Source organism: Halomonas sp. DP8Y7-1 (genome assembly GCF_019801685.1).
Lineage (GTDB): Bacteria > Pseudomonadota > Gammaproteobacteria > Pseudomonadales > Halomonadaceae > Halomonas > Halomonas litopenaei_A.
Genome location: NZ_JAHVIN010000012.1, coordinates 341,916 through 384,369 on the forward strand (window position 1 = coordinate 341,916; position 42,454 = coordinate 384,369).

A 42,454-nucleotide genomic window follows, 5' to 3' on the forward strand; every position below is an offset into this window, starting at 1 on the left:
AGCGTCATCGAGGCTGGCGTCAGGTTCATCCAGCACGACCAGGCAGGGATGGCCGTAGAGCGCCCGCGCCAGTCCGATACGCTGACGCTGACCGGCAGAAAGGCCTAGGCCCTGTGGGCCGATGACGGTGTCGTAGCCGTCAGCAAGGGACAGAATGAGCTCGTGCACGCCGGCCAGGATCGCGGCCTTGACCACGGCCTCGGCGTCGACGGCGGCAAAGCGCGCGATGTTATCGGCAATGGTCCCCGCCAGCAGCTCGACGTCCTGGGGCAGATAGCCCAGGTGAGGCCCCAGGGCGTGACGCTGCCAGCCGAGAATGTCGGCGCCGTCGAGGCGCACGCAGCCATCCAGGCTGGGCCAGATGCCCAGCACGACCCGCGCCAGGGTCGATTTGCCTGAACCGCTGGGACCCACCACGGCCAGTTGCTCCCCGGGCGAGAGCGTGAGGCTGATGGCCTTCAAGGTGATGTTCTGGGATCCCGGTGGACCGGCGCTGACGTTCTCCAGGGCCAGCGAGCCCCGGGGACAGGGCAACGCCATGGGCTCACCTGCCGTTGCCGCGCCAAGCAACAGATTCAGGCGCTCTGATGCATTGCGCGCGGCGATGAAGGACTTCCAGCAGTTGATCAGCTGATCCAGTGGCGCCAGCGCGCGGCCGAGCAGAATCGAGCCGGCGATCATCGTCCCTGGGGTCAACTCTGCGATCAGGACCAGCCAGGCGCCGAGCCCCAGGATCAAGGACTGGGACAGCAGCCTCAGCGCTTTCGACAGATGGGTCAGGGTGCCTGCGCGGTCGCTGGCCAGGGACTGCAGGGTGAGGCCTTCCCGATGTATCGCCTGCCAGCGATGCTGAACGCTCTCGACCATGCCAAGGGCATGCAGCACCTCGCTATTACGTAGGTTGGCCGCGGTGGTATCTCGATTGGACACCTGCCTGGCTCCGGCCTGCTTGAGCAATTCCCGGGTCCTGGACTCGTTCAGCACCGCCAGGGCCAGTAGCAACGCTCCGGCACACAGGGCGAAGAGCCCGTAGTACGGATGAAACAGCGTCAGGATACCCAGATAGACGGGTATCCAGGGGGTGTCGAGGAACGCCGGGACGGCTGGGCTCGAAAAGAACTGACGTAGCGTGGCAAGGTCATCCAGCCCCTGGATGGAGGCAGCGCTGGGATTGCTGAGTGCCTGCCGATAAAGCGATTGATGTAGACGCTGCTGAAGCTGTTCGTCGAAACGATTGCCCAGCCTCACCAGCAGGCGCGAGCGCACCCAGTCCAGGCCGGCCATGATCCCGAACAGAAAGATCACGACAAGCGTCAGCATGATCAAGGTAGCGACGCTGCGACTGGCGAGCACCCGGTCATAGACCTGCATCATGTAAAAAGAGGGGACCAGCATCAGCAGATTGATGGCGATGCTGAAGATGGCCACATCCACGAGCCCCCTGCGACAGCCGCGCAGCGCTGCGGCAACGGCAGACGCCTCGCGGGATAGAGCATTGTCCTTAGACGGGGATAAGCGCATGGCGATGAGCTCTTGGCAGCGTGAATGGGGCACCCGCGAGAAGCCTGGTGGCTCTCGATGGTAGGGCCTGGTTCGTCGGTCCGGTTCGTAGGTCTGACTCGTCGTTCTGGTTCGTACTGGTTCGGCAGGTTGATTCAGTCCGTTCGCTCGGCAGAGCTTTAGTCGAACGACAACGGAGCTCTGGCAGAGCGACAGTAGAGCCCCTGCAGCATGACAACAGAGCTTTCCCACAATGACGCTCACAGCAATGTACTGTGTTCCAGAAAAGGCATTTCTGACGTCGTTGTCTACCCGCCAGTATTATGTAGACATATTTGAGTAAGAATCTAGCGATTATTTGTCGTAAGCCTGGTTCAAGTTTTCTTTCATATATGACTTTTTAAGCACATACATTTCGATCAAAGGTGATAAATTATTCTGTTTTCTATCTTCGATTTTTCTCATTTCTGGAAATTAGAAAGTATCAATCGCACGAACCATTTTTCTCATCTCATTGTTTTTTAATAATAAAATTTTCTGTGGTGTAAGTGTTTCTCGACATGTATTTATGCCTTTAGGTGCATTGTTTTTTTAATTGCCTGTTGGTGTAAAAAAGTAGTTTCCAAATGGTATTTGTCTCAATCAATGTAAGAATATTGCTATTTATTTTTCTGTAAAAATTGCGCTCTATTGTGCCCATTGCGAAATTTATTGATGGGGAGGGCGGGGTGTGAGCGATGAAATCCGTACAAACGATGTAAGCGGCAGGAATGATGTCGACGGTGTCAGCGATGTAAAGGATGTCAACGAGGTAAGTCGCGAAAACGCGGTTAACGATGTCGATCACCTGGGGCAGGCCTTGCCGCCGTCCTCGGCGGTGGCGACCCCAACGGTGATCAGCGAGCGGAGCGTATGGCGCATCAACTTTCAGCCTGAAGCCTCTGCGGCAGTGGATGGTTATGCCGTAGACAGCGGCAAGGCGTTTGGCGAACAGGCGATCGAGGTTGGGGGCGTGTCCCACCAGTATGGCTGGGTCAGCGGCGCCAGCATCGCCGACGGCGTCGACAACGGCACCACTCCCATGTCGCTGGTCGATGTGGATGCGTCCTTGCTGGTTGACCGCTCGGGGGACTTTGACGGGTTGGACCCTCGCCAGGCCAGCTACGCCCAGATGACGCGTGATGGTGGTGTCGCCGTCAATGCGGGATGGGAGATCGAGCTGGCGCCGGGCTTCTATGAGGTTACCCTGGCGGTGGGGGATGTCTCCGGCCGTTTTGATGCCTTCTATCAGGTCAACGCAGAGGGCGCTTCGCTCATCGATGGGTTTGTGCCCGCGCGGCCCGGCGACTTCCCGTTGGATGCCAACGTTACCGACGACACCGATGGCTTTCGCACGACGCTGGTGACCAGGGTGGTCGAGGTCACCGACGGACGCTTGACCCTGGACGCACTGGGCGCGGATGCCCGCAACGTCAAGCTGCAATATGTCGAGATTCAGTCGTTGCCGGACCCCACCCCAAGTGATGATCGCGATGCCGTCGATGACTATGCCCGGTTTGTCGGGGCTAGAGCCGTGGCGGGCGTCGGCAGCCAGGCGGTGGAGGTGGCGCTGGATCGGGACGATGGCGGTTTGCCTATCGGGGTGGATCCGGCCTCGGACATCTTCGTGGGCGTTCAGGTGGTGGAAGGCAGGGGCGGTGTGCTGCTGGAAAGCCTGGCGGATGGATCTGTGCGCCTGTTTGAGACGGTCACCGGCGTCGAGGTGAACTTCGATATCAACACCACCGGTGGTTTCGATTCCCTGACCCTGTCCCCGGTTGACCCGCTCAAGCCCTATACCAGCTATACCCTGGTCATCGATGGTTTCCAGGATCGCGGTGACAACAGCGATATCGATGCGCCAACCCGTGACTTCCTCAAATACACCAACACCTTTGTCACTGGACCGGTGACCGAGAGAGACGCGGACGTCGACGTTGCCTTCGAGGGCACCGTCGAGCTCGATGGTGCTGCAGATGATGCTGTTGCCTTTACCTCACTGACGCTCAACGGGGCAGGCGACACCCTGTATATGGTCAGCATGGGCGGTCAGATCCGACGCTACGGATTAGACCCGGAAGATGGCTCGCTGGGACTAGGTGAAGTGCTGGACCTGGGATGGGATCCATTCGCGCAGCCTGATTCGGTGACCGACAATGTGCGCCGGGCCATTATCGGTGTGGCAGAAGACCCCTCCGATCCCCAGGTGCTGTGGGGCACCGACAACTATCCGGTGCCGCTGCTGGGACAGGTGCGCAGGGTGCCAGACTTCAGTGGTCGGCTGTTGAAGATCACCCTGGACGAGGATGGCAGCTTCAGCGGGCAGGTCGAGGTGTATCTCACCGGCCTGCCACGCTCTGCGGCGGATCATGTCACCAATAGCATCGAGTTTCGCAAGAACCCTGAGTATGACCCGGACTTCCCCGACGCCGGCCCCGAGTATCTGCTGTACCTGACCCAAGGTTCCAACACGGGTGTAGGGGGCGTTGACAGCGCCTGGGCCAACCGGCCCGAGCGCCTGCTATCTGCCACGGTGTTGGAAATCGACCCGAGCAGAACGCCTCCCGAGGGCGGATTTGACCTCACGACCGAGCCCCTGCCCGAGGATCAGACCCGCTTTCGCGACGACGATAACAACCTGAAGGATGATCCTATTTCCATGGGAGACGGGCGGTATCTGGTCTTCGACGAGCACGGCGTCGCCAGCGTCCAGGACGTCGATGGTAACGTCCTGTCGACGTTCTACGATCCTTTCGCAGAGGACGCGGTGGCCAAGATCTTTGCCACCGGTATCCGTAACGCCTATGACCTGGTGTGGCACTCGGATGGCCGGCTGTACGTGCCTACCAACGGGGGCGCCGCAGGAGGCGTGGTACCGGACGACCCGGCGACGCCAGAGGATGAATCGCTGATCAGCGTGGGGCTCCAGGACGATTTTCTGTTTACTGTCGATCAGGGGGGCTATTACGGCCACGGCAATCCGTTGCGGGATGAGTACATACTGGATGGTGGCAACCCGACCCGCTTTGAAGACGCCAACGAGGTGTCGACCTACGCGCCCGGCACCCAGCCGGATCCCAACTATCGGGTGGAAGATACCTACGCGTTGGGACCCAACCGCTCACCCAATGGGGCCACCGAGTTCACCAGCGACATCTTTGGCGATGCCCTGAAAGGCAGCCTGCTGTTCACCGAGTTTTCCGGCGGCAATGATATCCGCTGGATACGCCTGGACGATAACGGCAAGGTCATCAGCGACGATGTGCTGCGTGACAGTGACGGCGGCGTCATCCGTTACAACAGCCCCCTGGATATCATCGAAAACCCGGCCACCGGGCAGCTGTATCTATTGACCTTGAATCGGCGTACCGGCGAAAGCCAGCTGGTCCGTCTGGATCCGGTCCTGCCAGAACCGCCTGAGCCGCCGGAGCACCCTGTGAAGCTGGCTACCATCCAGGCCGAGGACGATACCCCGAACGACGGTACCAGCGCCACGCTGTCAATGACCGGCGATGTGGCGATCTTTCAGGGCATAGCGGAAGACACGCCAGGCCTGCGACCGGGCAGCTACGGCAACGATGGCAATCTCGATGATCGCGACGGTGTCGGTGGCGGCTATGCCGACTTTGGCGTCAGCGCCCAGGATTGGATCACCTTTGGCTTTACCCTGGCGCCGGAGGAAGCAGGCTACAACGTGCTGCGCATCCGCTATGCCAACGGCGGCGGCAAGGAACGTCCCCTGGAGATATTCATCAACGGCGAAAGCCATGGGCTGGTGAGCTTTCCGGCTGCCCCGAGCCTTCCCAGCCTGGATGAAAGGTGGAACCTGTGGATGACCCAGGATGTACAGATCGACCTGCCGGCGGGGGAGGTCGAGGTTCGCCTGCAATCCCTGGGCAGGGCGGGCCCGAACATTGACCAGCTCGAGGTGTGGCAGGGCGATGCCTTTGGTCATATGGGCTATGAGGCAGAAGAAGCGATGCTTCAGGGTGTGGTGCCAACGTCCGATGACAGTGGTCGTGATGCTTCTGGCGAAGCCTATGTCGCGCTGTCCGACGCCCAGGAACAACGTATCACCTGGGCGATTCGGGTCGAGCAGGACGGACACTACGAGCTGGGGTTTCGCTACTACCTTCCCGCGGATGGCGAGCCGCGTCAGCTGCCGTTCTCGCTCGATGGCGTCGAGCTGGCGCCGCTGCAGCTTGCGGCGGACAGCGAGACAGCCAATGACTGGGTGTACGTGAACGTGGAGGTATTCCTGGAGGCGGGAAGCCATGCGCTGGCGTTGGCCTCAGTGGGGGGGAGTGCGGTCGACGTCGACCTGCTATGGGTGCCGGACCTGTCACGGGAAGCCATCCGTGAGGCTATCAACCACCCAGCAGACGCCACCGATGGCATACGTATCGCGCTGGATGACGGCGTGTCTGGCCTGGTCTCCAGTCCGCGCACCGCCGATGCGTTTGTCACGGTCAGCGAGTCAGGCCTATACCGACTGGACCTGACGGTGGGTGAACCGGGGGATGAGCTTGACGTCACCCTCAATGGGGAGCCATTGCCGCCCCCGTTGCAGGCCGACGATGGCGCTGGCGGGGTGTTCTGGTACGTCGAGCTTGAGGCCGGCACCGAGTATCGCTGGCACCTGATATCGGATGATGACAGCAGCTCCCGGGTCGAGGCGGTGGAGGTGGCGCCGGTCGCTGTGGCAGAGGGGGCCGACGTGAGCCTGGTGAACGCCGAGAGCCAGTTCTTCCACGACCGTCTGTTGTTCAACTATTTAGATATCAATGACTTTGCGGCCCCTGATCGGGATTTCAGGGAAACCGGCCTGGCGCGCATTACCAATGAAGGCAGCGAACCCCTGCAGATTCTGAATGCGATGCTCGATGGACCCTTTAGGCTGGCCGATGCCGACGCGCTGCAAGGGCGCGTGCTGGCAGCAGGCGAGTCCATCGACATCACGGTCATGTTCGATCGTGACAGTTACCAGGCGCCCGAGCGCAATGACGATGATGGACGTTTCTTTGGCCGGCTGACGCTGTTGACCAACGACGCCGACTCGCCGGTGACGTCCCTTGAGCTGGCGGGCTTCTGGCAGGCTCAGGACGAGGGCGGTTGGGAACCCACCGTGGATGAGATCTGGAGCGTTGCCGGGCTTGGCAACCGCATCGGCGGGCTGCCCCTCGCCGGTGGCGGCGGTGGGCCTGGCTCCCCCCTGTACGACTTTGGCTACTATCGTCCCGTCACTGACGAGGAGGTGCTGTCGCGTTACTGGACCTTTGCCGACGGCGTCGACAGCGTGCGCATCACCCAGCTCGCGTCCATGCAGAATCCCGGTGGGGCAGCATTAGGGGTACATGCCTTCCAGGATACCTCCCAGGATCTCAGCCTGCTGCCCCACGGCCCGGATCAGAATCAGTCGCTGCTGCCACGCACCTTTGGGCGTGGTGAGTTTCCGGAGGTCACCTTGCAGCGCTCCGACATACCGGAAGACTGGACCGGGGACGCGCTGTTTGGCTTCGAGATCGCGAGGCTGTCGTCAGATCCGTCCCTCAATCCCACTGGCCAGGGCACGCCCCCAGCCAATGGCCCTGATCTGGAGCGAGGCTACTTCATTCGTCTGTTCCAGGCCCTGGACGAGGAGGGCAACGACATCCCGGATACCTACCTGGTCATCCAGGATTTCAATGGCGGTAATTTCGATTACAACGACAACATGTACGTGATCGAAGGCATCAAGCCGATGTACGACGGCGATGGCGTGGTCCCGACGGCCTTAATGACTGGACAAAGGCCCGACCAGCAACTCGACCAGCAGCCCGTTGCGGACGTCACCTTGTGGTCAGAGGAGTCGCTGCAGCCAGACGTGTCGCCACAGCAGGAACTTCAACAGAGGCTTCTGAGGCAGGAACCGGAGCAGCAGCAATCCGAGCAGCAACGCCAGGCACCACCGCCCTCTGACGATATCGTGGAGGTGCAGGGCCTGCCCGATTCCGGGAGCGATATCTGGTGAAGGCGGGAGTGATCGAAGTTATAGCGTCTCCATCTGCCGACATATGGTGTGCTTGCCCGGCGACAGAGGTGGTTGTACGAATTTTGCGATACCCTACGACGATATCGCCTCTATGGGTTGTCACAGTGAATCGATAACCAGAGGCAAGAGTATCAGGGTCAATAGGGGATCAAGAGTATGCCGATGGTAACTTCTGCTGCGAAATGGCTGATGCCGCTTCTGCTGATCATGACCGTTGCGGGCTGTAGCTACGAACCGGCGCGCATCTCGTCTGAGCCGTTGATCATCCTTGACGATGATCATCGTGACCACGGCGGCCATCACGGCGGCGACTTCTGTCCGCCGGGGCAAGCTAAGAAAGGCCGTTGCTAGGCTCTGCTGCGAGCAAGGCGCCGTGGCTAGCCGTCGCACCGACGGCTGGCAAGCGCCTTGGAATGGGTGTCAAAGGTTGACCGACGTCAATCAAACGGGTGGCCTGCTGGCGGTGGCTAAACGCCAGGTCAGGCCACGCCGAGCTGGTCTGCTGCGGGCAGCTTGGCGGTGATGATGGTCCCGGGAGTGGTATCAAGGTCGGGTTTTCCGGCACTATCATGGGGTAGACTCGCCCAGGAGCAGGCTTGGCTTGCTGTGGCCTGAACTGCTGTGGCCCGAGCTGCTGTGGCCCGAGCTGCTGTGGCCAGGGATAGACTCGCTCAGGTACCGTTTCGTGGAGACGGTACTGAAGTGGTGCCCCAGGGTACGCAAGACACGGGGAGCGAGGTCGCGTCATCACCGGAGACCGATGTAGATGAAACTGTTTTACCATCCTGACCAGGAACGTCACGCACCCCCTCAGTTCTTGAAGCGAGGCGTGTTGAGCGATTCGCCCGAAGGGCCGCGTCGGTCAGAGTTGCTGAGCGAAGGTCTCGCCGAGGTCGGCCTGGCGCTGACCGCACCCGCCGAAGTCGACAGTCCCAAGTTGAGGGAGCGGCTCAAGGAGATCCATACCGAGCGTTACCTGGATTTTCTCGAGACGATTCATTCCCGTTGGCAAACGCTGCCTGAGGCCACTGACTTCGTGGCGCCCAACGTGCATCCCTGCGGTGGCGGCAAGCATTATCCGCGGCACCCGGTGGGTCAGGCAGGCTGGCATCTACACGACATGGCCTGCCCGCTGACCGCCACAAGCTTTCAGGGCATTCTGGCCAGCGCCGCGACGGCTCAGGCCGCCGCTGAAAGCATCGTGTCGGGCGCAGGCACGGCGTATGCACTGTGTCGTCCGCCGGGGCATCACGCGGGGCCAGATCGCGCCGGGGGCTTCTGTTATCTCAACAATGCCGCTCTCGCGGCCACCGTACTGCGCGAGCATGTGTCCCAGGTGGCCATTCTGGATATCGATCTTCATCACGGTAACGGCACCCAGGACATCTTCTACGACCGCGGCGACGTCTGGACCGGTTCGCTGCACGCTGACCCTGCGGACTTCTATCCCTACTACTGGGGTAGCGCAGAAGAGACAGGTATCGGCCCTGGGCTAGGGGCCAATCTGAATGTCCCGCTGCCGGTGGGCAGTGGCATCGATGCCTTCCAGGCCGCCCTGGACGAACTGCTCGATGCCATGGCGAGCTTTAGCCCGGATGCACTGGTGCTGGCGCTGGGGCTGGATGCCCACAAGGATGATCCTCTGGCGGGGCTGAGCCTCGATACTCAGGACTTTGTGACGATTGGCCGCCAGGTGGGCGAGCTGGGCCTGCCCACGGTGCTGGTGCAGGAGGGTGGTTATCCGACCCCTGCGCTGAGCCGTAACCTCGCTGCCTTTCTGCGCGGGTTCACCGATACCTGAAGGTGTTGAACGTGAGTTTGCTGTGGCGACGTTGCTGCGGCGACTTTACTGCGGCGATATGGTTGCGGCCACCTAGCACGGTCGCCTTAGCCGCTGACGTCCTCTGGGAAAGAAAGGCGTCGCAAAAAAGAAAAGCGCCACGACCGATGGACGTGGCGCAGCAATCTTTTCGCTTTCTTTCCTCCCTGAGGCACTATCCCGGTGCCTGAACTCCCTCGATGCGTCCTGCATCGTCGCATCCGTGACGCTCATGGGGCAGTATCCGTTGCCCGATGTTGCCTGAACACGAGTGTAGTATGTCCTGCCAATATGACAAATCCGTAAACGCCGCGTGATGCTTTGGTGACATCCCGCAGCCAGCGCTTTTCTGGTATCCTTCGCGCCGACTTTTGCGGGAAATCTGCGCTATTCCTGGCTTTGCGCCCAGGTTTTCCCCTCCCTCAACCCTCGTAACCCCAACTCGGATGTTCCTATGAACGCAGTAATTATTGCCGTTCTGGTGATGGTGGGCCTGTCGCTGGCGCGGGTCTCGGTGGTGCTGGCGCTGGTGGTCGGCGCCCTGGTGGGTGGCCTGGTCGGTGGTCTGTCCATCGAGGATACCCTGGCGGCTTTCAATGACGGCGTAGGGGGAGGTGCCAAGGTGGCGCTGGCCTATGCCACGCTGGGGGCCTTCGCGGTAGCGATTTCTCGCTCAGGCCTGCCTGACCTGCTGGCCCGTCGCCTGATCACCTTGCTGGGGCAGGAATCCAGCGCATCTCGCCAGGCCACGGTCAAGTATCTGTTGCTGGGCAGCGTCCTGTTGGTCGCGGTATCGTCCCAGAACCTGATTCCCGTGCACATCGCCTTCATCCCGATCCTGATTCCGCCGCTGCTCAAGGTCATGAACCAGCTGCGTATGGACCGTCGCGCCGTGGCCTGTGCCCTGACCTTTGGTCTGACGGCGCCCTATATGCTGCTGCCGGTGGGATTTGGCGCGATCTTCCTCAACGATATTCTGCTGGCCAATATCAATCAGGCCGGGGAGAGCCTTGGGCTCGAGATCGGCCGTGGCATGGTGCCCATGGCGATGGGCGTGCCCGTGGCCGGCATGTTCCTGGGATTGCTGGTGGCGGTATTTCTGTCCTATCGCAAGCCTCGTGACTACTCTGAGGCCGAGCTAACCCACCATGCCCACGGCCATGAAGCGGGCGACACCGAGGAGCCCCGCGCGCTGGGGCTGATCATGTCGGTGGTGGCCATCGTCGCGGCGCTGGGTATCCAGCTTTACACCGGTTCCATGATTCTGGGCGGGCTGGTCGGTTTCTCGCTGCTGTCCATGGGCGGCATCTTCCGCTGGCGCGAGGCGGACGACCTGTTCACCAGCGGCATGCGCATGATGGCGCTGATTGGCTTCATCATGATCTCCGCCTCGGGTTTTGCGGCGGTGATGACGGCCACCGGCGATATCGAGAGCCTGGTCAGTGCCAGTGTCGAGGTCATCGGTGACAACCGCGGCCTGGCGGCGCTGCTGATGTTGCTGGTCGGCCTGTTCATTACCCTGGGCATCGGCTCCTCGTTTTCTACCATCCCCATCATTGCTGCCATCTTTGTTCCGCTGGCGGTGCAGTTCGGTTTCTCCGATCTGGCGACGGTGGCCCTGGTGGGTACCGCGGCGGCGTTGGGTGATGCGGGTTCACCTGCCTCGGATTCCACCTTGGGTCCGACCTCGGGGCTCAATGTGGACCGCCAGCACGACCACATCTGGGATAGCGTCGTGCCGACCTTCGTGCACTACAACATTCCGCTGGTGGCCTTTGGCTGGCTCGCGGCGATGACGCTGTAATCTCAGGAGCACATTGAGGCCCTATAGAGACGTCCTAGCCAGCGTAAGCGGCCTAAGCTGAGGGGCTAACGTAAGGGCTAAGCTAAGCGGCTAACGTAAGGGCTAACCTAAGCGGCTCACGTAGGGCAATGACAGCGCACACGCGATAGATCAAAACAGTGCCCGTGCTCCCGCAGCACGGGCATTGTCGTTTCAAGGGGGGAAAGGTGGGCTGTAAAGGGTGTCCGACGATATCGCTTACGGGTTGTGCTGATCCGTCACTTTGGTCCAGGCTAAGGGGCAGGGAGTCGCGAGATCGAGTCGTTGAACACAGCCAACTGTCGGCAAGACTCGGCGCTGAACTCTCTACAGGGAGAGAAAGACGTTCCTGACGGCAGGTGTTCCAGAAGGAACGTCGTACCCGATGGAAAGACACTTCACATGGAAAGGAGCCTCTAGATGATCAAGGCAACATGGTGGTTAGGTGCTAGCCTGCTGGTGGCGGGTGCAGCACATGCCGCGACCGAGGTGGAGATGCACCGTGTCAGTACTGACGGCGTGGGTGATAGCGTCGGTACCATCACCTTCGAGGATAGCGATCATGGCCTGCTGATTACGCCTGCCCTGGAAGGGCTGGACACCGGAATCCACGGCCTGCACGTACACGTCAACCCGGATTGCTCCCCGGCAGAGAAGGACGGGGAAGTGGTGGCTGCTGCCGCTGCTGGTGGTCACTATGACCCCGAGGAAACCGGCACCCATCAGGGCCCCTATGGCGATGGACACCTGGGGGATCTGCCCGCACTGTCCGTAGGACAGCAGGGCGAAGCCACACTGACGACCCTCGCCCCAAGGGTGAAGGAGTCAGACCTGAGCGGCCGCGCGATTATGATTCATGCCGGTGGCGACAACTACAGCGACGAACCCCACCTTGGTGGTGGCGGAGCCCGCGTCGCCTGCGGGGTCATTGACGGCTAAGCGTCAGCCCGAGCGGGTCGCGATAATGTAGCGATAGTGTCGCGACAGTGTCGCGACCCGCGTTTAGGTGAACGATGCGCTGTCGTTCTAGTCAATCAAAGGCCGCTCTACCCAGGTAAGAGCCGCTCTAGCCAACCAAGGGCCGCTCTAGTTGGCCAAATGCCGCTAGCGGTTGTCGTCGGAAGGAAGGTGGCTCTCCAGCGAGGACAGCCAGCCTCGCAGTAGCGATAGCTCCTTGCGCGAGGGGGTAGCACGGGCGAACAGGGCCTGCAGCTGCTCTTCGGTTTTCGCGTGGGGCTGGGTGATAAAGCCACTGCGTTGCATGACGCGGCTCAAGTGGCTCTGAAAGTGCCCCACCTGCTCACGCGTCGGCGGTGTGGCTATAGACCCGGCACCGGCCGTAGACTCACCCGCGTGCTTGCGCCATGCCCGCCTGACCTCGTAGGACAGCACCTGTACCGCCTGGGACAGGTTCAAGATGCCGTAGTCAGGATTGGCAGGAATGCTGACCTGATGCGAGCACAAGCGAATCTCATCGTTGGTCAGGCCGTAGCGCTCGCGGCCGAACACCATCGCCACGGGACTGTTGCAAGCATCTTCCACCAGGTCCTTGGCCAGTTCATCCGGCTCGTCGTAGTGGGGCAGTGGCAGGCTACGCAGTCGCGCGCTGGCGCCGACCACCCGCACGCAGTCGCCAATGGCATCTTCCAGCCGCTCGACCACTCTTGCTCCCTCGATCACATCCAGCGCGCCCGCCGCCAAGCGGCTGGCTTCCTCGTCCGGAAAGGCACGGGGATTGACCAGCACCAGGTCCGTCAGGCCCATGGTCTTCATGGCGCGGGCGGCGGAGCCGATGTTGCCGGGATGATAGGTCTGGACGAGAACGATGCGGATATTGGAGAGCATTCGACAGCAAATCGCAGTAGAGACAGGGAGCGTCATTGTAGCCGCCAGCGGCCTGGCGGGGAATGAGCGGGCTTTCACGGTCTAGAGCGCTAGTGCGTTGGATGCGTGATGGCGGGCGTATCTGGGCTGCAATGCGGGCAAGACGACTATAGTGCCTCCGACGTGGGATGCACAGGCAGGTAGCCGTACTGAGTGTGTCGTGAAAAAGAGGCCGCATGTGCGGCCTCTTCTGGCGAACGTCAAGCGTATTGGGCGCGGTAGCTTTTGACGCTCCGAGAGAAAGTGACGAGCATGACCAGCATTAGACCCATCATTCCACCCAGGATCAGAGCCAGCGCTAGCACAAGCGATTTACCCGGACCATCGCTTGCCTTAGGACGGTAGGCAACATCGACGATCTCTGTGACAGTGATGTCGTCAGGCGTGACATTCTTTGCACGGAGCAAGGTGTTTTCTTGCTGAAGTTGATTGTAGGTGTCGATGAAAGGAGAGTCAGACTCCCGTGCTTCAAATGCCTCTATGCGGCGCTGATGCTGAAGTTGTTCCAGCTGCTTTTCAATCTGCCTAATGGCCGGGGAAGTCATAGGCTCATCTAGTCCCTGCGTGAGAACCTCTCGCTCAGCAGACAGGGCTTCTGTTCCTAGAAAGTAAAGTGGAAGATCGCTGCCGATACTCACATTGTCGTAGACGACTCGGTCTGGCGTATTGCCTCCTGCCATGGATAAAGGAGTGGTCGGTTGGTGGATGGAGAGGCGAGCAGCAATATCTTCAGCTTGTTCGAGAGTACGAATACGCTCCATGCGTGAAGAACGCTCAGCCGCTTGCTCCGCAGCAAGTTGATCCTGTAACTCTAGGTGCCGGATGTAGTGTTCTTCATTCATCCGTGTGACCGTGGCATCTAGCTCATCCTGGTAGGCCGCTAGATGCGCATTCATGGACACTTCATTAATGGCAATAGTGTTTTGAATGCTGCGCTCGACACGTTCAATAAGTACTCGCGTGTATTGATCTTGAGACCAAAGATAGTAATCGTTGAGTAGGGAGGCTCCGTCTACATCTTCGGGGTAGCTATAGCGAATTTCGCCTTGATCAGACGATGTGCTGTCCGCTGATGTGACTGATAACTGCCTAAAGCTTTCGCGCAGCTCGCTGGTGTCTTCTTCGGGAGCATTTTCGTTGCTCAGCATCCTTGCGTAGTCAGGATGCTGTGCGAGGAATGCACGAAAACGCTCAAAGCTACCTAGACGCACTTCAAGCTCTGTTTTTGCTTGAAGCGGAGTAATAGCAAAACCAGGAACATGGTTAATGACGTTGAGGCCATCGCTCGTCTGTGTATAACGCAATGTCGAGGTATACGTAGAAGTAGAGAACCACAGATAGATGCAGGCCAAGAGCATGCAAGTGACAACGCTGGCGGCTATCCAGCGCCATCCATTAAGAGTGATGATCGCAATATCACGTAGATCGATCTCATCGTTCTCAGCATGTCTTTGGTACTGATGAGGTGTCAGCGATGTCATAACTGAGGCCTCCAGACAGCTAGCCGGGCGGTAAGACCAATGAAGTGTGCAAACAGGACGGTCAGTTCCGTAAGCAAGACTTGCATTTCTGAAAGGTGGTTGGTGCACAGCAACACAATCGGAGCGATGGTTGCAATCAGCATGATAAAGGCCGTAATGAAGCGCCGCTCTTTGAAGGCGAGACAGCCAGGAAGTAGTAGCACCATAGGAGGTGATACTAGAGACTTTAGAGTTGACATAGCGTTTATGAGCCCTGCGTGAGCCGTTGAAGAGTGATCATTGCCACTTTTTTCGGGGCCGAATTTAGCAGGTTGAATGCCTGTTTGTAAGCCATCTAAACATTATTTTTCATGACGAGGCTCGCGTGCGTTTGTTTGTCGTTGAGACTGTATGGCGAGTGCCTGGCGATAGTTTGGGTCAGCTAGCGTTAACAGGCAGAGATTGAAGTGTATTAAAGAATTTCAAAATGTAACAAAATGTTTATATGTCTCGTATTTTTAGGATTTGGCATCAAGGCAGTGGGAGGCTGAAGACGAGGGCGCGCTGCCACAGCCTTGTTACGGAAACAACAAGGGAAATAATCAGTTGTGAGTTCTATTAAAGAGGCGCTATGCCCCCTGCGGTAAAAACGTGCTCTCACCGAATGTGCGTTGCAGTAGCTGGTTTTTAGACGGAGCGAGTGTCAAAGGAGGCAGTTGCTGTTACAAAATTGCATGGTTTGTGCTCCGCGGCAGCACGGATCGAGCATGCTTCTGAAGCGCTGCCGCCTAGTATAGGAAGCTACATCGACCTTCGCCATGTCTCCAGGGCGGCGATATGGCTGGGGCTGATGCCGCAGCAGCCGCCGATAAGGCGAGCGCCGCGTTCGAACCAGCGTATGGCGTAGTCCAGGTAGCCCTGGGGAGTGATCTGCCGATCCTGGGTCAGGGTGGCATTGGCCTGATGGGCTGCGGCAATGGGCGCGAAGCTGTTGGCGTAGGCGCCCAGCGGCAGCGAGCAGCGCAGGCGTCGCATGGCGTCACTGGCATCGATCAGAGCCTGCTCGATCACTTCTGGAATCGAGCAGTTGAAGAGAATGGCATCGGCACCGCCCTGGCAGAGTTGTGTGACGGCTTCTGCCACGCTCTCGCCGGAGCGCAGGCGCGCCACGTCGGTGATATCGTCCTGCAAGGTCAGGGCAAACCAGCGTGGTGCGTCGCTATTCGCCAATACCTCCTGGACGACAGCGATTTCTTCCAGGTTCGACAGCGTCTCGGCCAGCCACAGGTCCACGAAGGACTCTTGAGCGCGGTAAAGGTCCGTCAGCAGCGAGCGTGCACGATTGGCGTCAAACAGGTCCGGGCGGTAGCTGCCCATGACGGGGGGAAGGCAACCGGCGACCTGAGCGCGGCTGCTGGAGGTCTCGCCGGTCTGATCGGCCTGCCATTCGCTGATGGATCGCGCGGCTAGCCGGGCGGCTTGGGTGGCAAGGGCGATACCCTGCTCCTGGTAGCGTTCTTCGCCGAGATGGAAGGGCACGCAGGCGTAGCTGTTAACCGTGATGACACGGGCGCCAGCATCAAGAAAGTTGCGGTGGGCCTCGACCACACGATCAGGTGCCTCGATCAGCGCCTGGGCGCTCCACAGCGGTTGTGAAAAGGGCGCGCCGATACGTTTCAGCTCTCGCCCCATTCCGCCATCCAATAGCGTCAGTTCCATCGCTTGCCTACCTCGAAAAAGCCGGGACATAGTGAACCACGGCAGGGGTCGTTCGATAAGTGAAATGTCCTCAGCGTGGATATGAGGCGGATCGATGAAGAGGGCGATGGCAATGACACCTAAACGTCGGGCACGAAAAAGCCCTGCCGCAGGGGCAGGGCTTTTGCTTATGCTCTAGGGCTAGTGCGCTAGGGCTGGCACGCCAGAGGCAAGTGGTTCGTCGCCTCTGGGTGCGGGGCCGGGCAGGCTAGCCTGCCCGTGGGGGCACTTACATCATGCCGCCCATGCCACCCATTCCGCCCATGCCGCCCATGTCCGGAGCAGCGTCTTTCTCGTCCGGATCGTCGGCGATCATGGCTTCGGTGGTGATCAGCAGGCCAGCGACGGAACCAGCGGACTGCAGTGCAGTACGGGTCACCTTGGCCGGATCCAGCACACCCATGTCGAACAGGTCGCCGTACTCGCCGGTCTGGGCGTTGTAGCCGAAGTTGCCTTCACCGTCCTTGATGCGGTTGACGATGACGGAGGCTTCCTGGCCAGCGTTGGTGACGATCTGACGCAGCGGAGCTTCCATGGCGCGCAGGGCGATGGCGATACCGTGGGTCTGGTCTTCGTTGTCACCCTTGAGACCAGCGATCTTGGTCAGGATGCGGATCAGGGCAGTACCACCGCCAGGCACGACGCCTTCTTCGACGGCTGCACGAGTGGAGTGCAGGGCGTCTTCGACGCGAGCCTTCTTCTCTTTCATCTCGACTTCGGTGGCAGCACCGACGCGGATGACAGCAACACCGCCGGCCAGCTTGGCGACACGCTCCTGCAGCTTCTCGCGATCGTAGTCAGAGGAAGTCTCTTCGATCTGAGCGCGGATCTGGTTGACGCGAGCTTCGATGTCGCTGTCGTTGCCAGCACCATCGATGATGGTGGTGTTTTCCTTGGACATGGTCACGCGCTTGGCGGTGCCCAGGTGATCCAGGGTAGCCTGCTCGAGGTTCAGGCCGACTTCTTCGGAGATCACAGTGCCGTTGGTCAGGATAGCGATATCCTGCAGCATGGCCTTGCGACGGTCGCCGAAGCCAGGTGCCTTGGCTGCTGCCACCTTGACGATGCCGCGCATGGTGTTGACCACCAGCGTTGCCAGGGCTTCGCCTTCGATGTCTTCAGCGATAATGACCAGCGGCTTGCCAGCCTTGGCCACGGCTTCCAGAGTCGGCAGCAGTTCGCGGATGTTGGAGATCTTCTTGTCCACCAGCAGGATGAACGGATCTTCCAGTTCCACCGCCATGGTGTCCTGGTTGGTCACGAAGTACGGGCTCAGGTAGCCGCGGTCGAACTGCATACCCTCGACCACGTCCAGCTCGTCTTCGAAGCCGCGACCTTCATCGACAGTGATGACGCCTTCCTTGCCGACTTTCTCCATCGCTTCAGCGATGATCTCGCCGATGCGAGTGTCGCCGTTGGCGGAGATGGTGCCAACCTGAGCGATAGCCTTGGAGTCGGTGCAGGGCACGGACAGAGCCTGGATTTCCTTGACCGCCGCAACGACCGCCTGGTCGATACCGCGCTTCAGGTCCATCGGGTTCATGCCGGCAGTCACGCCTTTCAGGCCTTCGGCGACGATGGCCTGGGCCAGAACGGTAGCGGTGGTGGTGCCGTCACCAGCAACGTCGGAGGTCTTGGAAGCGACTTCCTTGACCATCTGCGCGCCCATGTTCTCGAACTTGTCCTTCAGTTCGATTTCCTTGGCGACGCTGACGCCGTCCTTGGTCACGGTCGGTGCGCCGAAGGACTTTTCCAGCACCACGTTGCGGCCTTTCGGGCCCAGGGTTGCCTTGACGGCGTTGGCCAGAACGTCAACACCACGCGCCATGCGCTTGCGGGCATCATCAGAGAACTTGACTTGTTTCGCTGCCATTTTCTGTACTTCCTTTGAATCTAAGCGTCAAAAGTGAACGTTGAAACGACCGAGTCAGTGGCGTGGGCTCAGCCCTCGACGACTGCCAGGATGTCGGACTCGCTCATGATCAGGACTTCCTCGCCGTCGATCTTCTGCTTCTCGACGCCAAAGCCATCCTTGAAGATCACGGTGTCGCCGACCTTCACGTCCAGAGGACGTACGTCGCCGCTCTCGAGAATCCGGCCGTTACCGACGGCGAGCACTTCGCCACGAGTCGGTTTTTCCTGGGCGTTGCCCGGAAGCACGATGCCGCCTGCGGTCTTCTGCTCTTCCTCAACGCGACGGATGACGACGCGATCGTGCAAGGGACGGATGTTCATTGCTCACGTTCTCCTGATGGTTTTGCTAGGCCGGGGCATCCACCCGCGGCGGTTCATTGTTCACTCTCGTCGTGACGCAGATCGCGGCGAGAGCTGGAGGTCATGGCCAGGCTGCCGATGAAAGTGGCAGGCCTTTGTCGGCCCTCCTGTCAAAGGCGAGGGAGCAACCCCCTCACCGAAGCTTGATGCTGATCTGGTAAGTGGGGCTGGTGAAGGGGCTTTCAAGGGCGAGGACGAAATTTTTTTCACACTCATGCGCCCCGTCAGCGCATCACGGCACAACCTTGGCGCAAACCTGGGCACGCCCACGGGCAATCTCCTCCCACAAGTGTGACGACAGCGGTGACGACAGCGGTGACGACAGGAAAACGACAGGGGTGATGAGGGGGATGATGAGATGGAGAGAGGGGACAACAAGAATAGCGAGAGGGCTGAGGAAAATGCTGGAGATAGTGCTGGAGGGAGCGCTGAGGATAGCGCCATGAAAAGGGGCGAAGACAGGGGCCGTTAAAGCCACTATCTCCGCCCCTGTTTCCGCCCCTGTCTCGGCCACTGTCTCCCGCAGGCTTAGCGTCGACGATCGTCCTTGCTGATAAATTCGCCTTCGATGGGGTCGCCGTCACCGTTGTCGGAGCCCTGTTGCTGCCGTTCCTGCTGCTGGCTGGTGCCAGCGTCCCGGCCAGAGGCTTGCTCCCAGCCATTGGCTGAACCGGCGCCGAAGTCAGGGCCTTGCGAGCCACCGTAGCCAAAGCTTGAGCCACCCATCTGGAAGCCCTTCATGCGAATGCCAACCTTGGCCAGCAGCTTGCCCAGCAAGCGACGAGCATCCGGGATCAGGCACATGAAGCCAAGGGCATCAGACAGAAAACCGGGGGCCATCAGCAGCGCACCGCCAAAGATCAAGGCAGCACCGGTCATCAGCTCCGAGGAGGGGATTTCGCCGCGGGCCATGCGCTCCTGAGCGCGGGCGAAGGTCGCCACACCCTCACGACGGATCAGATGCAGGCCGATAAAGCCGGTAGCCAGCACCAGGGCGAGGGTCGACAGCAGACCGATCTCACTGCCGACCGAAAACAGCACGGCGAAGTCGAGCAGGGCAAAAATGGTGAAGATAAGAAGGAAGGGCATGTCAGCTCCGCGTTGTGGTCTGTTGAGAAGATGGGGGTGAAAGGCGAAGAGTTCAAGCATCAACCTCTGGCGCTGATGCACAGTGCCCGACGGTCGCTCACACCGGCGTCCCCGTCACCGCGTGGTAGTGGTTAGTCAGTGGCTGTGAGCGTCTGGGGCGAGCCGCAGCTGTCACTGCATCGCAGTGGAATATTGTAGTTTGCGTTTTTGCGTGAGTGACGTGAAGTCGACTATCGACTCGGACGGATTGATTGGTGCGTCAATGGCTTATAGCGGGTATGCCATCGCCTGCAAACTAGCGTTTGGCGCGAGCCGGGTGTCGGAAGGTAGCGCCGCGCCGGGAAACTTGGCATGCTGCAACGCAATAACTGCTCGTTGTGCAGCGTTCCGGGTCCCCGATCCGTGGAGCACGCGTCGGCGAGCCACCGACCGGCCTGTCTGCCATGGCACGGCTGGTGCTTACCAGGGGAAACCGTATGCAGTTGGAAAATGCCGTCATTGCCATCACCGGTGGTGCTCGTGGCCTGGGGCTCTCCATGGCCCATCATCTGGGCAAGCTGGGTGCCCGGCCTGCACTGATCGACTTCGATAATGATCAACTCGACAAGGCCGTCAACGAGTTGGTGGACGCCGGTATCGATGCCCGCGGGTTCGTCGCCAATGTGGCGGACGAAGCGTCGGTCACGGAAGTCTTCGCCGACATTCGCCAGGGCATGGGCCCGCTGGATGGGCTGATCAACAATGCCGGCATCCTGCGCGATGGTCTGCTGGTCAAGGCTCGCGATGGCAAGGTAGAGAAGACGCTTGGGCTGGATGCCTGGCAGGCGGTCATCGACGTCAACCTTACCGGCGTGTTCCTGTGCGGACGGGCTGCCGCCGCTGCCATGATCGAAGACGGCCGTAACGGCGTTATCGTCAATATCTCCAGCATCTCGCGGGCCGGTAACATGGGGCAGAGCAACTACGCCGCCGCCAAGGCCGGTGTGGCTGCCTTGACCGTGACCTGGGGGCGTGAGCTGGCGCGCCACGGCCTGCGTGTGGCTGCCGTCGCTCCCGGGTTTATCGAAACCGAGATGACCGCGTCCATGCGTGAAGACATGCTGGACAAGCTGACGGCTGGAGTACCGGTACGCCGCTTGGGGGCTCCCGACGAGATCGCCAAGACCGTGGCCTTTATCTTCGACAATGACTACGTCAATGGCCGCGTGATCGAGGTAGACGGTGGTCTGCGCCTCTAAGCGTGGCCGGTCTTACTCTTACGTTTGGTGCCCATCAAGCACCCGCCACGTCCCGTGGCGGGTGCTTGCGCGATGAACGCTATTCTTGGTGACGCCGATCGTGACGCCAACAAGTCAGTCGGTGCTGATTTCGTCCTTGAGCCGCGCCACGGTGTTGGCGCCAATGCCTTTTACGCGAGTCAGGTCCTCTGCGCTGGTGTAGGGTCCATTGACCTGGCGGTCTTCGACGATGGCTTGCGCCTTGGTGGGCCCAATGCCCGGCAGCTCGGCCAGCAGCTCAACACTGGCCTCATTGACGTTGATGGGCGCAATGCTGGGGCCTTCCGCAGCGAAGGCCGGATGGGCCAGGCTGAGCCAGGCGACACTAAGCCAGGCCAGCGTCACGAGCGCGAGCCCATGGAACCCGCGACGATGGACAGTGCGGTGAGTGGTAGACGTGCGGTGATGGACAGACGGGTGGTCGTTGAATGTTGGCATGAGAGACGTCCTGTTGTTGTTGGAAATGGGCGGCCAAGCGCTGTGTGTCAGCAATAGCAGCAGCACCTGTGCCAGAAAGGCCGCGCCGTCGATCTTTTAGGTGTGCGCCAAGCCCTCCCGAGTGAACAGTCGTTGGCGTTGTCCTGGTGGCCGTCGGCTGTCTTCTCTCACCTTAGGGTTAGATAAGAAAACACTGTTATAAGAATATTCTTAATAAAATATCAGTCATCTATGAAGATCTGAGCCAGCCAAGCGGCAGCGCAGGTAGCGCCAAGGCTGATATACTGCGGCGATTTGGCGCCCTTTGCCTGCTGCGGGCTAGCCGGTAGCGAGCCTGGCTCAAGGCCCCAGTATTGCCCCCCCGTGCAAGGGCAGTACTCCCGGATCAGCAGGGCGCCAGCGCTTCGTTCACTTCTCGCCGGAGGCCGCCGTGACCCCCTCATCTCCCTTGATCATCGCCCTCGACTACCCCTCCATGGACGCCGCCCTGTGCATGGCAGACCGGCTGGATCCGGAACGCTGCCGCGTGAAGGTCGGCAAGGAGCTGTTTACCCGCAGCGGCCCAAGCGTGCTCGATGCCCTTCACGGTCGCGGCTTCGAGGTGTTTCTCGATCTCAAGTTCCACGATATTCCCAACACGGTGGCCGCAGCGGTGCAGGCGGCGGCAGAGCAAGGCGTGTGGATGGTCAACGTGCACGCCTGTGGCGGTCGTCGCATGATGGAAGCGGCCCGTGAGCGTCTTGAGCAGAACGGTCTGTCCACCCACCTGATCGCCGTGACGGTGCTGACCAGCATGACCGCCGATGAACTGGCGACCACCGGCGTGTCGTCGCCGCTGGACGAGCACGTGGAGCACCTGGCGAAGCTGGCCAAGGATAGCGGCATGGATGGCGTGGTGTGTTCTGCCCAGGAGGCCGCCCGTCTGAAGGCAGCTTGTGGCGACGATTTCCTGAAGGTTACGCCGGGCATCCGCCCGAGTTTTGCTCAGGCGGGGGATCAGCGGCGGATCATGACGCCCCGGCAGGCGATGGACGCGGGCAGTACCCATCTGGTGGTGGGGCGGCCCGTGACTCAGGCAGAAGATCCGATGGCCGCTCTTGCGGCGATCGAGGACGAGCTCAAGGGCTGACGCTCTGTTGTAGCGCTATTCGCCCTCGATGCCAGTGATCGGTTTGGTGGTGCCCCAGTTGCGGCAACGGGGGCACTGCCAGTGCAGGTGCTCCCCCGAGAACCCGCAGCGTCGGCAGCGATGCCGCGGCAACGCCTTCAGCAGCGGCTGGGTGTGTTGACGCAGTAGATCAAAGCGAGTGTCACCGGCGTCAGCGCCGCTGCGCTGGTAAAGCCCCATCAGATAGTCGACGCCGCCCAGGCTCGGCTCCTTCCTTAGCTGTTCGGTAATCAGCTCGATGGCTTCGTCATCGTTGCCACGCACCTGCCTGAGCGTCTGGGCCAGCAGCACGATGACACTGGTGCAGGGGTTGAGCTCCAGCAGGCGCCGCAAGTGCTCGATCAGGCCCTCGGGATCGTCCAGCAGCTGATAGGTGCGCTCCAGCGGCTCCAGCAGGGTGGGGATGAACACCACATCCTGCTGGGGAATGCGGTCAAGAAACTTCAGTGCCTGGCGGTATTGGCCGGTGTCGTGGCACAGCTTGGCATGCACGAGATTGGCGCGGATGCAGCGCTCGTCGATGGACAGCGCTTGCTTGAGGTGCTTGCGGGCGACCCCGTGGCTATTGGAGGTGCGGGCTATTTCCGCCAGCTCGCAATGCCAGTGGGCTGCCGCGCGGCGCAGGTCGTCGTGCTGGCGGGTCAGCTGCGGTACGGCAACCTCGATGGCGTTCTGCCACTCCCCTTCACGCTCGAACAGGTCCACCAGGAGCCGCTTGGCGTGGTGGCGAATCTCGGCGTGGGTGTCCTCCTTGACCAGGCCCTTGAGCAGCCGTTCGGCACGGTCATGCAGACCCAGGTGCAGGAAGTCGCGGGACAGCTCGAGCTGGACCCAGGCGCCCTGGTGGGCATCGAGGAACGGCCGGGCGAGCAGATTCTGGTGAATCTTGACCGCTCGGTCGGCCTCCCCGCGAGAGCGGAACAGGTTGCCCAGGGTGACATGGGTCTCGATGGTGTCGCTGTTCACTTCAAGCGCGGAGATAAACGTTTCGATGGCCCTGTCCTGCTGGTCGTTGAGCAGGTAGTTGAGGCCGACGAAATAGTCGCGATGCAGGCTGGGGGCAGGGCGTTGTTGCGGACGGCTTTCCCGCCGGCCGAGCGCCCAGCCAATGGCGAGGGCGACGACCAGCAGGCCCAGTAGCAGGAGATCCGGCATTCAGGGCAGTTCCTTCATCTCCTGCACTCGAAGGCGGTCGAGTTCCTTGCGCTGCTGCTGGTTGTGGCGCTGGGCGCGGGTGAGCAGCGTGCGCAGCCTGATGTAGACGCCGGTCATGGCGAGCATGCCGAGCAGGACGCCCACGGCCAGGGAGGCCAGCAGCCAGACGGACAGGGATGCCTCGGGCAGCTCGAACCAGATCAGGTTCAGCGGCAGGGCCTGTTGGTTATTGGTCGCGAACAGGATACCGATGATCAGTACCGCCAGCAGAATGATGGCCATGATCAGGCCTTTTAGCCAACGCATGTGTGACTTCCCGTAGTGAGACGAAGAGAGGTTGAGCCAGAGATAACGGAAAACGCTGGCGCGAGTGGGCCCAGACGTTGGTCGCTAGTATCCCAGCGCACGGCTGGCATCGACCTGTTCGCGCAACTCTTTTCCTGGCTTGAAGTGTGGCACGAACTTGCCTTCCAGCTCCACCGCTTCGCCGGTCTTGGGGTTGCGTCCTACCCGTGGCTCCCGATAGTGCAGAGAGAAACTGCCGAAGCCACGAATTTCGACGCGCCCGCCATCGGCCAGGGTGTCGGTGATGTCATCCAGAATGAGGCGCACCGCAGCCTCAACGTCCTTGATCGACAGCTCGGGCTGCCGCATGGAGATCTGCTCTATCAGTTCGGACTTTGTCATCGGTTATCTCCGTGAGTCCCATCTGGGTGATGAGCGCTGGTCAGGCCAGTGTCGAGGATTGCGTCGATCGCAGTCCCTTGTTTTTAGATAGCATACTTTTCAAGTGTTGATAAAACAACGCACTACATTGATCGACATTCGTGGCAGGCCCTTGCCCGGCATCACCTTTTTCGCCGCCGTGCGGCTGCCCGCCGTTGGTGCCTGCGCTATACTGGCGCCACACTTAACATCCCAGACGAGGTTCCCCTTGGATCAACCGTCTTCCGCGGCCTCCCAGCTCGAGGCCGAGCGCAAGCGCCTGCACTGGCACTCCCGTCGCGGCATGTGGGAGCTGGACCTTCTTTTGCTGCCGTTTCTGGAACACCGCTACGATGATCTTGATGAGGCCGACAAGGCCGCCTATCGCGACCTGATCACCGAGGAGGATCAGGACCTGTTTATATGGCTGATGCGTCGCGAGTGGCCGGAAGAGCCGACTCGCCGGCGTATCGTGCAGATGATCGTGGACTATGCAGAGACCACGGGTCACGGCCACAATCGGGGCCTCTGACCGACAGCATCTCGCCCATAGTGCAGTGGTGGTGGCGGTCAGTCTGATCGTCGCCATCGTCCTGCCTTCCCCGCTCGGGGGATATGTTGTTGCCTTGCTCGGTGCTGTGCTGATTCGCAGCGCCCGCCATCCTCTCCTCGGTCAGTTGCGCTGCCTGCCTGGGCCACAGGCCACGCCGGCCACGTCGCCTTCCGCTATTTCCGCCGGGACGTCCTTCGCGCTGCCTTCCACACTGTCTTCCCCGCTGTTTTCCAAACCGCCTGTGTCGAGGTTGCAGACGTACCTGAGCCCCTGTGGCTGCCTTGGACGATTTCCTGGTCGATGGCGTCGGTGGTGGCAAGGTGCCATGGCGTTTGTCGCTGGGCTGGCGTCCGTCTCAGTGCCTGTTCCCGGACACTGGCAGTGGCGTCCTGACGTCTGTCAGGACGGGCATGGGCCCGTCACCGCCTCAGAAGACAGTCACGCTCCCTGGCACGACATCGACCTCTATTGCATCAGTGTGGGTCATTACCTGATCGCCCTGCGCTGGCATGGCCGAATCCACTGGTTGTGGCATGACGCCGTGGACCCCGGTGAATGGTGGCAGCTCAAGCGTTACCTGCTGGGAATGGAGGCCTCGAACAAGGGGCGCCTGGCGAGCGAGCACGATCAATAATGCGACGAGCAACGCGACTCGTGAGAGGGCGGCGTTTGCGTACCGTAGCATGATGATGAGCGGGGGTAGCGGGCACCTAGAAGGGCAGGGTCAGCTGCTGACGCGCCTCTTGTGGCACCAGCCTGACGCCAACCCCAAGCAAGCGCACCGGTCGTTGTGCTCGTTGCCAGGCCTGGTCCAGCAGCTGCGCAAAGGTCGCGGGGTCAGGTTCCAGGCCGCGGGACTCCAGGGTGGTGGTGGTGAAGTCATCGAAGCGTACCTTCACGAACACGCCAGCCAGAGGCGGCCGACCGTTGCGGTCGATGCGCGCCTTGAGCTTTTCGCACAGCTCCACCAGTGCCAGCTGCGCGGCGCTCAAGTCGGGCAGGTCGCGTCCGTAGGTGCTTTCGACGCTGATCGACTTGCGTTCCCGCTCTACCTTGACCGGCCGCTCATCGATGCCGCGGGCCAGTTCGTACAGACGGCGGCCGAACTTGCCGAATTCGTCCAGCAGGCGATCAATGGGCTGGGCGCGCAGCTCTTCGCAGGTGGTAATACCCAGCGCATCCAGGCGCGCCCCGGTAGCCGGGCCCACGCCGTGCAGCTTGCGCACGGGCAAGGCCAGCACAAAGGACTCGACCTGGTCCGGGGGGATGACCGTCAGGCCGTCTGGCTTGTCCCAGTCGCTAGCGATCTTGGCGAGAAACTTCGACGGGGCAGCACCGACGGACACAGTGATACCGGTGCGGGCCAGGCACTGTTCCTTCAGCCAGCGGGCCATCCAGGTAGCGCTGCCCTTGAAGCCAGAGACATCCGTGACGTCTAGATACGCTTCGTCTAGCGATAGTGGCTCCACCAGCGGCGTCAGCTCGTGGAAGATGGCCTGGATCTGGCAGGAGACCTCGCGATACTTGTCGAAGTTGGGTGGCACCAGCGTGAGTTGAGGACACAGGCGCAGGGCGCGGGAAGTCGGCATGGCCGAATGGATGCCGAACTTGCGCGCCGGGTAGTTGCAGGTGGTAATGACGCCACGCCCCTCACGGGCGCCACCCACGGCCAGCGGGATATCCCGCAGGGCCGGGTTGTCGCGCATCTCGACGGCGGCGTAAAAGCAGTCGCAGTCGGCGTGAAGAATCTTGCGTACCGGTTCCGTCATGGTCTGGCCTGGCAGCGGCGCGGCGTCTAATCATCCATCCGAAAGGGTGAGGCGGGGCCTTGGCCTAGCTTAGCGTCAGCCTCAGTGTTAACCCAAGTGTTGACCCCAGCATTAACCGCAGCACCAACCTTCGCATTAACCTTCCTATTAACCTTTGTATTAACCCAGGGCCTGGCCGTTACCACCGCGAATGACACCGACCCCAACGCCCTCGATGTCCAGGCTGTCCCGCCGCAGGTCCAGGGTGATGGGAGCGAAGTCGGGGTTTTCCGCCTGCAGGGTGACGTGATGTCCGTCGCGCTGGAAACGCTTGACGGTCACCTCGTCCTCGAGGCGTGCCACCACGATCTGGCCGTTGCGAATGCGTTCAGTACGATGCACGGCGAGCAGGTCGCCCTCCAGAATGCCAACGTCCTTCATCGACAGGCCGCGCACGCGCAGCAGGTAGTCGGCACGCGGTGTGAAGTAGTCAGGCGGCAGCGGGCAGTAACGATCGATATGCTCTGCCGCCAGGATGGGGCTACCCGCGGCGACTTCACCGATGATCGGCAGGCCCTGGACGGGACTGGTGTCCTGGGGCGCATCGTTGGCGGCGGTGGTGTCGGCGTCCTGGGCTGGCAGACGAATGCCTCGCGAGGTGCCGCGAATCACCCGGATGGCGCCCTTGCGTTCCAGCGCGCGCAGGTGCTCTTCAGCGGCGTTGGGGGAGCGAAAGCCCAGTGCGCGTGAGATCTCCGCACGGGTCGGCGGGTACCCCAGCTCGTTCATGGTCTTGACGATAAAGTCATAGACGTTTTGCTGGCGAGGGGTCAGGGGACGTGTCATGCGGCCTCCCACGGGCGGCGGTGAGTCAGGACGGCAGCGGCAGGGTAGCCCCAGCGTGCTGCCAGACAGCGGGTACCTTCAGCACCCTTGGTGAAGTGTACAGTATGGATGCCTATCCAGTAAAACGGTGATCTGCCTCGAATTTCGCGTTCGGGGTGAGAGGCGTCGTGGCAGTGGTATGAGCGGTCTGATGCACACGTTTCAAACACCGTCTGCGATGGTTGATTGTGCGTAGAGAGCGCCTCCCTTACACTCCGGCTAACATTCAAACAATTGTTTCCAACTGCCCTGACTGACTGGACGGAGCCCGCGAATGGCCCAGACCGATACAGTGACTCGCATTCTGGACACCGCCGAGGTCCTCTTCGCTGAACGAGGTTTCGCGGAAACGTCGCTGCGCAACATTACCGGCAAGGCCAAGGTCAACCTGGCCGCCGTCAACTACCACTTTGGCTCCAAGAAGGCGCTGATCCAGGCGGTCTTCTCGCGCTACCTGGACCCGTTCTCCGACCGCTTCCACGCGGCCATCGATGAGTTGGAACGTGGATACGGCAGCAAGGTCATCCCGCTGGAAGTGCTGCTGGAGACCATGGCCAGAACAGTGCTGGAAGTCCCGGCGGAGCGTCATAGCCTGAAGGTCTTCATGCGCCTGCTGGGTTTGGCCTACAGCCAGGCCCAGGGGCACCTGCGCCGCTATATCCAGGACCAGTACGGCACCGTGTTTACCCGCTTTGTGGCGTTGGTGCGCAAGGCGACCCCGGAGCTGCCGGATTCCGAACGGTTCTGGCGCCTGCATTTTGTTCTGGGTACCGTCATCTTCACCCTGTCTGGCCTCGATGCCTTGCGCGACATCGCCGAGAAGGACTACGAAGAGCACGTGTCGGTGCGTGACCTGGCACGCCGGATGCGGCCAGTGGTGGTAGCGGCCATGAAGGCTCCCTTGCCGGAGCCGCCGCAGGCCAGTTCTCAGGCCTGAAGCCATAGCCCGAAACGAGAGCCCGAAACTAGAGCCCGAAACTAGACCCAAAACCAGGCCCGACACCAAAGCCGCATCGGAACCACCCGGGCGGTGACGCGTCGAACAGGCAACACGGCAGGCATAGCTGCAGCGTAAACAAACAGGGAGAGACGATGCAGACACCGCGACTTGAAGCATTGCCGCCCGCCGATAGCGTGTGGGTGGAGGTCGACACCTCCACCCAGCAATTGACCCTATGGCGGGGCAAGCAGCCGGATTGGCAGTGCCTGGTGTCGACCGGCGTTGCCGGTACTGGCCAGCAAGAGGGCAGCGGCCAGACGCCGCTGGGCTGGCACTACATTCGCGCTGCTATTGGGGATGGAGAGCCAGTAGGTACCGTCTTTCGTGGGCGCCGGCCAACCGGAGAGGTGTTCGACGCCGAGCTGGGCCGTGACAACCCCGAGCGGGACTGGATACTGACGCGCATTTTATGGCTGTGCGGCCTGGAACGGGGCGTCAATCGCGGCGGTAACGTCGACTCTCAGCGGCGCTACATCTACTTCCATGGCACTCCACCGGACAAGCCCATGGGCGTGGCCGACTCCCACGGATGCGTTCGGCTGTGGGACGACGACCTGCTGAAGCTGTTCGATCAGGCGCCCCCTGGGACTCCGGTGTGGCTGCATGATTAAGGTATCCGTTCAAGAGGTCTGTCAGACTGCCATTACCGGCCTGAGCTGATAGCTCTTAGGTTGGGCTTAACGACATCCTCGACGCGTGGTGCCTGGATGATAGCCCGTTACACCACATTGCCCAATTGGAAGATGGGCAGATACATCGCCAGCACCAGGCCGCCGACCACCACCCCCAGCACCACGATGATCAGCGGCTCCAGCAGGCTGGTCAGCGTATCGACCCGGTCATCTACCTCGCGCTCGTAGTGGTCGGCCACCCGGCTTAGCATGCCATCCAGGGCGCCGGCTTCTTCGCCGATAGCCACCATCTGCAAGGCCAGTGACGGAAAGCGCTGTGTTCGCCGCATCGCCAGGTGCAGCCGCTGGCCGCTGGCGACATCGGCCTGCAGGGCCAACACCGCCCGGCGATAGACATCGTTGCCGCAGGCGCCGGCGGCGGTCCTCAGTGCGGTTACTAGCGGTACCCCTGCCGCAAAGGCGGTGGCAAGGGTGCGGCAGAAGCGCGCCACCGCCGCGTGATCCAGAATCGTCCCCACCACCGGCAACCGCAGCGACAGGGCGTGAAGCTTGAGACGAGCCGCCTGGGACTTCGCCACCCGCCAACGAACCGTCGCGACCAGGGTAAACAGGCTTCCCAGCGTGACCAGCCACCAGCGTTGAGCAAACTCCGACAGCAGAATGGTCCACTGGGTCATGGCAGGCAGGCTCGCGCCTACTCCGTCGAACATCTGCTCGAATTGGGGCACCACCTTGATCAGCAGGATCGCGCTGACCGCTATACCCACCGCCACCACCGTGGCGGGATACCAGAGCGCCTTGCGCACGCGACCCTTCAGCAGCTCGCGTTTCTCCAGGTGATTGGCCAGGCGATCCAGCATCTGGTCCAGGGTGCCCGACTGTTCGCCTGCCGCAACCAGATTGACGTACAGGCTGTCGAAGGCGGCTCCCTGTCGCGACAGCGCCTGCGCCAGGCTGGCACCGGCGCTGACATCCATGCCCAGGGCCTGCACGATCAACCGCATGGCGGGGTTGGATAGGCTGTCGGACAGCACCCGAAAGGCCTCCAGTAGCGGTACACCGGCGGTCAGCAGGGTGGCCAGCTGGCGGGAGAACAGCATCAGGTCCCTGGGCTTGATCTGTCGTTGGTAGCGGACCAACTTGCCGGCGGGTTTGAGCTTACGCGGCGTGATGCCCAGCAGGTGTAGTTGACGCTGCGCATCGGGTCGCTTCGATGCCAGCAGCATGCCGGTGCAGGCCAGGCCCTGACGGTCTTCTCCCTTCCACTTCCAGCAGAGCTGTCGTTGCTGCGCGGCCCTTGATCGCCCAGCCGTATCTGCTCGAGCACCTGAGCGCACATCAGGCCTGACACCCGGGCCGCCGATGGGGTGATGAAAAGCGTCGACAGTAGGGGGAGGTGAAGTAGCGCGTTCCCTGCCGGTGGGCAGGCCGGCGATCAGGCGGGTGCCATCATCCGCTCCGCTGTGATTATCTCCATGTCCAGCACCGGAACCAGGACCAGAACCAGAGCCAGGACGAGGATCAGAACCGGGACCGTCGCCATTGGACGGGCGGTGATCCCGGTACACAGGCGAGGAAGAGGGAGAGGACGAACGGTCGCGGAAGGGCATGTGGCTGCATCTCGCATCAAGAGTTAGAGGAAGAACGAAAGCCGCTACGCCGTGGTGATACGGCAGACCTCCGTCAGGCTGGTGACGCCTTCCATCACCCGTTCCAGGCCACTGCGGCGCAGATTGGGAAAGCCCTGGCTGCGGGCGAGGGTATCGAATTCGTCGGCGCTACCGCCGCTGAGAATCAGTCGGCGCATGTGCTCGTCCACCGGCACGACCTCGAACAGCCCCACACGACCCTTGTAGCCCTGGGTGCACTGGCGGCAGCCGACGGCGTCATAGAAGCTGCCCTGCTGGGCCTGTAGCGGACTCAGCCCGTGATGGATGAGCACATCCTCAGGCAGCTGTACCGGTGCCTTGCAGTGGGGGCACAAGCGCCTTGCCAGACGCTGGGCCACGATAAGGGTGACCGCACTGGCAATATTGAAGGATTCGATCCCCATGTTGGCGAGCCGCGAGAGCGTGTCGGCGGCGGAGTTGGTGTGCAGCGTCGACAGCACCAGGTGGCCGGTCTGGGCTGCCTTGATCGCGATTTCGGCGGTTTCCCGATCGCGAACTTCTCCCACCATCACCACGTCCGGGTCCTGGCGCAGAAAAGCCCGCAGGGTGTGGGCGAAGTCCAGCCCGATACGCGGTGCTACATTGACCTGATTGACCCCAGGCAGCTTGATCTCCACCGGATCTTCTGCGGTGCAGATATTGCGCTCGGTGCTGTTGAGCAAGTGGATGCCCGTGTACAGAGTGACCGTCTTGCCGCTGCCAGTGGGGCCGGTCACCAGGATCATCCCCTGAGGGCTCGCCAGGGCCGTCTCGAACAGCTTTCGCTGGCTGGGTGAAAAGCCGAGCTGTTCAATCCCGATACGGGCGGTAGCCGAGGCCAGCAGGCGCAGCACCAGCTTCTCGCCATACACCGTAGGCAAGGAGTTGACGCGAAAATCGATATCCTCGCCGTCGTCCAGTTGGACCTTGATGGTGCCATCCTGCGGGAGGCGCCGTTCGGAGATATCCATGCGCGCCATGACCTTCAAGCGTGAGGCGATGCGGCTGCGCAGGTTGAACGGCGGCTGAGCGACTTCATGGAGCAGCCCATCAATGCGAAAGCGAACGCGAAAGCGGTCCTCGAAGGGCTCGAAATGGATATCCGAGGCGCGCTTTCTGACCGCGTCACGCAGGATGGTATTGACGAACTTCACCACCGGGGCATCGTCTGCCTGGCTGGTGAGGCTAGCCGTCTGGCCGCTGCTAAGGTCCTCGTCGAGCTCACTGTCGTCTGCTGCTACCCGGCGCGGCTCCGCCCGGTTGAAACGCTCACCGCGACTCTGGCCCTGCGCTGCAACGGATTGGCTGCGGCTTGGTGGCGCCTCAGGGCCCAGTTCGCCAATCGCATCGGCAATATCCTCGGCATTGGCCTCACCCAGGTAGGCGTCCAGTAGCAGGGAGAGCTTGTCCATGGGCGCCAGGGCGGGTTTTAGTGGCTTGCCCACCACGAACTGCAGCTCACCCAAGCGAGCGAGCGTGGACGGGTAGGGCACGGCCACGTGCAGATGGTCGTCATCCAGGACCAGGGGCAGTACCTGGTGTTCTCGCAATAACGCCTGGGGGAAGTGGCTGAGGGGCGGCAGCTGCTCCGCCACCACCGTACTCAAATCGGTAAAGTCGAGGCTGTACTCCTCCGCCGCTGCGCGAGTCGCGGGACCGGGTTCGACGCGTCCCGTCTCGACAAGATGGCGCAGCAGCGTGCTGCCTTGGGCCAGGGCGTCGTGCTCGGCGCGTAGCGCCTCCAGCGGTGGCAGCAGGCCCAGGGCCACCAGACGTTGCCCCAGGCCGCTGTGTGGCCCCTGGGCGTGTCTGTCCCCCACAGTTTGATCAAACGGCACAATGGTTCCTCTGCGAGCTAGTATCCAGCGTCGACAATAGCGCCAGTTTACGCCTCAGCGAGTGGTCAATTGCGCCGCAGCGCGTGTTTTGCGCTAGCAACCCGACGCATATCAAGGTTTCAGCGCGCTCAGGCCTGCGCGGCACGAGGTCCGGCGTACTATCCCGATATTCCCCGCCGCACCTCCCGGTCCGGCGATACGTCAAGTCCCACTGAGGAGAGAGTCGTCATGGACGCACACCATCCGTCACACGCGGCGACAGCGTGCACTGAAGTCCGTATTGCGAGTGCCATGCAAAAGCCCACCACCACGGCTTCGGCTGCCGAACCACGCGCCGCGACGCAGACACAGCCGACACAGCGGCAAGGGCAGGGTGGCTTTACCTTGATCGAATTGCTGGTGGTCGTGGCCATCATTGGCCTGCTGTCCGCCATCGCGATACCGCAGTACACCAACTTTCAAAAGCGAGCGGCGGTGAATGCCTGCAAGGAGGAGCTCGCGGCCGCACGAACGGCGCTATCGATAGACGGAACCCTTGCGGAGGTGGACGTGGCTAACACGGGGCTGAAGGACGCCTATTCCTGGTCAGCCTGTCTGGACACCAGTGTGAAGTACACGGCAGGCGTACAAGGAACCGGCGGCACGGCGGATAAGGACGGTGAGCTATACGCAACCCCCTCCTCAGAGAAATTCAAGACGGAAGCGGTGAAGTTGATCATTCCTCCCGTTATGGATGTTGATGACGCCCTCGGCAGTTAAGCGTCAATAACGCAGCAAACGCCAAAGGGTCGCTAATGTCCGACAGATCCACTGAAGAAAATCGTTTACCGTCGGATTTTCCGGCGATTGTGCATCACGGTGGCGCCGACGGCGTCACCGGGAGCTGCCACAGGCTCCAGATCACCCCACACCAGGCCATTTTGATCGACTGCGGGCTGTTTCAGGGCAGCGAACTGAAAGGGCAGAGCAGCTTCGAGCGCCACCAGATCGAGTTTTCCGTCGAAGATGTCGTCGCGCTGGTGGTTACCCACGTGCATATCGACCATATCGGGCGCCTTCCTTATCTTCTGGCCGCCGGCTTCACAGGCCCCATAATTTGTACCCCGCCCAGTGCCAAGCTACTACCGCTGGTAATTGAAGATGCACTGAAAATTGGCTTTACCCGAGATAGAAGACTCATCGAGCGGTTTCTTGATAGAGTCGAGATGCATCTTGAGCCAAGTCCTTATGGTGTCTGGAAAAGTTTCATAGACGAAGAGCAAGTCAAGGTCAAGGTGCGTCTCCAGAACGCGGGGCATATACTCGGTTCTGCATACGTTGAAATTGATGTTGAGGACCAGCGCGCCAGTCTGGATAATCGCTACGTCTTTTCGGGGGACCTGGGGCCGCCCGACACTCCGCTGTTGCCGGACCCCACCCCATTGGAAAAAGCCGACGTCCTGGTGCTGGAAAGCACCTATGGGGATCGTCGGCATGAAGGCCGCAGGACGCGGCGCGCACAGCTCAAGGAAATGATTTATCGTGCACAGCGCGAGGGCGGTAGCGTGGTCATTCCGGCCTTCAGCATAGGCCGCACGCAAGAGCTCCTCTACGAGATAGAGGCCCTGCTGCACGACCTGCCGGGCCAGCACGAGGCAGAAAGCCCAGGCCCCGAGCCCAGCGAAACGCCTCCGATACCCATGGTGGTGGTTGACTCACCACTGGCCGCCAGGTTTACCAAGGTTTACCGCGAGCTAAAGCCCTGGTGGGACAGTGAAGCGAAGCAGCGACTGGAAGACGGCCGCCACCCCCTAAGCTTCGATGGCCTTGTGACCATCGACAGCCACGATGACCACCTCGCCATGGTGGAACAGCTGGCTGAGACGAACACCAGCGCCATTGTGATCGCCGCCAGCGGCATGGCCACCGGAGGTCGCGTCGTCAACTATCTCACGCGACTGCTCCCAGACCCCAGACACACCGTGCTTTTCGTCGGCTACCAAGCCGAAGGCACCCCAGGGCGAGACATCCAGCGGGCTAAGAAAGGCAGCCACGTCCGGATCGAAGACAAAAAAGTCGCCGTCAACGCCACGATCAAGACGATCTCAGGCTTTTCTGCCCATGCAGACCAACAAGACCTGCTGAACTTCGTGCGAAGCGCCAAGGAACCGGTAGGGGAGGTGAGGTTGGTGCATGGGAGTGAGGGGGCGAGGAAGATCTTGATAAGAAATCTCAATGCTTAGATGTCGGGATTTACGTGGCTTCCCAATATTATCTGTAAAGCAAGTGCTAAAAGGAATGGAATGGTTATGTCAAATGCAAAAAATAGCTTGCTTAACAAGCTGAAGTCTAGCGAAGCTATCATCGGCATCGTCGGGCTTGGCTACGTCGGCTTACCCCTAATGCTGCGTTACAATGATGTAGGTTGCCGGGTCTTAGGGTTTGATATTGACTCAGAAAAAGTTGGAAAGTTAAATTCTGGAAAAAGTTATATTGAGCACATACCATCAGAGAAAATCACGAAGGCACAATCCACAGGCTTCGAAGCGACGACAACCTTTGAGCGAATAAGTGAAGTTGACGCGATTATTCTTTGCGTCCCGACTCCTTTAAATAAACATCGTGAGCCGGATATGAGCTTCGTGATTGATACAGCCGAAGTTATTAAACCCTTCTTGAGAGCTGGTCAGATAATATCCCTTGAAAGCACTACTTACCCTGGTACTACTGAGGAGGAATTGCTACCTAGAATTCGGGAAACTGGGTTGACAGTAGGGGAAGAAATTTTCTTAATTTACTCACCTGAGCGAGAGGATCCCGGTAATCTAAATTTTGAGACAAGAACCATTCCAAAAATAGTTGGAGGGTGTACAGAGAGTTGCAAAGATGTGGGTGTTGCATTGTACCTGAAAGCAATAGACGAGGTAGTTCCAGTCAGCTCTACTAAAGTCGCAGAGATGACTAAGCTTCTCGAGAACATCCACAGAGCTGTCAATATAGGGCTTGTGAATGAAATGAAGGTTGTAGCTGATCGGATGGGCATCGATATTTTTGAAGTCGTAGAGGCTGCAGCTACCAAACCATTTGGCTTTACGCCTTACTATCCTGGCCCCGGGTTGGGGGGACATTGTATACCAATTGATCCTTTTTATCTTACTTGGAAAGCAAGAGAATATGGGCTCCATACTCGTTTCATTGAACTGTCCGGGGAGGTGAATAGAGCAATGCCTGAATACGTTGTTGGTAAGTTGATAGAAGGACTAAATGAGAGAGGAAAGGCACTTAAAGGAAGTAAAATATTAGTGCTTGGCATCGCGTACAAAAAAAACGTAGATGATATGCGAGAATCTCCTTCCGTTGAAATTATGGAAATTATCGAGAGCAAAGGGGCGAAAGTCGCATATTCTGATCCACACGTACCGACTTTCCCTCAAATGCGAGAACACCATTTCGATCTCACAAGTGAAGATATCGGCCCCAGTAGCCTTAAAAGTTATGATGCCATAATTATAGCAACTGATCACGATAAGTTTGACTACGACATGATAGGAAAAAATGCAGCTTTAATCGTCGATAGCCGTGGAAAATATCGCGATTCGCAACACAATGTCATTAAGGCTTAAAGCTGAAGGGGGAACTATGAAAAATTTCGCGATGATTGGTGCTGCCGGTTATATAGCCCCTAGGCACTTGAAAGCCATAAACGATACTGGCAACAACCTGATTGCTGCTCTGGATGTGAATGACTCTGTGGGGATATTAGATAGCTATTTTCCTAATACAGATTTTTTTACAGAGTTTGAGCGCTTTGACCGGCACATTGATCGCCTTAGGCGAGACAGTCGAAATGCACAAGCCGAATACATAGCCATCTGCTCTCCAAACTACCTACACGATGCGCATATACGATTTTCACTTCGTTCTGGTGCAGACGCTATATGTGAAAAACCTCTAGTTCTAACACCTGACAATATTGAAGAGTTAAAGACAGTAGAAGCAGAGACTGGTCATAGAGTAAATACAATCCTACAACTTAGGCTACACCCCTCAATAATCGCGCTCCGTGACAGAGTAGCGAGAACTGATCTTCCGACTAAGCACGATGTAGAGTTAACTTATATTACATCACGTGGAAGTTGGTATTTGGAGTCTTGGAAGGGTGATACTAAAAAGTCAGGTGGCATAGCAACGAACATCGGTGTGCACTTCTATGACATGTTACATTTTGTCTTTGGTGAGGTGCAAAAAAATGTAGTTCATTACGTATCAGCCACTAAGGCGGCTGGATATCTGGAGTATACTAACGCTCGTGTTCGGTGGTTTCTTTCGATAGATATAGATGATGTACCTGCAGAAATAAGAAAAGCCGGACAGCGAACCTACAGATCAATCACCTGTGATGGTGATGAAATTGAATTTTCTGGTGGTTTTACGGACTTACATACACGTAGCTACGAAGAAATTCTTAACGGAAATGGATTTGGGTTGGATGATAACTGGGTTGCGATTGACACAGTGACCAATATTCGCAATGCAATACCAAAAGGACTAATAGGTGATTATCACCCATTCTTGAAAGGTCAGACAGTATGAGCGTGATGATCCACGCCTCCGCAATTGTAGATGAAGGGGCTGTAATAGGAGATGATTCTCGCATATGGCATTTTGTGCATGTAAGTGGTGGCGCTAGAATTGGCTGTAGCGTCTCACTTGGGCAAGGTGTTTATGTAGGGAATAAGGTTGTAATCGGTGATAAATGTAAAGTACAGAATAACGTATCAGTCTATGATAATGTCACTCTGGAAGAAGGGGTCTTTTGTGGTCCCAGCATGGTATTCACAAATGTCTATAACCCTCGGTCGCTGATTGATCGAAAGAGCGAATACCTTGCTACTGTGATCAAGAAAGGCGCCACTCTTGGTGCGAATTGCACGATTGTGTGTGGTATCACTATTGGCGAATTTGCATTTATAGGAGCTGGTGCTGTTGTCAATAAAAATGTAGCTGCTTTCGCATTGATGGTTGGTGTTCCAGCAAAACAGATTGGTTGGATGAGCGCACACGGGGATAAGTTAGATTTGCCCGTTTATGGACAAGGCGAGGCAGTATGCCCCTCGACAGGTGATAGGTATGTACTAAAAGGAATGGAAATTGAAAGGATAGTGGAATGATCCCATTTATAGACCTTGAAAGTCAGCAAGCACTAATTAAATCTGAAATTGATACTGCTATACAGCGCGTCCTGTACCACGGCAAGTACATTTTAGGACCGGAAGTTTATGAGCTAGAAGAAAGGTTAGCGGATTATACAGGAGCAAAGTACTGTATTACCTGTGCTAACGGTACCGATGCCCTACAAATTGCACAGATGGCACTCGGGATAGGTGCTGGCGATGAGGTGATTACGCCAGGCTTCACTTATATTGCTACAGCAGAAACTGTGGCGCTTCTAGGCGCAAAGCCAGTGTATGTTGATATCAATCCTCGGACCTTGAATATTGACCCTTGGGAAATTGAATCAGCTATTACACCACAAACTAAAGCAATAATACCAGTTTCATTATATGGACAATGTGCTGACTTTGACAGCATTAACAAGATTGCTGATCGGTATGGTATTCCAGTAATTGAAGATGCAGCGCAAAGCTTTGGAGCAAAATATAAAGGAAATAGGTCCTGTAATCTTTCTACCATAGCTACAACAAGCTTTTTCCCTAGCAAACCTCTCGGTTGCTACGGTGATGGAGGTGCTATATTCACGAATGACGAAGAACTAGCTAGAATAATGAGGCAAATTGCGCGCCATGGGCAAGACCGCCGCTATCATCATGTTAGGGTTGGGGTTAATAGTCGACTAGATACTATACAAGCTGCGATATTGTTGGCAAAGCTTGATATATTTGATAATGAATTGTGTCTGCGAGAAAAGGTGGCAGATGTTTATAATGATTGCATTCAAAGCAGCAGTAGCATCATAGGTCCATTTGTAGAGCCACATAGTAAGAGCGCTTGGGCACAATACACAATTCGAGTCCGTGATCGGGACAAGTTGCAGAAAGTATTACTGGACGCTGAAATTCCCACAGCTATTCACTATCCCATTCCTCTAAACAAACAGCCAGCAGTTTCAGACATAAATTCGAAATTGCAACAGGGAGACCGTGCTTCTGAGGAAGTTATCTCTCTACCTATGCACCCATATTTAGGAAGAAACACTCAGAACCTTATATGCAGAATCTTAAGCTGCTATTAGGTTCTGTAATGAAGAGGCGTAATCTTTTTGAAGACGTTATACATTTTAACCAGTTCATATCCATATCCGCCGGGCGAGCAATTTATCGAAGACGAGGCGTGCTACTGGAAGAACCTTAATTATGATAGAGTCGTACTTTTACCGGCGCTAACGTCAGGCAAGCCCAGACAACTGCCAGACGATATTGAGTTAGACCTATCTCTGAGTCAGTCTAATAAGTTCCTTAAAGCTTTTTGGCTATTTCCAGCTTTGGTTAGTAGTATCTTTTTTAAAGAATGCAAGTGGATATTTAGGAAGAAAGGACTTGACTTTAATGCATTGTATCTAGCTCTGAAAGAAGTTGCTGCGTTAAAGAGAGCTAGCGTGAAGCTGCGCAATATACTACGTAAAGATGACTCCTCATCTGTTTTTTATTGTTATTGGAATAACTATTATAGTTATGCAGCCTGCGAGTTAAAAAACAAGCTCTCTCGAATTAAAGTTGTTAGTAGGACTCATCGATATGATCTGTACGAGAGTCAAAGCTCGTCCGGATATCTACCTCTTAAAAGGCAATATGCTAAAAATTTCGACAAGATATTCTTTCTCTCTGCTGAGGGTAAACAATATTTTGAAGAGAGGTATGGCATTGAAAGTTCTAGTGCAGAAGTCTCTCCTCTTGGGGTGCCTATACCGAAAGTTGAATCAGCGGGAAGTAATGATGGCGAATTTCATGTGGTTTCGCTTTCGTTTTGTGCACCAATTAAGAGAATTGATAAAATCATTGATGCTATAGCCCTTTTTGCCGAAAATAATACTGATGTTAAAGTTCGCTGGACTCATATCGGTGGGGGGAGTTTACTCGAAATGCTAAAGGAGCTAGCCGTGTCGCGCCTGGGAAAGGCAAATAATGTCTCTTTCGAATTTGCAGGCATGATGGAAAATAGGCTGGCGAAGGACTTTTTTGTCTCTAACCCAGTGGATGTTTTTGTTAACTCAAGCGAGTCTGAGGGTATACCAGTCTCGATTATGGAAGCAATGAGTACTGGAATACCAGCGATTGCGCCTAATATAGGCGGTATTGCGTTCCTTATAGATGAATATAATGGAGTATTACTAAGCGATTCTCCTGATGCGAATGAAATATCCCTAGCATTTGAACACGTTTTTTACCACGAAGGTATAGACACTCTAAGAAGACGGGCCCGAGAAAAAATTCAAAATGAATATTCTGCGGAAATTAACTATGCAAGATTTGTCGATACATTGAATAATCTATAGTAACTATATGAAGAATGCACTGCAATCGTTAGGCTTCAAGGGTTTTATTCGAAATGTAGGCGCCACATTTGTTAGGCAAGTAGGCTCTGGCTTGATTCAGCTAGCTACTGTGGCCCTCATAGCTAAAGCTTTTGGTGCGCAAGGTAATGGAATTTATTCGGTAGCTTTGTTACTACCATTGACACTAGCTTCACTTTTGAACCTCGGCCTCTCCCCTGCAAACGTTTATTATCTTGGGGCGGGAAAGGTTAGTGCATTAACGGCCTGGCGCAAGACTATGTCTGCGTATATGGTTATCGTTACTATAGGGCTGTTGTTTGGTAGCAGCCTCATTCTGATATTTAGAGATACTCTGTTTCCAGGAGTACAGCCTTTTATTCTGTGGATTGCGCTCACAATATTTCCTTTCCTACTTTTATTGAATTTTGTTTCTAGTTTTTTTCAAGGTATGCAGCAGTTCAAGAGTTTTAATATTATCTTGCTGTTGCAGCCCCTTATTACACTTTCCGGAGTCTGTACGGTCTTACTCCTTGATGTTAAGAGCGTAGGCGCACTACTGATATCTTATTTAATAGGAGTCGCGTCAACATTGTTAGTATCTCTTGTGTTGGTAAGAAAGTTATTAACTGGAGGTCAGGATGAATTAGAAAGCTACCTAAAGAGCTCTATGTTGTATGGGTTGAAGGCCCATTTAAGTAATGTAATAACTTTTATCAATTATAAATCTGATGTGTTTTTAGTTAATTTCATAGTGGGACCGGTCGGGGCAGGGGTTTATGTTGTTGCTGTGCAATTTGCTGAGCGTCTCTGGATTCTGTCAACAGCGGTGAGTACAGTGCTTTTACCACGACTTTCAGAACTATCCAGAGAAGAAGACAAAATGCATTATGTGACACCACTCGTTTGTCGCTGGGTTATCATGTTAACTTTGTTCGGTTCCATTTTGCTGTTAGCGATTGTTACGCCGATTATTGATATTGTTTTTACAGATGAGTTTGATAATGTGGTTAATATTTTAATTTTTTTATTGCCTGGTATAGTCCTATGGTCGGGGGGACGGGTATTGTCCAACGATATTGCTGCTCGCGGAAAGCCGGAGCTGAATTTGTACGTATCAATTATTGTTCTTGTTACTAACATTCTTCTGAATATATTACTTATTCCACAGTTCGGTCTGATTGGGGCTGCTACAGCAACTTCAATTGCGTATGTATTGGATTTCTTAATTAAGTTGAAAATCTATAGTGTATTGGTGAGATGTGGTATGCTTGAGCCAGTTGTAGTTAAATTTGAAGATATACGAAATATTGCAAAAATAGTAAATTTAAAATAGACATCCAGTTAGATTAAGTGGTTTAAAACAGTAGCATTAAAGCTTATTAAGTTTTTTAAAGCTTCAATATGCCTACTTATGGTTAAATGACATTGCAGATAACTTAATCTGAATTTGACAATTGTGGCATCACATTAATTCTCTAGGTGTGGTGACTCCTTGGTTTTTGCACACCCTACGCCGCTAACGCCGGGTGTGCTTGGGGTGCCACATAGCCTAGAGACTGATGTGGCCGCTCTTCGTTGTAGTACCGGATCCAGCGGCTAATTACCGCTCGGGCCTGGCCCAGCGACTCGAACCGGTGCTGCCAGATGCATTCTTCCTTCAGGGACCGGAAGAAGCGCTCAACGAGGCCGTTTTGCTCCGGGGTGTAGGGCGTCGTGAATTCTTGTGTGAGCCCGTAGGCCTTCACTGTCGCCGTATAGTGTTGACTGCTGAAAACGAGGCCGTTGTCAGAGCGAAGGGCCAGCGGTTGATGAATCCGGCCCAGTGCGCCGAATCGATGTACCAGAGCTTCTTCCAGCGCTGCGTCAGCCGTCTTGCTGCTGCCGTTGTCCGACAATCGCCAACCAAGGATCTCTCGGGTGCAACAGTCGATGATCACCGCCAGGCTGGCCCGCCGATCCTTAACGCACCACACATGGGTGAGGTCGGTGGCCCAACGCTCATCAGGCCGAGAGGCGACGGACGGCAGGCTCCGGGCACGTGGCCGGAAGCCTTGGGGCCGCTTGCGCACCTGCCAGCCTTTAAGCTGCAAGATGCGTTGGATCGGCTTGCGGTTCTCCACCAGGACGCACGCCAGACGGCGATAGCCGTAGGTGGGGAACTGCTCCAGCGCAAGCTTCACTCTCTTGGTTAGCTCCGTATTGATCGTGCGTCGCCGCGGCCTCTGACGGTAATACAAC

34 protein-coding genes (1 of these 34 running past the window's edge) are annotated in these 42,454 nt (G+C 57.9%); 18 read left to right on the forward strand and 16 right to left on the reverse strand.

The genetic code is table 11. The features are described from left to right. Window positions 1-1,521: the 5' portion of a type I secretion system permease/ATPase gene (locus tag KUV41_RS15770; protein WP_222486709.1), read on the reverse strand. It extends 249 nt beyond the left edge of the window; 1,521 of the gene's 1,770 nt are visible here — the first part of the coding sequence; its start codon is at window positions 1,519-1,521; its stop codon lies off the left edge, out of view. Between the two features lie 709 nt (window positions 1,522-2,230). Here KUV41_RS15770 and KUV41_RS15775 point away from each other — a divergent pair. From KUV41_RS15775 to sodC, 4 genes are all read left to right on the forward strand, one after another. Then, complete coding sequence (locus KUV41_RS15775) at window positions 2,231-7,549, forward strand: hypothetical protein (RefSeq protein ID WP_222486710.1); 5,319 nt, start codon at window positions 2,231-2,233, stop codon at window positions 7,547-7,549. Between the two features lie 787 nt (window positions 7,550-8,336). Beyond that, window positions 8,337-9,371, forward strand: a complete 1,035-nt coding sequence (locus KUV41_RS15780) for a histone deacetylase family protein (protein WP_222163108.1) — start codon at window positions 8,337-8,339, stop codon at window positions 9,369-9,371. A gap of 472 nt (window positions 9,372-9,843) precedes the next feature. Beyond that, window positions 9,844-11,193, forward strand: coding sequence for a Na+/H+ antiporter family protein (locus KUV41_RS15785; RefSeq protein ID WP_222486711.1), 1,350 nt, complete (start codon window positions 9,844-9,846; stop codon window positions 11,191-11,193). Window positions 11,194-11,631: 438 nt separating this feature from the next. Further along, window positions 11,632-12,150 (forward strand): superoxide dismutase family protein, encoded by a 519-nt coding sequence (gene sodC / locus KUV41_RS15790; RefSeq protein ID WP_222486712.1) that lies wholly within the window; start codon window positions 11,632-11,634, stop codon window positions 12,148-12,150. Between the two features lie 165 nt (window positions 12,151-12,315). Here sodC and KUV41_RS15795 read toward each other — a convergent pair whose 3' ends face one another. From KUV41_RS15795 to KUV41_RS15820, 6 genes are all read right to left on the reverse strand, one after another. Beyond that, window positions 12,316-13,056 (reverse strand): RNA methyltransferase, encoded by a 741-nt coding sequence (locus KUV41_RS15795; RefSeq protein ID WP_222486713.1) that lies wholly within the window; start codon window positions 13,054-13,056, stop codon window positions 12,316-12,318. A 239-nt stretch (window positions 13,057-13,295) separates the two neighbouring features. Further along, window positions 13,296-14,576: a Wzz/FepE/Etk N-terminal domain-containing protein gene (locus KUV41_RS15800; RefSeq protein WP_222486714.1), complete on the reverse strand. Its 1,281-nt coding sequence runs from the start codon at window positions 14,574-14,576 to the stop codon at window positions 13,296-13,298. A 780-nt stretch (window positions 14,577-15,356) separates the two neighbouring features. Continuing rightward, entirely contained in the window at window positions 15,357-16,274 is a 918-nt protein-coding gene (locus KUV41_RS15805; RefSeq protein WP_222486715.1) for a homocysteine S-methyltransferase family protein, read from the reverse strand. Between the two features lie 268 nt (window positions 16,275-16,542). Beyond that, entirely contained in the window at window positions 16,543-18,186 is a 1,644-nt protein-coding gene (gene groL / locus KUV41_RS15810) for a chaperonin GroEL (protein ID WP_206937932.1), read from the reverse strand. A gap of 68 nt (window positions 18,187-18,254) precedes the next feature. After that, complete coding sequence (locus KUV41_RS15815; protein ID WP_045994577.1) at window positions 18,255-18,548, reverse strand: co-chaperone GroES; 294 nt, start codon at window positions 18,546-18,548, stop codon at window positions 18,255-18,257. 567 nt (window positions 18,549-19,115) lie between these two features. Continuing rightward, window positions 19,116-19,676, reverse strand: a complete 561-nt coding sequence (locus tag KUV41_RS15820) for an FxsA family protein (protein ID WP_222486716.1) — start codon at window positions 19,674-19,676, stop codon at window positions 19,116-19,118. Between the two features lie 476 nt (window positions 19,677-20,152). Between KUV41_RS15820 and KUV41_RS15825 the strand changes: the two genes are divergently transcribed. Further along, window positions 20,153-20,914, forward strand: coding sequence for an SDR family NAD(P)-dependent oxidoreductase (locus tag KUV41_RS15825; RefSeq protein WP_222163112.1), 762 nt, complete (start codon window positions 20,153-20,155; stop codon window positions 20,912-20,914). Between the two features lie 114 nt (window positions 20,915-21,028). On the opposite strand, the gene KUV41_RS19665 is transcribed toward KUV41_RS15825, so the two are convergent. Then, window positions 21,029-21,391 (reverse strand): ComEA family DNA-binding protein, encoded by a 363-nt coding sequence (locus KUV41_RS19665; RefSeq protein ID WP_222486717.1) that lies wholly within the window; start codon window positions 21,389-21,391, stop codon window positions 21,029-21,031. Window positions 21,392-21,821: 430 nt separating this feature from the next. On the opposite strand from KUV41_RS19665, the gene pyrF reads away from it, so the two are divergent. Continuing rightward, window positions 21,822-22,520: an orotidine-5'-phosphate decarboxylase gene (pyrF, locus tag KUV41_RS15835; RefSeq protein ID WP_222163114.1), complete on the forward strand. Its 699-nt coding sequence runs from the start codon at window positions 21,822-21,824 to the stop codon at window positions 22,518-22,520. Window positions 22,521-22,535: 15 nt separating this feature from the next. Here the strand turns inward: pyrF and lapB are convergent, their stop codons facing one another. The 3 genes from lapB to KUV41_RS15850 all read right to left on the reverse strand — a co-directional run bounded on the left by lapB (window position 22,536) and on the right by KUV41_RS15850 (window position 24,401). Then, on the reverse strand, window positions 22,536-23,714 hold the full coding sequence (lapB, locus tag KUV41_RS15840) for a lipopolysaccharide assembly protein LapB (RefSeq protein ID WP_222486718.1): 1,179 nt from the start codon (window positions 23,712-23,714) through the stop codon (window positions 22,536-22,538). Beyond that, a complete protein-coding gene (locus KUV41_RS15845) occupies window positions 23,715-24,020 on the reverse strand; it encodes a lipopolysaccharide assembly LapA domain-containing protein (RefSeq protein ID WP_206937961.1) in 306 nt (101 codons plus the stop codon). Window positions 24,021-24,104: 84 nt separating this feature from the next. Further along, window positions 24,105-24,401, reverse strand: coding sequence for an integration host factor subunit beta (locus tag KUV41_RS15850; protein ID WP_045994571.1), 297 nt, complete (start codon window positions 24,399-24,401; stop codon window positions 24,105-24,107). A gap of 247 nt (window positions 24,402-24,648) precedes the next feature. On the opposite strand from KUV41_RS15850, the gene KUV41_RS15855 reads away from it, so the two are divergent. Then, entirely contained in the window at window positions 24,649-24,951 is a 303-nt protein-coding gene (locus tag KUV41_RS15855; protein ID WP_222486719.1) for a succinate dehydrogenase assembly factor 2, read from the forward strand. A 346-nt stretch (window positions 24,952-25,297) separates the two neighbouring features. Continuing rightward, window positions 25,298-25,606, forward strand: coding sequence for a hypothetical protein (locus KUV41_RS15860; RefSeq protein ID WP_222486720.1), 309 nt, complete (start codon window positions 25,298-25,300; stop codon window positions 25,604-25,606). A gap of 76 nt (window positions 25,607-25,682) precedes the next feature. Here the strand turns inward: KUV41_RS15860 and dinB are convergent, their stop codons facing one another. Together dinB and lexA are read right to left on the reverse strand one after the other, a co-directional pair. Then, window positions 25,683-26,741, reverse strand: coding sequence for a DNA polymerase IV (gene dinB, locus KUV41_RS15865; protein WP_222486721.1), 1,059 nt, complete (start codon window positions 26,739-26,741; stop codon window positions 25,683-25,685). Between the two features lie 159 nt (window positions 26,742-26,900). Further along, on the reverse strand, window positions 26,901-27,566 hold the full coding sequence (gene lexA / locus KUV41_RS15870) for a transcriptional repressor LexA (RefSeq protein WP_222486722.1): 666 nt from the start codon (window positions 27,564-27,566) through the stop codon (window positions 26,901-26,903). A 313-nt stretch (window positions 27,567-27,879) separates the two neighbouring features. Between lexA and KUV41_RS15875 the strand changes: the two genes are divergently transcribed. After that, a complete protein-coding gene (locus tag KUV41_RS15875) occupies window positions 27,880-28,542 on the forward strand; it encodes a TetR/AcrR family transcriptional regulator (RefSeq protein WP_222238283.1) in 663 nt (220 codons plus the stop codon). Window positions 28,543-28,697: 155 nt separating this feature from the next. Then, window positions 28,698-29,216 (forward strand): L,D-transpeptidase, encoded by a 519-nt coding sequence (locus KUV41_RS15880; RefSeq protein ID WP_222486723.1) that lies wholly within the window; start codon window positions 28,698-28,700, stop codon window positions 29,214-29,216. 107 nt (window positions 29,217-29,323) lie between these two features. Here KUV41_RS15880 and KUV41_RS15885 read toward each other — a convergent pair whose 3' ends face one another. Together KUV41_RS15885 and pilB are read right to left on the reverse strand one after the other, a co-directional pair. Continuing rightward, window positions 29,324-30,847, reverse strand: coding sequence for a type II secretion system F family protein (locus KUV41_RS15885; protein WP_261396072.1), 1,524 nt, complete (start codon window positions 30,845-30,847; stop codon window positions 29,324-29,326). A 44-nt stretch (window positions 30,848-30,891) separates the two neighbouring features. After that, window positions 30,892-32,724, reverse strand: a complete 1,833-nt coding sequence (gene pilB / locus KUV41_RS15890; RefSeq protein WP_315900597.1) for a type IV-A pilus assembly ATPase PilB — start codon at window positions 32,722-32,724, stop codon at window positions 30,892-30,894. 228 nt (window positions 32,725-32,952) lie between these two features. Between pilB and KUV41_RS19670 the strand changes: the two genes are divergently transcribed. From KUV41_RS19670 to KUV41_RS15930, 8 genes are all read left to right on the forward strand, one after another. Further along, on the forward strand, window positions 32,953-33,483 hold the full coding sequence (locus KUV41_RS19670) for a prepilin-type N-terminal cleavage/methylation domain-containing protein (RefSeq protein ID WP_315900598.1): 531 nt from the start codon (window positions 32,953-32,955) through the stop codon (window positions 33,481-33,483). A gap of 35 nt (window positions 33,484-33,518) precedes the next feature. Next, window positions 33,519-34,946: an MBL fold metallo-hydrolase gene (locus KUV41_RS15900; RefSeq protein ID WP_222486724.1), complete on the forward strand. Its 1,428-nt coding sequence runs from the start codon at window positions 33,519-33,521 to the stop codon at window positions 34,944-34,946. A 66-nt stretch (window positions 34,947-35,012) separates the two neighbouring features. Next, window positions 35,013-36,326, forward strand: a complete 1,314-nt coding sequence (locus KUV41_RS15905) for a nucleotide sugar dehydrogenase (RefSeq protein ID WP_222486725.1) — start codon at window positions 35,013-35,015, stop codon at window positions 36,324-36,326. 16 nt (window positions 36,327-36,342) lie between these two features. Beyond that, entirely contained in the window at window positions 36,343-37,296 is a 954-nt protein-coding gene (locus tag KUV41_RS15910) for a Gfo/Idh/MocA family oxidoreductase (RefSeq protein ID WP_222486726.1), read from the forward strand. Then, entirely contained in the window at window positions 37,293-37,874 is a 582-nt protein-coding gene (locus KUV41_RS15915; protein ID WP_222486727.1) for an acyltransferase, read from the forward strand. Before KUV41_RS15910 ends, KUV41_RS15915 begins: the two co-directional genes overlap by 4 nt. Then, the gene (locus KUV41_RS15920; RefSeq protein ID WP_222486728.1) at window positions 37,871-38,956 is read left to right on the forward strand and encodes a DegT/DnrJ/EryC1/StrS family aminotransferase; all 1,086 of its coding nucleotides are present in this window, start codon (window positions 37,871-37,873) and stop codon (window positions 38,954-38,956) included. The genes KUV41_RS15915 and KUV41_RS15920 overlap by 4 nt, the downstream gene beginning before the upstream one ends. A 363-nt stretch (window positions 38,957-39,319) precedes the next feature. Beyond that, complete coding sequence (locus KUV41_RS15925) at window positions 39,320-40,216, forward strand: glycosyltransferase (protein ID WP_222486729.1); 897 nt, start codon at window positions 39,320-39,322, stop codon at window positions 40,214-40,216. A 7-nt stretch (window positions 40,217-40,223) separates the two neighbouring features. Beyond that, window positions 40,224-41,549, forward strand: coding sequence for a lipid II flippase MurJ (locus KUV41_RS15930; RefSeq protein WP_222486730.1), 1,326 nt, complete (start codon window positions 40,224-40,226; stop codon window positions 41,547-41,549). Window positions 41,550-41,724: 175 nt separating this feature from the next. Here KUV41_RS15930 and KUV41_RS15935 read toward each other — a convergent pair. Further along, window positions 41,725-42,454: IS3 family transposase (locus KUV41_RS15935; RefSeq protein ID WP_222486731.1), on the reverse strand; the 730-nt coding region annotated here is incomplete at its 5' end.

What these genes read in the sequence shown, in the direction of transcription:
- KUV41_RS15780 (WP_222163108.1), top strand. Translation starts at nt 8,337, where the DNA reads ATGAAACTGTTTTACCATCCTGACCAGGAACGTCACGCACCCCCTCAG.
- KUV41_RS15785 (WP_222486711.1), top strand. Translation starts at nt 9,844, where the DNA reads ATGAACGCAGTAATTATTGCCGTTCTGGTGATGGTGGGCCTGTCGCTG.
- sodC (WP_222486712.1), top strand. Translation starts at nt 11,632, where the DNA reads ATGATCAAGGCAACATGGTGGTTAGGTGCTAGCCTGCTGGTGGCGGGT.
- KUV41_RS15795 (WP_222486713.1), bottom strand. Translation starts at nt 13,056, where the DNA reads ATGCTCTCCAATATCCGCATCGTTCTCGTCCAGACCTATCATCCCGGC.
- KUV41_RS15800 (WP_222486714.1), bottom strand. Translation starts at nt 14,576, where the DNA reads ATGACATCGCTGACACCTCATCAGTACCAAAGACATGCTGAGAACGAT.
- KUV41_RS15805 (WP_222486715.1), bottom strand. Translation starts at nt 16,274, where the DNA reads ATGGAACTGACGCTATTGGATGGCGGAATGGGGCGAGAGCTGAAACGT.
- groL (WP_206937932.1), bottom strand. Translation starts at nt 18,186, where the DNA reads ATGGCAGCGAAACAAGTCAAGTTCTCTGATGATGCCCGCAAGCGCATG.
- KUV41_RS15815 (WP_045994577.1), bottom strand. Translation starts at nt 18,548, where the DNA reads ATGAACATCCGTCCCTTGCACGATCGCGTCGTCATCCGTCGCGTTGAG.
- KUV41_RS15820 (WP_222486716.1), bottom strand. Translation starts at nt 19,676, where the DNA reads ATGCCCTTCCTTCTTATCTTCACCATTTTTGCCCTGCTCGACTTCGCC.
- KUV41_RS15825 (WP_222163112.1), top strand. Translation starts at nt 20,153, where the DNA reads ATGCAGTTGGAAAATGCCGTCATTGCCATCACCGGTGGTGCTCGTGGC.
- KUV41_RS19665 (WP_222486717.1), bottom strand. Translation starts at nt 21,391, where the DNA reads ATGCCAACATTCAACGACCACCCGTCTGTCCATCACCGCACGTCTACC.
- lapB (WP_222486718.1), bottom strand. Translation starts at nt 23,714, where the DNA reads ATGCCGGATCTCCTGCTACTGGGCCTGCTGGTCGTCGCCCTCGCCATT.
- KUV41_RS15845 (WP_206937961.1), bottom strand. Translation starts at nt 24,020, where the DNA reads ATGCGTTGGCTAAAAGGCCTGATCATGGCCATCATTCTGCTGGCGGTA.
- KUV41_RS15850 (WP_045994571.1), bottom strand. Translation starts at nt 24,401, where the DNA reads ATGACAAAGTCCGAACTGATAGAGCAGATCTCCATGCGGCAGCCCGAG.
- KUV41_RS15860 (WP_222486720.1), top strand. Translation starts at nt 25,298, where the DNA reads ATGGCGTTTGTCGCTGGGCTGGCGTCCGTCTCAGTGCCTGTTCCCGGA.
- dinB (WP_222486721.1), bottom strand. Translation starts at nt 26,741, where the DNA reads ATGACGGAACCGGTACGCAAGATTCTTCACGCCGACTGCGACTGCTTT.
- lexA (WP_222486722.1), bottom strand. Translation starts at nt 27,566, where the DNA reads ATGACACGTCCCCTGACCCCTCGCCAGCAAAACGTCTATGACTTTATC.
- KUV41_RS15875 (WP_222238283.1), top strand. Translation starts at nt 27,880, where the DNA reads ATGGCCCAGACCGATACAGTGACTCGCATTCTGGACACCGCCGAGGTC.
- KUV41_RS15880 (WP_222486723.1), top strand. Translation starts at nt 28,698, where the DNA reads ATGCAGACACCGCGACTTGAAGCATTGCCGCCCGCCGATAGCGTGTGG.
- KUV41_RS15885 (WP_261396072.1), bottom strand. Translation starts at nt 30,847, where the DNA reads ATGCCCTTCCGCGACCGTTCGTCCTCTCCCTCTTCCTCGCCTGTGTAC.
- KUV41_RS19670 (WP_315900598.1), top strand. Translation starts at nt 32,953, where the DNA reads ATGGACGCACACCATCCGTCACACGCGGCGACAGCGTGCACTGAAGTC.
- KUV41_RS15900 (WP_222486724.1), top strand. Translation starts at nt 33,519, where the DNA reads ATGTCCGACAGATCCACTGAAGAAAATCGTTTACCGTCGGATTTTCCG.
- KUV41_RS15905 (WP_222486725.1), top strand. Translation starts at nt 35,013, where the DNA reads ATGTCAAATGCAAAAAATAGCTTGCTTAACAAGCTGAAGTCTAGCGAA.
- KUV41_RS15910 (WP_222486726.1), top strand. Translation starts at nt 36,343, where the DNA reads ATGAAAAATTTCGCGATGATTGGTGCTGCCGGTTATATAGCCCCTAGG.
- KUV41_RS15915 (WP_222486727.1), top strand. Translation starts at nt 37,293, where the DNA reads ATGAGCGTGATGATCCACGCCTCCGCAATTGTAGATGAAGGGGCTGTA.
- KUV41_RS15920 (WP_222486728.1), top strand. Translation starts at nt 37,871, where the DNA reads ATGATCCCATTTATAGACCTTGAAAGTCAGCAAGCACTAATTAAATCT.
- KUV41_RS15930 (WP_222486730.1), top strand. Translation starts at nt 40,224, where the DNA reads ATGAAGAATGCACTGCAATCGTTAGGCTTCAAGGGTTTTATTCGAAAT.